Genomic DNA, 57092 nt, shown 5'->3' on the forward strand with positions numbered 1-57092 from the left:
GTTCGGTACTGCGGCGGTCCTGTGCCGAGGCGTGCCGCCGCACAAGGCCAYGCGCCACCAGGCCGTCCATCAGCCGGGTCATCTGGGTGCGCGTGGCGTCGAGCGTGATGCCAAGTTCGGACGGCAGGCTGGGCTGGCTGTCGTCGGTGGCGAGCATGCTGATCGCCAGGTATTGCTGCAGGTCCAGCCCGAACGGCGCCAGCGCCCGGTCGATGTGGCTGCGCAGCAGGCGCGCGGTGCGCATCAGGAGCCGGGAGGCCAGGATGAGGTCGCGCGGTGCTTCCGGATGGCTGGCACAGAAGCGGTCGATTCGGTCTTCGAACGACATGGTGGGGGAGTCGGGTGATGCCGGCGCAACAGAAACAGATTGCGCCCGGCTATTTAGTTACATACGTAACTATATCATATGAAACTAACCAGGGCGGCGACGTTCCTCAGCGCGCGAGCTGTCGCGACAGCCGCCGCAACGCTTGCCGCAGGCCCGCGAGTTCGCCGGAACGCAGCGCCGGGGCCTGGCGGCCGTAGCGCAGCCGGGTGTAGCGCTCGCTGAAATCCTGCACCGCTTGCGCGGCGGCAGGGAGGCGGCGCGCGGCCCGCGCGGCAAAATCCTGCGGTCCTTCCGCCGGCCCGCGCACGCACCCATGGCGTGCCAGGTCGCGACAGAAGCGGGCATACAAGGCTTGAACGGGATCGGCCTGGCGGCGCCTGAGCACAAGCGGCACGAGTACCAGCAAGCTCAGCGTCGCCAGCCCGGCCAGCAACGCCTGCGGCACGCTGTCGCCGATGCCGAGCTGCTGCATCAGGCGTGACTGCTGGCCGCGATCGTATTGCAGCACCCAGCGCTGCCAGGTGTAGACCATGCCGTCCATGCCCCAGCGCAGGTCGCGCAGCCAGCCGGGGTCCCGCACCGCACGCAGCGCTTCGATCTCGCTGGCCTCCAGCGCGGCGTCGATGCCGTGTTCGACACGGCTGGGCGCCACCGCGCTGGTGGGATCGACGCGCACCCAGCCGCGCCCCTCCAGCCAGATCTCCGCCCAGGCGTGGGCATCGGCCTGCCGTACGATGTAGTTGCCGCCGATCGGGTTGTACTCGCCGCCCTGGTAGCCGGTGATCACCCGCGCCGGCACACCGGCCGCGCGCATCAGGAAGACAAAGCTGCTGGCATAGTGCTCGCAGAATCCTCGCCGGGTATCGAACAGGAAGCTGTCGACCTGTTCGCGGCCAAGCGGCGCGGGCGACAGCGTATAGCTGAATGGTGCCGCGGCGAACAAGCGCAGTGCGGCCCGTGCCCGCTGCGCGGGATCCGCGTATTGCTCCGCCCATTCGGTGGCCAGCGCCCGGCTGCGCGGATTGCCGGGCGGTAGTGCCAGCGCCAGTTGTCGCGTCGGGAGATCGAGCGCCTGCGCCTTGGCCGGGGCCGAACGCGCGCGGTAGCGCAAGCGCCGGTCGATGGGATCGCTGGCGAAAAACTCGCCGTCGGCGTTGACTACCGCACCGGCACCCGGGTCGATCGCCTGGCCGCGGTCAAGCAGGAACAACCACTGGTGCTGATTGGGTTCGAGCGTGATGTTGTAGCTGATGCTGTTGCCAGCGGATGCCTTGCCTGCCATTTCGCCAAGGTCCCTGGCATAAGGCGGTGCCTCGTCGGTGGCCGGCAGGCCAGGTGCCGGCTGCGCGTGCCGCTGCCGCAAGGGCGCTGGCCGCCAGGTCTTGCCATCGAATTGCCACAGCACCAGCGCTCGCCAATACAGCGCGCTGGCGGGCAGCGGCTCCCCTTCCACGTCGGCGCGCAGCGCCACTTCTGTGGACTGCGTCAGCTGGCTCACGCTGCCCGGGCTCATGGTGTCGCTGATGCCGGTGGCGGCCACGGTCTCGGCTTGCGGCAGCCGCCACAGCGGGCGATCGAGGCGCGGGAACAAGACGAACAGCAGCAGCGCCCAGGGCAGGCCGATCAACACCAGGCGGCCGAGCAGCGGCCATGCCGCGAGATAGCCGCGGGCCTCGGGATGGCCCAGGAACAACCAGTTGCGCAGCAGCCAGGCGGCGATGGCAAGGCTATACAAGGCCAGCCAGAAAGGCTGGTCGAACAGGTACAGGCTCAGCAGCAGGTAAAAGCAGAGCTGGGTCACCAGCGTGGCGTCGGCCAGCACGCTGCTCTCCAGCAGCTTGAGCACGACGAAGGCGCCCAGCAGCGCCACCGACMGGTCGCGCCCCATGTTGCCGCCGGCTTGCCAGACCAAGGCGGCCGCGACCAGGATTACCAGCCCGGCGACGAGCGCGAGTATCAGGCGCGAGGGCAACGGCGCACGCTGGCGCCACAGCAGCCAGCGCCAGCTCATCAGCAACACCAGCAGGACGCTGATGGTGACGGGCAGGCTGCGTGCCTGCGGCGCGAGCACGAGCGCCAGCTGGCCCAGCAGCAAGCCATGCTCCTCGTGCGCGAGGGGGCGCGGYGACGGCTTCACGGCGTACCTTGCCCGGCCCGGTCCGGCCACAGCGCCAGGGCTTCGAGGCAGGCGCGGCGATGCGCGCCGCCGCGGCCGGGCGGAATTTCCACGCCGGGCAGGCGCAACCCGATCTCCATCGTATCGCCCGAGGCCAGCACCCAGGCGCACAGGCGCGAGAGCCGCGCTTCGGTGGCCAGTGCCGGCGGCAGTGCCTGCCAGTCCAGCCAGCACGCGGGCTGGCCGCCGGCCTGCCCGGTGCGGCTCAGCAAGCGGCCGGTGCGCGCGCTATGTTTCCAGGCGACGCGATGCAGCGGGTCGCCGCTGCGGTAGCGCCGCAACTGGTCTATGCCATCGTCCGACGGCAGGGACGCCACGCCATCGTCCCCGGGCTGCGCGGCGAACGGCAGCGGCGGCGCGCCGGCTTCTGGCTGCGGGTAGACCAACGCGACCAGCGGCAGGTCGGCATGACTCCATACGCGGAACAGGCCAAAAGGAAAACGGCTCGATAAGGTGACGCGCGGCAGCGCCAGCCAGCCGCGCCGGCCGGTGGGCAGATGCAGCGTGAGCAGGCCACTGGCATCCCGGGCCAGGCTCAGGCTTGCCGGCAGCGCCCCGGCCTGGGATGGCAGGCTTGCCTCGATGCCGATGCGTACCCGTGCGTCGGTGCCTGCAATGCCGGCGATCCGCAGGCTGAAGGCCGCGGGCTCGCCGGCAAACGCTGGCTCCGTGCCGGCGCCGGCGACTGTCATGTCGAGCAGGTTGCGGTAGGCGTGCCACATGCAGGCCATGCCGATGCCGCCGAGCAGGAAGGTGAGGGCGAAGCCCAGGCTGATGTTGTAGTTCAGCGAGGTCAGCAACATGGCCAGCAGCAACAGCGCGAAGCCCAGGCCGGCGCGGCCGGGCAGGATATACAAGTGGCGGCGATCGAGCGTCACCACGCCTTGCCGGGGCGGGCGCTGGCGCTGCAGCCAGGGTGGCGAGGCCCAGGCCCGGCGCTTGCGGGCAGGCGCGGCCGGGGTCGCCATGCGCGGCGATGAGAACGGCCGGCTGCGGGACATCGCGGATCAGGGAATGGCAACGTCGGACAGCAGGCGGGCGAGCGCCTCCTGTCCACCGCCGGCGGCGCCGGCCGGCAGCAGCCGGTGGCCGGCCACCGGCGCGAAGACCGCTTGTATGTCCTCGGGCAGCACCATATCGCGCTGGTGCAGCAGTGCCCAGGCGCGGGCACAGCCCAGCAGCGCCAGGCCCGCCCTGGGCGACAGCCCGGCGGCAAAGGCAGCGTTCGCGCGCGTGGCCTGCACCAGGGCCAGTGCATAGTCCACCAGGGCAGGGCTGGCATAGACCTGGGCCGCGGCTTGCTGCAGCGCGCCCACCTGCTCGGCATCCATCACGGGCGTACCGGCCGCGGGTGTCGCCCCGCCGAGGTAGAGCACGCGCTCGAAGGCCGGATCGGGATAGCCCAGCGACAAGCGCATGGTAAAGCGGTCGAGCTGGGATTCGGGCAGGGCGTGGGTGCCGATCTGGTCCAGCGGGTTTTGCGTGGCGATGACGAAGAACGGGGACGGCAGGGCATGGGTGACGCCGTCGTGGGTGACCTGCCCTTCCGCCATCGCCTCCAGCAAGGCGCTCTGCGTCTTCGGCGGGGCACGGTTGATCTCGTCGGCCAGCACCACCTGCGCGAACACAGGGCCCCGATGGAAGCGGAACTCGGCGCTGTCGCGCACGAAGACGGACACGCCGATCAGGTCGGCCGGCAGCAGGTCGCTGGTGAACTGCACGCGCTGGAACTGCAGGCCGAGCGTGCGCGCCAGCGCATGCGCCAGCGTTGTCTTGCCCACGCCGGGCAGGTCCTCCAGCAGCAGGTGGCCACGCGCCAGCATGCAGGCCAGCGCCAGCCGGATCTGCCTGGGCTTGCCCAGGACGATGCGGCCAAGCTGGGCTTCCGCCTCGGAGAGCGATGCGACGATGCGTGGGCGAGCTGTCACTTGAGGCCTTGCGGGTCGGAAGGAGGACCCGGCCATTGTAGCGGCGCGTGTGTATCGGGGAACAGTCTGTTTGCGCACGCAGCACATGCCGGGCGCGCCGGATTGCCCGGCTTCTGGCATTATCGAAGCTGTCGGCCCTGCCAACCCCACATCCCCTGCAATGAACTCCCCGCTTGCTGTACCGCCGGGCGCCGCTTCCACGGCGGTTTCCACGGTTTCCACCGCTTCGGCCATCGCCCCGACCGCCGCTGAATTGAACGAACTCAACCGAGTCTTCCACGCCGACGGGTATATCGTGCTGCGCGGCTTCGCCCCGCCGCAGGTCTGCGACCGGATCGAGCAGGTAACGCGCGAGCAACTGGCCGCGGCGGTCCCGCCTGTGGAGTACGAAGCCGAACTGGGTTATCCCGGCGCACCCGCCAGCCGCGAAGCCGCGGGCGGCGGCACGGTGCGGCGCTTGCGCCAGGCTTACGGGCGCGACGAGGTGTTTCGCCAATGGGCGGTCGACCCCGCGGTAACGAAGGTCGTGGCGACCCTGCTGGGCGAGCCGCCGCTCCTGACGCTGGCGCATCACAACTGCGTGATGACCAAGCATCCGCACTATGGCAGCCAGACCGGCTGGCATCGCGATACCCGTTACTGGTCGTTTGCCAGCCCGGAACTGGTGACGGTGTGGCTGGCGCTGGGCCGGGAGGACGAGAGCAACGGCGTGTTGCGCGTCATTCCAGGCTCGCACACGGTTGCCCTCGAACCGGGCCAGCTCGATGCGGCGGAATTCCTGATCGAATCGCATCCGGGCAGCCAGGCCCTGCTGCGTGGCGTGCGGCCCCTTGCCCTGGAGCGCGGGGACGTATTGTTCTTCGATAGCCGGCTATTTCACAGCGCGGGGCAGAATCTCTCGGAGGCGGTCAAGCTGTCGGCCGCCTTTGCGTATTTCGGTGCCGGCAACCATCCGCTGCCGGGCACGCGTTCGGCCGAATTCGGCAGCATTGCGCTGCCCATGCCCGCGGCAAGCTAACCGGCATCCACCATGCTGGCTCGTCGCGGGCCAGCGCCCTGGCCGGCCTGTGGGCGATGCCGCAATGCCGGGCGCATCAGGTGCGCAGGCCGACCAGGTTGGAGATCTTCTCGGACGCGGCCAGCAGTGGCGGCAGGAAGTTGCCGGCCATCTCGTCGGCGCTGGTGCGGTTGGCCTGGCCACTGATATTGATGGCGGCGATGACCTGGCCGCCGCGGCTGCGGATCGGCGCGGCCAGCGACACCAGCCCTTCTTCCAGCTCCTGGTCGTTCTGCGCCCAGCCGCGCGCGCGGATGCCGGCGATGATGGCCTTGAGCGTTTCGATGTCGGTGACGGTCCGGCTGGTACGGGCGCGCAGGTCGGTGGCGCGCAGCACGCGGTCCAGCTCCGCATCCGGCAGGCCCGCCAGCAGCACGCGGCCCATCGACGAGCAATAGGCCGGGAGCCGGCTGCCGATGGACAGGTTGATGGTCATGATCTTGCGCGCGGGCACCCGCAACACATAGACGATTTCGGTCCCATCCAGCACGGAGATCGAGCAGCTTTCATGCACTTCCTGCGACAGCGCTTCCATGATCGGCTCGGCCAGGTTCCAGAATGGCATCGAGGTCAGGTAGGCGAAACCGAGGTCGAGGATCTTCGGCGTCAGGCGGAACAGGCGGCCGTCGGCGCGCACATAACCCAGGCCCACCAGGGTCAGCAAGATGCGGCGCGCGCCGGCGCGGGTCAGGCCACTGGCCTGCGCGATCTCGCTGAGGGTCTGGGCCGGGTGTTGGGCGTCGAAGGCGCGGATCACCGAGAGGCCGCGTGCAAAGGACTGCACATAGGTATCGCTCGGCTTCTCCGTGCCCGCGGCGGCGGGCTCCACGGAAGCATCCGTGGCCGGGTTGTCGGGATTGTCGGGAGCGGCAGGGCTGGCCATCGGTCAGTTCGGCGGGTTGCCGAATACGCACGGAAAGGCCGAAAGGGTAGAGGAAATGCGCGCAGTACGCCAGTGGCGCATGGCCGGGGCGCCGCCGCCACGGTGAGAACCGGCGCAGGCGTCCCGGCTGCCGCATAATGTCGCGCGTTTGGGCAACATTGCTTGTAAAGGAAACATCGTCCGGTGAACGAGACAATCCAGTGGAATGATTGGGAGGCCTTCTGCTGCGTGGTGGAGCAGGGCACCTTCACTGCCGCCGCGGAGCAGCTGGACTGCCCCAAATCCCGGGTCTCGGCGGCCGTCGCACGGCTCGAGCTGGCGATCGGCTCCAAGTTGCTCCAGCGCACCACGCGGCGCATGCGCCTGACCGATGCCGGCAGCGCGGTGTATCGCGACGTGGCTCCGCTGTTCGCGCGGCTGCGCGAGATCCGCCAGGAAACGCTGGCGCGCGAGGAACGCGTGCAAGGGGTGCTGCGCATCGCCGCGCCCTACGAGTTTGGCGCGCACCAGCTTGGCGGCGTTATCTGCCGTACGCTGGCGGCCCACCCGGCGCTCGATGTGAAGGTGGAGATCACACAAGGCATGGTCGATCCCATCCGCGATGGGTTCGATGTGGCCTTTGTGGCGGTGGATGCCGATCTTCCTGATTCAGGGACGGTGGCGCGGCGTATCTATCACGTCGAGCGGGGACTATTCGCGGCGCCGGCGCTGGCCGCTGGCCTGCACCCGCAGTTGCTGCCAGAAGACCTGGCAAACCTGCCCACCCTGACCACACCCGGCGATGACATGTGGGAGTTCATGCGCGAGGGCGAGCGCGTGGCGGTGCCGATCCGGCCGCGCATGCAGACCGCCAACGCCGAACTCCGGCTCCAGGGCGCGCTGGCCGGCCTCGGCATCGCCCGCTTGTCGCTGATCTATTGCGAAGCGGAGGTGGCCCAGGGGCGCCTGGTCAAGGTATTGCCGGACTATCCGCCACCGCCGCTGCGGATCTTCGCCTTGCTGCCGGACCGCCGGTTGCAGCCGCGCAAGGTGCGCGTGTTCATGGAAGCGGTGGAAGCCATGATGGCATCCGGATTGCTGGGTAGCGGAAACKACGCAGCCGCGCCCGGCCCGTGAAGGCGGCGCGGCTGCGGGGTCATGCGCAAGGGGCGGCTGGCAGGCCGGCCCGTTGGCGCCTGGCTAGGCTGTGGCCACTTCTTGACGACTACGGTTGATAGGCCACAACTGCTGTCTCTTCCATCCCAGGTGAATGCCGGGGCGCAATCAGGCGCCGTCGCTGAAGCTGCTGCGGGCTTCGTTCGTGCCGCGGGCGCCGTCGGTGTACGGGTCACGCGGGCCGTTGTGGGCACCATCCGTGAACGGGTCGCGGCGGCCGTTGTGGGCGCCATCGGTGAACGGATCGCGCGGACCGGTGCGGGCGCCGTCGGTGAACGCGTCCACCGTGCGGCCGATGCTGCCGTCGAGGCGGGCGAGGTCGGAAACCGGCGAGTTGGCGTGCGCGGAGGCGGCAGCCATCGACAAGCCGATGGCGCAGAGGAGGGTAACGGCGAGGGTGCGGGGCTGTGTGAGAGTCTTCATGATGCTGCTTTTTCCTTCTGGCATGTCGTGGTGTGTTCCACGTTGCACGTACTGTAGGCGGCCTTCTGCCCAGGAAAAAGAGCTAATCCTCAAAACACTGTTCGTCAGTCTGGATAATCCCGCCCGGATTTTTGGCCTGGACGGCCATCCGCACCCGCGCCGGCTTGAGTCAGAGACCGAAACGTGCGCCAAACAGCCCTGCGCCAAGCCGGGCAATGATCATCAGCAGGATCTGCGCGATCACGAAAAGGACCAGCGGCGAGATGTCAAAGCCGCCCAGGCGCGGCACCACGCGGCGGATCGGACGCAGCAGCGGTTCCGTCAGGTGGTTGATGGCAGGCGTGACCGGCGAATGCGGATTGACCCAGGAAAGGATCGCCATCAGCAGCGTGACCCACATCACCATGCTGATGCCCCACTTCAATACGTTGAGAACGGCAATCAGCAGGACCAGCGGCAGGTAGGGCGCGAGGTCGCCTCCGGAAAGCAGCAGCACGAGCAGCAGGAACACCAGGGCGGTCAGCCAGGCGCCGATCAGGGTCGCCCAGTCGATGCCGCCAAGGCCCGGAATGACCCGGCGCAATGGCCTGACCAGCCAGTCGGTAACCTGGAATACGCCTTGCGAGACGGGGTTGCGCGTGGGTAGCCGTGCCCATTGCATCCACAGGCGCAGCAGTAGCGCCATGCCGAACAGGGTGAAGACGGTATCGAGCAGGAAAAGGGCGATTTCCGTGAACATCGGTTTCGGTTCCGGTGGCAGTAGTGATGTCGGCAGTCAGGAGTGTCTGCGGACGCACAGATTCTGCCATACCCGCACAGGCGGCGGTCGAAACCGGAGCCTGCCTTTGTCAACTGGCTAACGCCGATGAGTCGGGGGACCGCCGGAGGCAGCCCCTATAATGAGCGTCGAGCCAAGTTCCCCCAGCGTCCGCACGCTGCCCCGCCATGACCCGCCAGCCTGCCGCATCCCGATCCCTGCTCGACAAGCAGGACTTCGAAGCCCTCTCCGATTTCCGCTACCAGTTGCGGCGTTTCCTGCGGTTTTCCGAAGATGCCGCGCACAACGAAGGCCTGACCGTGCAGCAGTACCTGCTGATGCTGCATATCCGTGGCTGCGCCGGCAAGGACTGGGCTTCGATCGGCGAACTGGCGGAGCGCCTGCAAGCCAAGCAGCACGGCGTGGTGGCGCTGGTCAACCGCTGCGAGGCAGCCGGCCTGGTCAAGCGCAAGGCCAATCCGGATGACCGCCGGATCGTGGAAGTCCATTTGCTCGCCAAGGGCGAGCGTTTCCTGAACCGGCTGGCCATGCTGCACCGGAGCGAACTCGAATCGCTGCGCGGCACCTTCCGCGTAGCGCGCCTTACGGCCTTCAACGACGATGGCGCGGAGCGCGCCTGAGCCGTCGTGAAGCAGGCGGCCCGGGTTTTTCGACCCAAACCGCATGCGCCGTTACAGGCAGTTACCATTCACAAGGCTCGGTGACACCCGAGGCGGCCCCGCGGCCCTAGACTCGCGCGCATTCCCACTCGCGATATCCGCAGGAGCTACAAATGCCTTTCCCCTCTTTCCCCCTTCGTACCAGCGCGCTCGCCCTGCTTGCCGCGGGCGCCCTGGCCGGTTGCGTGACCGCGCCATATGGCGGCGGGTATGGTGGCTACGGGAGCTATGGCAACTCCGGCGCGTATGGCAGCAGCACGCAGGCAAGCGGCGGCTATCCCGTTGCCTATCCGCAGCAGGGCTACTCGCAACCGGCCTACCCGCAGCCGGAATATCCGCAGGCCGGCTACCCGCAGCAGGCGCCGGTGCAGGAGAGCTACCCGCAGCAAGGTTATCCCCAGCAGTCCTATCCGCAAGCGGGCTACCCGCAGGCTAATACGGCCCAGGGCGCCTACGGCAGCGATGCCTATGGCGTGCGCTACGGCAACGTCGAATACATCGAGATGTTGCCCGGGCAGGCGCCGGCAGGCGGCGTCGCCGGCGCGCTGATCGGTGGCGTCGTCGGCGGCCTGCTTGGCCACCAGGTGGGAGGCGGCCGTGGCAATACGGTGGCGACCATTGGCGGCGCGGTGGCCGGTGCCCTGGCTGGCAACGAGGTCGAGAAGCGTACTACTACGGCGCCGCCCGCGTACCGCATCCGGGTACGCACCACCGACAACGGCTATCTCACGCTGACGCAGTCGACGCCCTACAACCTGCGCAACGGCGACCGGGTCAAGGTGCAGAACGGCGTGGCGATGCCCTACTGAAGGCGTGGCTGCCGGGTCTTCCATTGCGTAAGGGGTTCCCAGGTGGCGTAGCCGGTGCCGTGCACCCGCTACGCCACATGGCGCGATCTGTCCCACACCAGGGCGCACAGCTCCTGGCTCAGGCGCCGAACAAGCTGGCGTAGTCTTCCCGCAGTTGCCGTTTGAGCAGCTTGCCGGCGGTGTTGCGCGGCAGGTCCGCCACGAACACGATGCGTTTGGGCACCTTGAACGGTGCGAGCGCGGCGCGGGCATGGGCGAGCATCCCCTCCTCATCCGCGCCCGCGCCGCGCTTGAGCACGACGCAGGCCGCCACCGCTTCCACCCACTTGGGATGCGGCAGCGCGAAGACGGCCACTTCGGCCACGCCTTCATGCTGGTACAGGCACTCTTCGACTTCCCGGCTCGATACGAGCACGCCGCCGGAATTGATCACGTCCTTGATGCGGTCAACCACGTACAGATAGCCCGCCTCGTCCATATAGCCAAGATCGCCGGAGTGGAACCAGCCGCCGCTGAAGGCTTCAGCGGTCTGTCCCGGCTTGTCCCAGTATTCGGTAAGCAACTGCGGCGAGCGGTGCACGATCTCCCCGAGCTCGCCGGGTTTGGCATCCTGCATCTTCTCATCGACGATGCGGGTTTCCACGTTGAGCACGGGCCGGCCTGCCGAGGCAGGGCGTTCCCGGTGCGCTTCCGGCCCGAGCACCGTGGCCAGCGGCCCGATCTCGCTCTGCCCGTAGCAGTTGTAGAAGCCCAGCGCCGGCAGGCGCTCCCGCAGCTCCAGCAACACCGGTAGCGGCATGATCGACGCCCCGTAGTAAGCCTTGGTCAGCGAGGTCAGCTCGCGCGGATCGAAGTCCTGGTGGCGCAGCAGCGCGATCCATACGGTAGGCGGCGCAAAGAAGCTGGTGATGCCGGCCTCGCGCACAGTGCGCAGGCAAAAACCCGGCTCGGGGCTCTGCGCCAGCAAGATGGTGCCGCCCATCAGCAGCAGCGGCATCAGGAAGACATGCATCTGCGCGGAATGGTATAGGGGCAGCGCGGCCAGCGAATAGTCTTCCGGCTTGATATCGCACGTTGCAATCGCGCTCATGTACTCGGCCAGCAAGGCGCGATGAGTCATCAGCGCGCCCTTGGGCGCCGACGTGGTGCCGGATGTATACAGGATCTGCGCCGGCATGGCCTCATCTAGCGTGGCAAGAATATCCGCGCCGGGGCCCTGGGCGGCGGCGAGCACATCGCGCGGGCCACCGCCATGCAGGCTGCCCAGCAGGGGGCAAGGCAGGCCGTCGACTTGCGCGGCCAGCGCCGGATCGGCGAACAGCGCGCTGGCGCCGGACTGGTTGACGATGTACTCCACTTCCCCGCGCGTCATCGAGAAATTCACCGGCACATGGATCAGCCCGGCACGCAGGCAGCCCAGCCACAGCAGCACATAGGCATCCGAGTTCTTGCCAAAAGCCGCCACCCGGTCGCCGGGGCGCAGGCCCCACCGTTGCAGCGCCGCGCCCACGCTGGCCGCCGCGGCCTCAAGCTCACGGTAGCTCCAGCTGCGCTCGCCGAAGCGCAGGGCGATCTTGTCGGGACTGCGCCTTACCGCACGGGCGAGGGCATCGGGGACGGTGTTGCGCAGGACGCGTTGCTGCTCTGACTGCATGGTGGTCTCCGTTCTGTTTTTTTTAGGGTCCAGCAAGTCTTGAGCCGATGCCGCAGCGGGTCATGGGTCGATCATGCACGGATCAGTACCGATGGCGGGCGATGATGCGCGATGGCTGCGGCGTTGGCGCTCGGGAGCCAGGATACGGGCGGGGCGCCCGCGGTGCAAGGCACCCGGGCGAGGGGGACGCTGGGGGAGGCGCTGCGCCGCAGCTTGTGCAGCGCAGCGATGCGGCGGACGGGCTTACAGCGCGCCGGCGAGGAAGGTCAGTGCGCGGCCATGTGCCAGCGCGGCAGAGGGCTGGTGATAGGAACCACGCGCCCAGCAGTTGAAGCCGTGATCGGCCTGGGCATAGACGTGGATCTCCGCGCGCGGATTGCCGGCCACCGCGGCGCGCACCTGCTCGACAGCCTCCGCCGGGATGTGCGCGTCGAGCGCGCCATAGTGGAACTGCACCGGCACCTTGATGCTGGCGGCTTCCTTCAGGTTGTTCTGGATGCCGCCACCGTAATACGGGACCGCCGCGTCGACCAGGCCGCGCGCGGCGCTCAGGTAGGACAGCAGGCCGCCGAAGCAGTAGCCGACCGCCGCAATCTTCGCACCCGCGCCGAGCTGGGCGCGCAGCGCCTTGGCGGTAGCGGCGATATCCTTCACCGCCAGTTCCACGTCGGTCTTCTGGCGCAGTTCCATGGCGCTTGCCCAGTCATCGCCGGAGTAGCCCAGTTCCACGCGCGGCGCGTGGCGCCAGAATACATCGGGCGCCAGCACCACATAGCCGTCGAGCGCGTACTGGTCCGCTACCGCGCGAATATGCTCATTGACGCCGAAGATTTCCTGTACAAGCACGATGCCCGGCGCGCTGGCGGCCTTGCCGGCGGGGGGCAGGGCCAGGTAGGCATCGAAGGCGCCGCCTTCGGTTTCGACACGGATCCATTGGCTGTTGTCGGGCATGGTGGCTTGCTCCATCGGTGTTGGGTTTGAGGAATGAAAAGGTAACGCGGGGATAAGACGGCGGTAAGGCAGTGACGGGACGTAAATCCGGCAAACCGCAAGTGTGCCACTGTCCGGCCAGACGTGCCGGGCGTGCAGCAACCCGTGCCGCCACGCCGCCGTGGCGGGCGCGCGCTTGCCACGCGCCCGCCACTTCCCTGCCGCGTCGGCGCCGGATCAGCTCGCAGGGTGAACGCCAGGCAGGAACTCGATTCCGGTGCGCTTCACCAGTTCGCCATAGGAGATCGGCTTGCCGGGCCGCGCGGCGTCTGAATTCTCGATCCAGTGCGCCCAGGCCCGGTTCGTCGACGGGTCATAGACCAGCTTGTAGAGATACGTCGGGACCCAGACTTTCCCGCTGCCGATCGTGCGCACGTTCCCGTCGAATACCGGGCCCGTAATGACATAGACATCGCCGGTCGCGCGCATCGCATACTTGCGCGTGGCCTTTTCGATGGAGGCCCACGCCTTGCGGTTGTTCTGGCTGTATTGCGGCACGACGTTAGCCAGCGTGAACGATTGCGCCATGGCCTGCGCGGTCGGCTGATCGGCAGCAGGCGACATGTGTCCCCGGTCCAGTCCTTCATTGCCCTTGTAGTCGTCCAGCTCTGCCCGCTCCGAGCGCGGCAGGCGCGCATCGGAGAAGAAACGGTTGGTTCGCTCTTCGTCCTTGGCATCCATCAACTGCGCGCGCGACAGGCGCTCGGCAACAAAAAGCGGTGTCTTGCTGCGGCCGGAGTGCATGACCGCGAATGCGTCGTAGCACAGCGCACGCAGCTTGAGTTCCGGCGAACCCGGCGCCTTGGGTGCTGCCTGTTGCGCGAAGAATTGAGGGCACTCGGAAAAGCCACCGGAAGCGCTGGCCAGGCCGGAGGTCAGGCACAGAGCCAGCGAGAGGAAAAGCTTCTTCATTCGGGAACGGAATCCTTAAAGATCAGGGTGAACACCGCAGGCGTGCGCCGTGCCGGCGTTCATCACAGTTAAGCCCGCGCAAGGCGACCGCATGGACGCGAGGGCAGGCCGTGCGGCGCCCGGACAGTGGCTCGGTCCGGGCCGCGGGCGTCGGGCATTCTGCCAGACCGGGGCGCAATGAGCGAGGGAGATAGCGCAGGGCGTCAATGAGAGGGATCTCATCTCGCACGGCAGCAGCTTTTATAATCGCGCTTTGCATAATCATCAGACGCCCTCACTTCCACGGCGCATATCACCATGCTTAACCGGCTGGAAATGCTTAGGATCTTCTGCGCGGCGGCGGAGTCGGCTTCGTTCAAGGCAGCCGCCACCCGGCTGGGCACGTCCCCGCAAACCGTGACGCGCGCGGTCAAGGACCTTGAGGAAGCCGTGGGCGAACCGCTGTTCCACCGCAATACGCGTCAGATCCGCATCACTGCCGCCGGTGAGCGGCTGGCCGAGCGCGCGCGCTCGGCATTGCTTGATGTGGACAGCTTGTTCGCGCATCCGGCCGGCCGCTCGGACACCGAGCTCAAGGGCACTGTGCGGATTACCGCGCCCAGCACGCTCGGCCGGCTGCACTTGCTGGCGGCGCTGCGGCAGGTGGCGCTGGCGCATCCGGGCATCACGCTCGATATCCGGCTCTCGGACCAGATTGCCGATGTGGTCGACGACGAAATCGATATCGGCCTGCGCCTTGGCATGTTCCGCGACGGAAACCGAGATGGAGGCGATCCTCTCCGGACTCGCTTACGGCCAGTTGCCCGACTACCTCGCGCAGCCCCACCTGCGCTCGGGCCGCCTGGTCAGCGTGCTGGACCGGCATGCACCGGCACCGTGGGGCTTGTATATCTATCGCTCGCGCCGCAGCCCGGTGCCGATGCGCATCCGGCTGGTATTCGACGCGCTGGTGGCCTACTTCACTGGCAGCGCCGCCGTGGCGCCCTGAGCTACCGTTCTCTCGCTCGCCGGCGAGAGGCCGGCGGCAGCTATCCGTGGAGATAATTCCATCCGGTGGAATACTGAAATCAAAACATTTCCATTTTTGTTGATGCCGTCAGCCAACATAATCGTCTCGTCGGCAGGCAAACCGCCTGCGCACGGATACGGAGTGGATGATGAGCACAAATATCGCAGGCAAGGTCGTTGTCATTACTGGCGCCAGCAGTGGACTGGGCGAAGCCACCGCGCGCCACCTGGGCGCCGCCGGCGCCTCGCTGGTGCTGGCCGCGCGGCGCGGCGATCGTCTGGAGACGCTGGCCGCGGAGATCCGCGCCAAGGGCGGCAAGGCCGAGGTGGCGATCGCCGATGTGAGCCGGCGTGCCGATGTCGAAGCCCTGGTGCAGAAGGCGGTCGACAGCTATGGCCGGGTCGATGTCATGATCAACAATGCCGGCCTCATGGCCATCGCCCCCATGAGCGAGACAAAGGTCGAGGAATGGGAGCGCATGATCGACATCAACATCAAGGGCGTGCTGTACGGCATCGCCGCCGCGCTGCCGGTGTTCCAGAAGCAGGGCGCCGGGCACTTCATCAATATTGCCTCGGTCGCGGGCGTAAAGGTGTTCAGCCCGGGCGGCACGGTGTACAGCGGCACCAAGTTCGCGGTGCGCGCCATCTCGGAAGGCTTGCGCCATGAAGCCGGTGGCGCCATCCGCACCACGGTGATCTCGCCGGGCGCGGTGGACTCAGAGCTCAAGCTGGGCAGCAGCCACGCGGAGAGTGCGAAGACGGTGGGCGAGTTCTACCGGCAGGCCATCCCGGCGGACTCGGTGGCACGCGCGATCGCCTACGCGATCGAACAGCCGGCCGACGTGGATATCAACGAAATCGTGTTGCGTCCTGCCGTGCAGGAATTCTGAGCAAGGTGGCAGGCAGCACGCGCTCCCGCGCATCAGGCGGCGCGCGGCGTCGTCTTTCGGGACCGCATGGCCGATGGCCGCACCTGTTGCAGCGCGCGCAGGCTCTGGATGGCGTCCTCAATGGCCTCGATACCTTGCGTGAGGCGGTCGCGGGCCTGGCCCAGCGCGGTCTGGGTCTCGGCGTCGAAGATGGCAAGGTGATCCAGCGAGTCGACCTCGGCCTGCAACTGGCCGACCAGTCGCCTTAACTGTGCGGTACTGTGTGAAGCGGTGGAGCGGATTGCCATTGCGGTCTCCGGAAAGGCAGGGCGCACATTCGTAAGGTAGAACGTATGCGCGGGAAAGGACAAACACTTTCTCGGCGCATGCATGCGTTTTACGCATTTGGCAACACATCGCAACGGGCAACGCGATGGCATGATCCTTGCCGGCGCAAACACCGAGCCCCGGCCGCACCGTCTCAGAAAATCTGCCGCATGCCAAGCATGACACCGAACCGCGTCGTGCCGGCGGACGCAGTCACGGGGCTGCCGCCCCAGTACTCCGTCTCGCGTCCCGCGGCCCCGCCGCGCGCCCTGACCGCATCGACTTCCAGGAACAGACTGGTTCGCTTGGAGAACGCGTAGTCCGCCACGGCGGCCACGGCATCCGCCGATCCTCCCCCGAGCCACTGGGAGGTGGCCTGGAACTGCGTGGTGACGCCGCCGCCTTGCTGGTAGCGATAGTACGCGGCCGACAGGTGCAAGGCCGGCATGGCCTGATGCCCGAGTCCGGCAAAGTAGATGCCGAAGCGCGCGGCGCCGGCATCCTCGTGGCGGCCCATATGCCCCAGGTAGAGGGTGGTCTTGCCGACGGCGTACGAGCCGCCCGCCGACCAGTTGCGGATGGTGCCGGCCCCGTCCGCCGTGCGCCGCTGGTCGTACGACAGGCCAAGCGCGAGCGGTCCCTTCTGGTACATGGCGCCGCCCCCGAGGGTCTGGCCTTTGCCGGCGCTGCCGGGCTGCTCGCCAAAGCCGTAGTCCAGTTGCACCGTCACCGGCCCCAGCGTGCCCTTGTAGACCACGCTGTTGTTGATGCGGTAGTCCTGGAAGAAGATATCGCCGCCGAGGTACAAGGGGTCCGACCAGAAATTGCCCCAGCCCTGGTCCAGCGGATTGAAGCTCCAGCCCACGTTGTTCAGGGCGTTGTACTGCCGGCCGAAGGTGAGGCTGCCCCAGGCGCCAGCCAGGCCGACATAGGCCTGGCGGCCGAACAGCGCGTTGTACGCGGTCTGGCCGTTGTCGATGCCGAAGCCGTTTTCCAGCAGGAACACCGCCTTGTTGCCGCTACCCAGGTCGTTCTCGCCCTTCAGGCCCCAGCGGCTGCCGCCGATGCCGCTCGCCACCAGTTCCGCCTGGTCGTGATGCAGGCCATCGATATTGCTGGTGTAGCGCACCGCGGTGCTGACCACGCCGTACAGGTTGACGCTGGATTGCGCGTGGCTACCGCCGGCGGCGGGCAGCAGCGCCCCCGCAAGCAGCCAGCGCAGGGCTGTCTTGTGCATTGATGTCTCCTCYGGTCTGTGGGATAGCCAGGTGGGCGGGTGCCGTCCCCGGATTGGCCGCTGCTTACAGGTCGAGCACGATCCGCTGTCCCCTGGCCCGGGAAACGCAGATCATCATGGTCTTCTGTGCGGCCTTTTCGGCGTTGCTCAGGTACTGGTCGCAGTGCTGCGCCTCGCCTTCGAGAATGCGCGTCTCGCAGGTGCCGCACACGCCTTCGCGGCACAGGCAGTCGACGCTTGCCGCGTTCTCGCGCTCGATGGCCTTGAGAATGGTTTCGCCGCTGGCCACCTCCACGGTCCTGCCGGATTTCGCCAGCACTACCGAGAAGGCGCCGCCGCCTTGGGGCGCCGCGGCGAACTGCTCCCAGTGCACGCGCTCCCTGGGAACGCCGTGCGCCGCCGCCGCGTCCTGCACGGCTTCGATCAGCGGCTGCGGCCCGCATACATAGACATGCGCGCCGTCCTGCAGCCTGCCCAGCAGCGTGCCGAGGTCGAGTTTCTGCCCCAGGCTGTCGGCGTAGAAGCGGAAGCGGCCGCTGTCCGGCGCGGCGGCGAGCTCGTCGCGAAAGGCGCCATGCTCCGGGCTGCGAAAGGCGTAGTGCAGCTCGTAGTCCGCGCCGCGCCGCCGCAGTTCGTGCAACTGCGACATGAACGGCGTAATGCCGATGCCGCCGGCGATCAGGACGTGGCGCCGCGCCTCCTCGCGCAAGCCGAACAGGTTGTTCGGCGTGGTGATCGTCAGCGTATCGCCGGCGCGTACCTTGTCATGCAGGAAGGCGGAGCCGCCCTTGGATCGCTCCTCGCGCCGGACACCGATCTGGTAGCAACTGCGGTCCTCGGGCGAGTTCATCAGCGAGTACGCATTGCTGTAGCGCTGGCCGCTGTCTTCCATCTGCACGATCACATGGCCGCCGCCGGAGAAGCCCGGCATGGGGCCGCCTTCCGGAAGCGCCATCGTGAAGCGCTTGATCTGTGGCGTGACGTCTTCGATGCGGGTGACGGTGACGCGCATCGACTGGTAGGGGTTGCCCATGCTGCTTCCTTCTTTCTTCAGGCTTGGTATCACTCTCGTGCGTGGCTTACAGCGCCATGCAGAGGTATTTCTTTTCCAGGTAGTCGTCGATGCCGTAGCGCGAGCCTTCGCGGCCCAGGCCAGACTGCTTCACGCCGCCAAACGGTGAGACTTCGTTGGAGATCATGCCGGTGTTGATGCCGACCATGCCGTACTCGAGCTGTTCGGCGACACGCCAGACGCGGCCGATGTCGCGGCTGTAGAAGTAGGCGGCCAGGCCATAGATGGTGTCGTTCGCCATGCGCACCACATCCTCCTCGCACGAGAAGCGCACGACCGGCGACACCGGCCCGAAGATTTCCTCGTCGAGCACGCGCATGCCGGGCTTGACCCCGGTCAGGACGGTGGGCGCGAAGAACTGCTCGCCGGCGGCGTGCGGCTGGCCGCCGATGCGCAACTGCGCGCCCTTGGCGACGGCGTCGTCGACCAGCTCGCTGACCTTGGCCACCGCCGTGGGCGTGATCAGCGGACCGATCTCGCTGCCGGCGTCGAAGCCGTTGCCCACGCGCAGTTCGGCCACCTTGCTGGTGAACAGGTCGACGAAACGGTCGTACACCGCGTCATGCACGTACAGCCGGTTCACGCACACGCAGGTCTGCCCGGCATTGCGGTACTTCGCCTGCAGGGCGCCTTCGACGGCCGCTTCCACGTCGGCATCGTCGAACACAATGAAGGGTGCATTGCCGCCCAGCTCCAGCGACACTTTCTTGATGGTGCCGGCGCATTGCGCCATCAGCAGGCGGCCCACCGGCGTCGAGCCGGTGAACGACAGCTTGCGCACCAGCGGATGGCTGGTGAACTGCTTGCCGATGGCGACTGCGTCGCCGGTGACGATATTGAGCACGCCCGCCGGAATGCCGGCCCGCAGGGCCAGTTCGGCCAGCGCGAGCGCCGTGAACGGCGTCTCGTTGGCGGGCTTCACCACCATGGTGCAGCCGGCGGCGAGGGCCGGCGCCGCCTTGCGAGTGATCATTGCCGCGGGGAAGTTCCAGGGCGTGATGGCCGTGCAGACGCCGATTGGCTCCTGCACTACCAGCAGCCGCTTGTCCGCCGTGGGCGAGGGGATCACGTCGCCGTAGAGGCGCTTGGCTTCCTCGGCGAACCACTCGATGAACGAGGCGGCATAGCGCACCTCGCCCAGTGCTTCCTGCAGGGGCTTGCCTTGCTCGTGCGTCATCAGCACGGCCAGGTCTTGCTCGTGCTGCAAGATCAGTTCGAACCATTTGCGCAGCAGGCCGGCGCGCTCCTTGGCGGTGCGCTGCTTCCAGGCCGGCAGCGCGGCGTTGGCCGCCTCGATGGCGGCGACGGTTTCCGCCTCGCCCATCCGCGGCACGGTACCGACCTGTTCGCCCAGGGCCGGATCGAACACCGCCACGGTGTCGCCGGAGGCGGCGTCGCACCAGCGGCCATCGATGCAGGCCTGTTGCCGGAACAGCGTGTTGTCGTTGCGTTTCATGCTGGCTCCCTTGGCTCAGACGGGCTGGTATTGCTTGGCCATCTTCTGATGGAAATGCACGATGCCGTGCTCGCTGATGCCGCTGCGCTGCTGGTCGACCATGATGCGGCCCTGGCCGCGATAGCCGCGCGACTTCAGGCCGCGCTGCACGCTCTCCACCAGGCGCAGGTCTTCAGGTCGGAACACGTCCCGGTACCACTCGACGAGCTTCTGCTGCTCCTCGGTCAGTTCCTTGTTCAGGAAGTAGATCTCGTAGTGCTGCAGCGTGACTTCGGCGCTGGCCGGGAACTCGTAGATCACCGTCATGAAGTTGGCGCCGGGCGGCACGTTGAACATCGTGCAAGGCCAGGCCCAGAAGCCGGCGAAGCTCGGGTCCTTGACCGACTCGTCGAGCTTGAACGACTTCTCGGACGACTTGGCATGGCCGAACTGCAGCGACCAGTTCTCGTGCAGCGTGTGCCAGTACTTGTCCACTTGCACCGAGTCCGCGAAGCTGGGATGGGCCGGGCCGCAGTGGTAGCACTCCATGTAGTTGTCAACGATGCTCTTCCAGTTGGCCGGGGTCTCGGTCACGAAGCGCGCGCCCAGGTGCAGGTCGTCGATCACGGGGCAGGCTTCGCGCATGCGGGCCTGCAGGCCCGGCAACTGCGCTTCCACCGTGCCGGCGTCCGGGTTGAGGTTGATAAAGACGAAGCCGGCGTACTCCTCGACCCTGACCGGCACCAGGCTGGATTTGTCCTTGTCGAAGTGGGCGACGTTCTCGCAATTGCGCGCATGGGCCAGCTCGCCGTCGAGCTTGAAGGTCCAGGCGTGGTACGGGCAGGTGATCACGTTCCTGGCGCGGCCGCTGCCCGACAGCAGTTGGTGGCCGCGATGCGGGCACACGTTGTAGAACGCGCGCAGCACGTTGTCGCGGTCGCGCAGCACCACGATGTTCTCGCCGATCACCTCGCGCGTGATGTAGTCATTGGGCTGGGCCAGTTCGCTGCGATGGGCGATGCAGATCCAGCTGTTGGCGAAGACCTTTTCTTTCTCGAACTCGAAGATCGCTTCGTTGGTGTAGTACGACTTGGGCAGGGTCCAGGCGTTTTCGGGGTCGGCGCAAAAGTCTGGAGCGAGCGGAGCAATGTCTTTCATGATCGTTGTCTATGATGGTTAACTGTTAATCTATATTTAACAAATCGGACAAAAAGGAGACCCGTTGCCGGGCCGGCGTTTCAAAGCGTGGCGGCGGCGGACTGGTCGCGCGGGAGGGCTTCGGGTGGCTGGCCGGCGGGCGCAGGGGCGCCGGCGTTGCGCTCGGGCACGAAGCCAGCTTCGATGTCGTGCGCGGGCACCGTACCGAAATCCTGCAGCAGCCAGCGGAACAGGCCGAACAGCTTGATGGCCAGGATCACCAGGAACGGGATCGCGGTCAGCACCACGGCGGTCTTCATGGTGTCCAGCGATGCCTTGGTGAACAGCATGGCCAGGGGCACCAGCGTCAGCAGCACGCACCAGAACACGCGGCTGCCTRGCGCGGGGTCTTCGCCTTCGCGCATATTCCGTGTGGTGGTGGCGGCCACCGCATAGGCCACGGCATCCACGTGCGCCGCCAGGAAGATGATCATGATGAACAGGTAGGCCGCCAGGAACAGCTTGCCGGCAGGCAAGGCCAGCAACAGCATTTCCACCGCGGATTCGCCGCCATGCTCCTTCAGGATGCGCGGCACGTCGATGGCGCCGCTGATGTACTGGTGCATGCTGTAGCTTTCCAGCGCGCCGAAGAAGAACCAGCAACCGACGCTGCCGCCGAGCAACAGCGCGTAAATCACTTCCTTGATCTTGCGGCCCTTCGACACGCGGGCCACGAACATCGCCACGCCCGGCGAGTACGACACCCACCACAGCCAGTAGAACACCGTCCAGCCGCGGCTGAAGGTGCCGTCGCCGGTGGGATCGGTAAACAGGCTCATGTGGATGTAGTTCTGCAGCATCAGGCCCAGGCCGTTGACGACATTGTTCGCAGTGAACAGCGTCGGGCCCACCGCGAGCACCACGGCGGCCAGCAGCAGCGCGCCCCAGCACACCATATGGCTAAGGCGCTGCATGCCGCCGTCGATGCCGACATAGGCGCTGAGCGAGAAGATCACGGAGACGCCGACGATCACGATCAACTGCGTGACGAACGTATCGGGCACACCGCTCAGGCCCGACAGGCCGCGCGTGAAGGTGGAGGCTGTCAGGGCGATCGATACCGTCAGTGCGCCGAACATGGTCAGCAGGAAGATCAGGTCCACCGCCCGGCCCACGGGACCGCTGGCCTTGAAGCCGGTCACGGCCTGCACCATCGAGGCCAGGTTCAGGCCCTTGTTCTTGCGCACATGGAAGTGATACGCCATGGCGAGCGAGGGCAGGGCGTAGACCGCCCAGGCGCTCAGGCCCCAGTGGAAGAACGAATAGCTGATGCTGTACTCCAGCGCCTGGCGCGTACCGGTGGCGATGTTCAGGCCCGGCGACTGGTAGTAATAGACCCATTCCATCACGCCCCAGTACATGGTCGAYGACCCCATGCCGGCGCAGATGAACATGAAAACCCACGACAGCGTGGCGTATTCCGGCTTGCCTTCGCCCAGGCGCACATTGCCGTACTTGCTGAACGCCAGCGCCAGGCAGGCGATGACGCAGCCGAAAACGAACACCTGGACAAAGGATCCGAACGAGCGCGTGGCCCAGTTGAACAGTTGCGACGCGGTGGCGGCTGCCTGGCTGGGCCACATGGTCATGGCGACCACGGTGGCGGCGACCGCAGCCACGGTGCAGCCTGTCAGGAACAAGTCCCTGCTGCTTTTTGTAGTACTCAATTTAGTCTCCTCCTCCATGCGTCCGTGCGCACGGAATGGTTGGCAGTTGCGGGGCATGGGGCCTTCTCCGGGCTCCTTGATGATTTTTGGAAAGTTAACCAATAAGTTACGATAACCATTGGTTAACGAAGCGTAGTCTAAGGAAGAATTCCGGCTTGCACAAGCGGGATTTCGCTTTACCTGTGCGCGCTCCTGAAAAATGCCGGGGTGGGCGTGGAGAACGATGCACTTCGTGCCGTGCCGCGCGTTCGGGACGCGTTGCGGAAGGTGTTCGCGTGTCGGCGGTGTATCCTTTCGGACTCTTAGGATTCGTTACTGGCCTGACCTCGGGTGACCCAGGCTCATGCGGCCGCTACCATGACAGAAAACAGCTTTGCTTTCCGCCTGAAGGAATTGCTCGAGCACAAGAAGCTCACGCTCCAGGCCGTCGCCACCGCGCTGGGGCTGTCGCGCCCCGCCGTCCATAAATGGACGCGCGGCGGCGAGATCGACTATGACAACCTGCGCAAGCTGGCCGCGTTCCTCAACGTCAACTGGATCTGGCTGCGCTACGGCGAAGAGGCCCAGCGCGAGGCCGAGTCGTCCAGCGCCGTGCCGTTGCCGATGACGATGACGGATGTGCGGCGCAAGTACACCGCCGAGATCATGGATAGCGAAGCCCGGATGAAGCTGGCGCAGGAGGCCGCGCGCATCGTGACCTGGGAGTGGAACCTCATCACCGATGCCGTCACCTATTCGCCGAACGTGGAAAGCGTGTACGGCTGGCCGATCGCCAGCAATGCCGACTTCTGGAAGCGCGCGCACCCCGACGATATCCCGATGATGGAGCGGATCTACGAGGACTCGCTGCGCACCGGCGAGCCGCACGAGTTCGATTTCCGCATCCTGCCGCCGGATGGCGGCATCCGCTGGATTTCCTCGCGCGCGACGCCGATCCGCGATGTCGAAGGCCGCCTGGTCAAGATGGTCGGCATCAGCATGGACAACACTGCGCGCAAGAAGGTGGAGCAGTCGCTGCGCGATCAGCAGGCGCGCTTTCGCGCGGTCTTCGAGCTTGCCTCCGAAGGCATGGCGCTGATCGGGATCGGCTGGCAATGGGAGTCGGTCAACGCGGCGCTGACCGGCATGCTCGGCTATGCGGAGGCGGAGCTGGCGGATATCACCTTGCCAGATCTGCTGGCGGGCGATGGCGAAGCGCTGCAGGCCCTGCTGACGGGTAGCGAGGAGCGTTGCGCGTTCGAAGCCCGCCTTGTGCGCAAGGACGGGCGGCAGTTGCCGGTCAGCATCCGGGCCGCGCTATGCCGCGACGAAGAGTCCGGGCAGCCGACGCACGTGATCGTGGCCGTCCAGGCGACCGGCAAGGCGACGGGCAAGGCGACGGGCAAGGCGACCGGCAAGGTGAAATAGCGCCGCGCCCCGCGGCGCGAGGCACGGCCAGAGCGCTTCAGGCGGCGAGGGCTTGCGCATCGGCCTGGCGCACCAGCGCGGCGATCGCCTCGCCCACGTCCCCGGTATGCGCGTCGCCGCCCAGGTCAGGTGTGCGCGGGCCCCGCGCCAGCACGGTCTCGATGGCGCGCACGATGGCGTCGTGCGCCTCGCGGCAGCGCGCGCTGCCGGCTTCATCCATGCCTTCGGCGCCGCCGAGGAACTCCAGCATCAACGCACCGGACCAGATCATGGCGATCGGGTTGGCGATGGCCTTGCCGTAGATGTCGGGGGCGGAGCCATGCACCGGCTCGAACAGCGACGGGAACTTGCGGTCCGGGTTGAGGTTGGCGGAGGGCGCCAGACCAATGGTGCCGGCGCAGGCGGGGCCCAGGTCGGAAAGGATGTCGCCGAACAGGTTGGAGGCCACCACCACGTCGAAGCGGTTGGGCTGGAGCACAAAGCGTGCGGTGAGGATGTCGATGTGCTGGCGGTCCACCGTCACGTCGGGATAGTGCTGCGCCATCGCGTCGGTGCGCTCGTCCCAGTACGGCATACTGACCGCAATGCCGTTGGACTTGGTGGCCACGGTGAGGTGCCGGCGCGCGCGCGAGTTGGCCAGTTCGAAGGCATAGCGCAGCACGCGGTCGGTGCCGACTCGGCTGAATACGGATTCCTGCAGCACCACCTCGCGCTCGGTGCCCTCGAACATGCGGCCGCCCAGCGAGGTGTACTCGCCCTCGGTGTTCTCGCGCACCACGAAGAAGTCGATATCGCCCGGCTTGCGGTTTGCCAGCGGGCAGGGCACGCCCTCGAACAGCCGCACCGGGCGCAGGTTCACGTACTGGTCGAAGTCGCGGCGGAACTTCAGCAGCGAACCCCACAGCGAGACGTGGTCGGGCACCTTGGCGGGCCAGCCCACGGCGCCGAAATAGATCGCATCGAACCCTTCCAACTGCTCGCGCCAGTCGGCGGGCATCATGGCGCCGGTCCGCAGGTAGTAGTCGCAATGCGCCCAGTCGAAGCGCACGAATTCCAGGCCCAGCGAAAAGCGCTCGGCGGCGGCTTCGAGTACGCGCAGGCCCTCGGGCATGACTTCATTGCCGATGCCGTCGCCAGGGATGACGGCAATGCGGAAGGGTGCGGGGGAGGTGGTTGTCATGGCGGATGGTTCACAGTCTGGATTGGGATGGCCCATGGTAAGGAATTCCCGTCGGAATATAATCGGCCAATCCGTGAACCGATAAAACACACTTCGTGAAGAATGACCTGCTCAACGAGGACCTGCGCGTCTTCATCGAAGTCGCCCGCAAGTCGAGTTTCTCCGCCGCCGCGGAGGCGCTTGGCGTGTCGCCGGCCTATATCAGCAAGCGCATCCATATGCTGGAAGCTGCGCTTGCGGTCAAGCTGTTCCACCGCACCACCCGCCGCGTGGTGGTGAGCGAGGAGGGCGAGCGGGTCTACGCGCTGGCGCAGCGGATCCTGGACGATATCGATCATCTCTACGAGGAAGTCTCCAGCACGCGCCGCAACCCGCGCGGCCTGCTGCGGGTTTGCTCCAGCTTTGGCTTCGGGCGCCGGGTGGTGGCGCCGGCCATCTCGGAACTGTCCACCCTGTACCCCGCGCTCCAGGTGCGCTTCGAAGTGTTCGACCGGCTCGTTGACGTGGCGACCGAAGGCTTCGATCTCGACATCCGCGTGGGCGATGAGATCGCGCCGCACCATATCGCGCGCCGGCTGGGCGACAACCGCCGCGTGCTGTGCGCGTCGCCCGCCTACCTGGCACGCCGCGGCCGGCCGCGCACGCTGGCCGACCTGGCCAGCCACGACTGCCTGGTGATCAAGGAGCGCGACCATCCCTTTGGCGTGTGGAAGCTGCGTAACGGCAACGCGGAGCACACCGTCAAGGTCACCGGGCCGCTGTCCTCCAATAACGGCGAGGTCGTGGTGCGCTGGGCGATGGATGGACGCGGCATCGTGCTGCGTTCACTGTGGGATGTGGGCCCGATGCTGGCCAGCGGCGAACTGGAGCAGATCCTGCCGGAGTGCGGTCAGGACGCGAATATCTGGGCGGTGTACCCGTCGCGCCTGACCAGTTCGGCCAAGATTCGCGTTTGCGTGGAATTCTTCGAGACGTTCTTTCGCGAGCGGGCCGCCTCGCATGGAGCCATGCGAGGCTGATACCGGCTTAGTCCGCGTGAATATTCGCCGCCTGCGCGATCTTGCGCAGGCGCGCGATCTCGCTGGTGACGCGCGCGCGGTACTCGGCGGCGCTGCCGTACTCCGGCTCGAATCCGTTCGCGGTCATGCTTTGCTGCAGCGCCGGATCTTTCATCATGCTGGCGATGGCGGTCTCCAGCGTCTGGCGTACCGGGACGGGAATCCCCTTGGGCGCGACGATGGCGAACCAGGTGCTGAGCGACACGCCGGGAAAACCGCTTTCGATCGCGGTTGGCACCTGGGGCAGCAGCATCGAGCGCGTGGTGCTGGTGACGGCGATCGCCTTGACCTTGCCGCCCTTGATCTGCGGGGCCGCCGCCACCACGGTATCGACCGACAGCGGGATCTGGTTGCCGATCAGGTCGGCCATGGCCGGTGCGCTGCCCTTGTAAGGCACGTGCAGCAAGCCCATGCCGGTGGCCGCGTTGATCATCTCGCCGGCAAAGTGCGCGGTGGTGCCGGCACCATAGGAACCGTACGACATGCCGCCCGGCGTGGCCTTGGCCACGGTTACCAGTTGCTTGAGCGTATCCGCCTTGACCGCGGGGTTGGCCAGCAGCACCAGCGCGGTCGAGCCCACCATGCCAAGCGGYTCGAAACTCATTAGCGAATCGTAGGGCAGGCGCGAGTAGGTGACCGGGTTGACGGTGAACGTGGTGGCCGCGCTGAGCAGCAGGGTATAGCCATCCGGCGCGGATTTCGCCACGTAGTCCGCGCCGACGATGGTGCCGGCACCGGCCTTGTTCTCGACCACCACGGACTGCTGCAGGACTTCGCCGAGCTTGCGCGCCACCAGGCGGGCGAGCACGTCGGTGGAGCCACCGGGCGGGAACGGCACCACCAGCTTGACCGGTTTGTCCGGGTACGGCGCGGCCAGCGCCGGCCAGGCGGCAGCCAGGGCCGCGCAGGCCGCCACAACCAGCGCGAAGCCCCGGGCCACGCTGCCGGTGCCATTCAGGGTCCATCTCGTCATGCGCGTTGCAAACATCTGTGTTTCCCCTTGGTGTTGCGATCAATGTGGTCGATGGGATCGAATGGCCGCCGCCAGCCATGGCCCCTTACAAAGCCGGCCGGATGCGCCCGGCCGGATTGGCCTGCTCGAACAATTGCGCGAATGCCAGCAGCGCGCGTTCGCCGCGATACTTGCCGACGACCTGCAGGCCCACCGGCAAGCCGTCTTCCGTGAAGCCGCAAGGCACCGAGATGGCGGGATGCCCGGTGATGGTGATGCGGTAGCAGGAACGCATCCAGCCAATATAGCTCGGCATGGCCACGCCATCGATGCTTTGCGGGTATTCGGTTTCGACCGCGAACGGCAGGACCTGCGACACCGGCGCAATCAGGAAGTCGTAGCGTTCCAGCAGCGCCTGCATGCGCGCGAACATGCGGCTGTGCGCACGCTCGGCTTCGGCTATCGCAGCGCCGTCCTGGGTCAGTCCCAGGTCGATATTCCAGCGCACGGTGTCCTTCATCAGTTCGCCGTGCTCGGCCCGCGCGGGGCCGTAGTTGGTCGCGAACGCCAGCGCCCGCAGCACCTCGAAGGCATGGTCCGCGCCGCTGAAGTCCGGCTGGGCTTCATCCACCGTGCAGCCCAGCGCCTGGCAGTGACGAATGCCATCCTGCAGGATGCGGCTCACCGCCGGCTCGAACGGCAGCCCGCCCAGCGTCGGGCTGACGGCGATGCGCAGGCCCTTGCCATCGAGGCGGGGCGGCGCGGCGAATTCCGCCGCGCCGTTGGCCATGGCCAGCGGGTCGGCGGAATGGTCGCCTGCCAGCACGCTGAACATCAGCGCCACGTCGGCCACTGAGCGGCCCATCGGTCCACCCACCGTGAGCGTGTTGAACGCATGGCTGGCCGGCGTCATCGGCACCCTGCCGATCGAAGGCCGCAAGCCCACCACATTGCAAAAGCTGGCCGGGTTGCGCAGCGAGCCGCCCATGTCGGAGCCATCGGCCAGCACGACCATGCCCGCGGCCAGCGCGGCGGCGCTGCCGCCACTGCTGCCGCCGGCGGAGACGTCGTGCCGGTAAGGGTTGCGGGTGGCGCCGAATACAGCGTTGAAGGTGTGCGAGCCGGCGCCGAACTCCGGCAGGTTGGTCTTGCCCAGCATGATGGCGCCCGCTGCGCGTTGGCGAGCCACCACGGCGCTGTCCTGGACCGGCACGAAGTCCCGGTACACGGCGGACCCGAAGGTAGTGCGCACCCCGGCGCTGAGGAACGAATCCTTGTGCGCCACCGGCAGGCCGAACAGCGGGCCGGGCGCGGCGCCGCGCGCCAGCGCCGTGTCGGCCGCATCGGCGGCGGCCAGCGCCTGCTCGAAGGTGGTGGTGACGATGGCGTTGATGGCGGGGTTGACGCGTTCGGTGCGCGCAATGTGCGCGCTGACGGCTTCGCGCACGCCCAGTTCGCGGCTGCGGATGGCGGCGGCCATCTCCACGGCGCCGAGGTAGCAGATGTCTTCCATGAGGTCCTGGTCTCCTTCGTTGGCTTGTGGTGCTCTCTCTCGACCCGCCGCGACGCATCAAGCTGTGGTCCGGAAGGCAGAGCGAGGCAGGGGCATGGCATAACGATAATGGCAGCCGTCCCTGCGTTGGCGTGGGCCGTGTCGCAATGCCAACAGCGTTCCCGGCGCTCGCGGGCGGCTTCGCGCACACCTATGGCGTGGCGCGGCGCATTATCCGCACCGCCGAGGTGCCGTTTGCGCGAGAAGGTGCCGCAGCGGCGGCAATGGGCGGCATTTCGGCACCATCGGCGCCCGGGGCGGACAGAAAGCTGCTTTCTAAAATCGGCAAGGCAAATACCGCGCGGGCTTATCATTGCGCAAAGGCCGACGCACCCGCTGGCGGTGGCAGCGGCCTGTCTTCCCCACCAGCGAAACAGCAACCATGAAGCTCACGTCGATCCACGCCGTTCCTCTCGCCTATTTCCTGGAAGTAGCGGAGCGCGGCTCGCTCAGCGCGGCGTCGGCCTCGCTGCATGTGGCGGTATCGGCGATCAGCAGGCAGGTGGCGCGGCTCGAGGCCGAACTGGGCGCGCCGCTGTTCGAGCGCGAGCCGCGCGGCATGCGGCTGACCGAGGCCGGCCTCGTGGTGCAGCAATACGGGCGCCGCGCCTTCCTGGATGCGCAGACCTTGCAGGCTGACCTGCAGGGTCTGCTCAGCGTGGCGCACAGCACGGTCAGGCTGGCCTGCACCGACGGCTTTGCGCGCGACTACATGCCGTACGCAATGGCCTTGTTCCAGCGCCGCTATCCCGGTGTGAGCTTCTCTCTGGAAGTGTGCGCCCCTGCCGCCGCCACGCGCATGGTGCGCGAAGGCCTGGCCGATCTGGCCCTGACGTTTGCCATCGCGGCGCAGGAGGGCATCGAGGTAGTGTATTCGGAGGCTGCGCCGGTCTATGCCTATGTGGCGCGCAAGCATCCGCTCGCGGCGCTCAAGCGCGCCAGCCTGAAGGAGGTGGTGGCATACCCGCTGGCGCTGCCCAGCGAGACCAATACCATCCGCCAGCTATTCGACCTGGCCTGCGGGCTGGAAGGCCTGCGCCCGCGCATATTGCTCAGCAGCAATTCGCTGAGCGCGCTGGTGGGTTATCAGGCGTACGCGGATGCGGTGTACCTGACCGGGTCCCTGGCGGTGCGCAACAACCTGCGCGCGGAGCGCCGCGTACTGGTGCCGATCGCCAGCCGGGCCATGCAGCAGCGCGCCCTGCAGATCCAGACCATGGCGGGGCGCCACTTGCCGCCGGCGGTGCGCGCCTTTGCCGAATGGCTGGAGGAGGACATCGCCGGGCGGCGCCGTGCCGTGCCGGGCCTTCCCGCGCGCCGGCGTGCCGGCGTATCGGGGGCCGCTTCGGCATGATCCGGCACTGGCCCGGTGAGCGCTGCAACAATCCCTTGTCAGCGCGTAACCGCGCTTGGGCTTTGCGTTGCCCGCTGCCTATGATGGAGGGGTGTATCGCGCGCACCGGACTGGCCGGCGTGCACGATCGTCTGCGGCCATCGGGCCAAGGAGAGCGGACATGTCAAACCACACCTACAAGCTGGTCGAGATCGTTGGCTCATCGCCGGACGGTTGCGATGCGGCGATCCGTAGTGCCATCGACAAGGCGAGCGAAACCATCAAGAACATCGACTGGTTCGAAGTGGTAGAGACGCGCGGCCACATTGCCGATGGCAAGGTCGCGCACTTCCAGGTCACGCTGAAGATCGGCTTTCGCGTGAGCTGAGCCGCGCGGCGGCGTCCGCGTGGCTGAACAGCCGGTTAAGCACCGCGTCGGGCGCGTCACGCAGGAAGTCGAGCATCTTTTCGACAAAGGGCGCAGTGGCGGTGCGCGGCACCTCTCGCACCCAGCGGATGGCCTCGTGCTCCTGGCCGCACAGCGCCAGCGCGCGCGCATAGTTGAACTGGCCACRGAAGTCGCCGCCCTCGGCCRCGCGGCGATAGTAGTCCATCGCCATGGCCGCGTCGCGTTCGACTTCCCAGCCGTCTTCGTAGAAGCCGCCCACGATGTTGAGCGACTTCGCATGTCCCATGCCGGCGGCCCGCCGGTACCAGTCCAGCGCTTCGGTCCGGCTGGCGGCTATGCCGCGGCCGAGCACCAGCGCGGTGGCCAGGTTGTACATGCCCCAGTCGGAGCCGCGTTGCGCGGCCAGTGTGTACCACTGCGCCGCTGCGTTGTCGTCTTGCGTGGTGCCCCAGCCGTTTTCATAGCAACGGCCAGCCATGTTCGCGGCGCCGGCATGGCCCGCGTGCGCGGCGTGCTTGAACCAGGCGAAGGCGCGCGCATCGTCGCGGTCAAGCCCGTGGCCGGCGAGGAACCACTGGCCCAGGATCATCTGCGCATCGAGGTTGCCCTGCACGGCCGCACCGCCCAGCCAGGGCAGCGCGAGGCGCGGGGGCTCGCGCAGCTTGTCCGCCAGCCCGGCGGCGCCGAGCTGGTCGAGTTCGCCTGGGGAGGCGATGCGGAAGGGGAGTGTGTGCAGTGTGTCCATGCGGGGCGGATAAAGTAAAAACGGCACACCGCGCCGCGAGGGTGGTGTGCCGTGTGCCGGCGCCGCGGTGTTTGCCGGGCGCTTGCGGCCGCTTAATAGCGCACGTTCAGGCTCAGGATGCCCTGGCGTCCGGGAGCGATCGACGCATAGTGGCTGGCGTAAGCCTGGTTGTAATAGACCTTSTCGGCCAGGTTCATCACATTGAGTTGCAGCGCCACGTTCTTGTTGATGCGATACGAAGCCATCGCATCGAAGCGCCAGTAGGAGGGCACCCACTTGTTGCTGGCTTCGCTGCCCCACACCTTGGACACATAGTAGGCACCGCCGCCCACCGTGAAGTTGGGGAACAGTTGATAGGTGCTCCACAGGCTGAAGCTGTCCGCAGGCGTATTGGGGAAGGACTGGCCGTTGGTGGCGCCAAAGGCCGAACCGGCCCCGCCGTTGTTGCGCAGTTCGCTCTTCAGGTGGGTATAGCCGCCGAACACAGCCCATTTGTCGGTGACGTTGCCGGAAAAGCCCAGTTCCACGCCATCAACGCGCTTGTCGCCGGCCATGGCAGCAGTGCCATCCTGCATCGTGATGCGGGCGTTGGTGGTTTCCACCCGGAAGATCGCCGCGGTCAGCGCCAGGCGCTTGCGCAGCACGTCCCACTTGGTGCCGATTTCGAAGGCGCGGTTCTTTTCGGGGGCAAGGTTGGAACCGGGATTGCGGCCATTGCGATCCGGTGCCAGCGCGTTGCCGTCGCTGCCCTGGGCCAGGAAGGAGCCGGCCGGCGTCGACGAGGTGCCGTAGGAGATATAGAAGCTGGCGTTCTCCACCGGCTTGTAGACCACGCCCAACTGGTAGTTGAAGAGGTTGTCGTCGCGTGCATACTCGGCGCGGGTGCCGTTGGCGGCGCGAGCTGCCTGGAACTCGGTGCTGTAGTGGTCGAAGCGCACGCCGGCATTGACCAGCCACTGCTTGTTCAGCTCGATCGAGTCGAAGGCGTAGACCGAGCTGGTGTTGGTCTTCGAGTTGGTCGGGTTGTTCACGCGGCTGATCGCGCCGGCCCAGGGATCGCTCGGGTTCGGGCTATACAGCGTGGTGCAGTTGTAGCCGCCGGCCGCGCCCGGGCCCTTCGGGCAGCGGTTGTTGCCCGTGTCCACGTTGTAAGTGTCGTTCTGGCTTTTTTCCTGCGCGAACTCCACGCCGAAGGCGTACTTGTGCTTGATCGAACCGGTGGCGAACTCGCCGGACAGGTCCGTCTGGTTGGCGATGGTATTGGCGGTGGAGATGCGCGTATTGGCGCGGCGCCAGATCATGTCGTAGTACAGGTTGCCCTGGCTGTCGTCAGGCTGGGTCCAGATGTAGTCCTGCGTCGTGCGTGCGATACGGGTCTGGTTGCGGAATTTGAGCGCCGGGCTGAAATCGTGCTCGAAGCGGATCGTGCCCATATCCGCGTTGTCCTTGCGGAAATCGCGGTCCGCCAGGCCGTAGTAGGTGTTGCGCGGCACGTTTACCGGCGAGCCGTCGCCGGCCACGCGCGTGCGCGGGCGGCCGTCGGTGCGGGCGTTGAAGGTGGGGTTGTTATAGGGGATGCCGGTGTCTGGCGTGTCATCAGACTGCATGTGGTAGTAGGACAGCGTCAGGCGCGTGTCGGTACCCAGGCCAAACGCCACGGACGGTGCAATGCCCAAGCGATTCTGGTGGGTGGTATCGCGCCCGGCGACACCGGCATCGTAAGCCATGGCATTCAAACGGAAGGCCGCATGTTCGGCGAACTTCCAGTTGCCGTCGACGGTGGCGCGCTTGTACTCCGCATTGCCGACGCCGATGTTGCCTTCGGCGAAGCTGGTCAGCTTGGGCGCCTTGCTGACGATATTGATGCTGCCGCCGGCCGAGCCGCGGCCGTCATAGGCGCCAGCCGGGCCCTTGGTGACCTCGACAGACTCGACATTGAACAATTCACGGCTCTGCGAACCGATGTCGCGGAAGCCATCGAGGAAGGTGCTGGCCTGCGCGTCATAGCCACGGATAAAAGGCCGGTCGCCAACCGGGTTGCCGCCTTCGCCGGCGCCAAAGGAAATGCCGGGTACCGTGCGCAGCACGTCGCTCAGGCTGGTCGAAGCGGTGCTCTGGATCACTTCCTGCGGAATGACCGTGATCGACTTGGGCGTGTCGAGCAGGGCGCCGGGCGTCTTGATTGACGAAGCGGTATCCGCCTTGAAGCCGCTTTCCGATGCGCCGTTGACGGTTACCGCCGGCAATTCGACCGCTGCCAGTTTGGTATCAGCGGATTGGGCAGCCACCGGAGCGGCTGCCACGGCCATGCCTACCGCACCGGAGAGGCGCGGGATGACGTTGTGTTTTTTGTTCTTCCTGATAACGACAGCGGTTTGCACAAAAATCCCCGATTGCTTGAATAATGTTGCGAATGAGATGGATTATCATTTGTGTTTATATGTCAGTCAAGACATACATATGAAGCGTCTGTAGCGAAAACGTTACATTTTGGCTTGGCGACACGGTGCTGCCTGCCATGGCCTACCCGCGCGGGTGGCCATGGCTCTTCGTGTTAACCGGCGTTCAATAGCGCAGGTTCACGTTGAGAATCGCAGTGCGCCCGGGGGCAATCGAGGCGTAGTGCGCCGGATAGGCCTGGTTGTAGTACACCTTGTCGGCCAGGTTCATCACGTTGAGCTGCATCGACACGTTCTTGTTCAACTGGTAGGCGGCCATGGCGTCGAAGCGCCAGTAGGCCGGCACCCAATTGTTGCGGGCCTGGCTGCCCCACACCTTGGATACGTAGTAAGCGCCGCCGCCCAGGGTGAGGTTGGGGAATAGCTGGTAGGTACTCCACAGGCTGAAGCTGTCCGATGGCGTGTTGGGGAAGGCGTGGCCATCGCTCGCGCCGAAGTCGGCGCCGGATCCGCCGTTGTTGCGCAGTTCGCTCTTCAGGTGGGTGTAGCCGCCGAAGACCGCCCACTGGTCGGTGACGTTGCCGGAAAAGCCAAGTTCGACGCCGTCCACACGCTTGTTACCGGCCATGGCCGCGAGGCCGTCTTCCAGGGTGATGCGCGCGTTGGTGGTTTCCACCCGGAAGATGGCGGCGGTTAGTGCCAGGCGCTTGTGCAGTACATCCCACTTGGTGCCGAGTTCAAAACTGCGATTTTTCTCGGGTGACAGCGCGCTGCCTGCCTTGGTCGGCGCCAGCCCGCTCGGCTCGCTGCCTTGCCCGACCACGGCACCTGCGGGGGTGGACGAGGTACCGTAGGACGCGTAGATGCTGGCGTTTTCCACCGGTTTATAGACCACGCCGAACTGGTAGTTGAAGAGATTGTCGTCTCGCGCATACGTACTGCGCTGGCCGGCGCCGCTGCTGGCTCGGGAGGTCTGAACCTCGCCGCGGTAGCGGTCCAGGCGTAGTCCGGCATTCACCAGCCATTGCTTGTTGAGCTCGATCGAGTCGAAGGCGTAGACCGATGCGGTGGTGGCCTTGTGGTTGGTCGGGTTGTAGGTGCGGGTGATCCGGCCGTTCCACGGGTCGTTCGGGTTCGGGCTGTACAAGGTGGTGCAGTTGTAGCCACTGGCCGCGCCCGGACCACTTGGGCATCGTTTGTTGCCTGTGGCTACGTCGTAGCTATCGTTTTCGCTTTTGTCCTGGGAGAACTCCACGCCGAAGGCGTACTTGTGCTTGAGGGTGCCAGTGAGGATCTCGCCAGACAGGTCGGTCTGGTTGGCCAGCGTATTGGATATGCCGTGGCGCTGGTTGGTCCGGCGCCAGACCATGTCGTAATAGATATTGCCATCGAAGCTGYCGTCGGGCCGCGTCCAGAGATAGTCCTGCATGGTGCGGGCGATGCGCGTCTGGTTGCGGAACTTGAGCGCGGGGCTGAAATCGTGTTCGAAGCGGATCGTGCCGACGTCCGCACTGTCCTTGCGGAAGTCGCGGTCGACCAGGCCGTAGTAAGTGTTGCGCGGCACCTTGAGCGGCGAACCGTCGCCGGCCAGCCGCGTGCGCGGGCGGCCATCGGTGCGCGGGACAAAGTTCGGATTGTTGTAGGGCATGCCGGTGTCGGGCAGCCCGTCCGATTCCATGTGGTAGTAGGACAGCGTCAGCCGCGTATCGGTGCCAAGGCCGAAAGCCACCGAAGGGGCAAAGCCCCAGCGCTCCTGGTGCGTGGCGTCGCGGCCGGGCACGCCGGCATCGTGATACATGGCGTTCATGCGCACGGCCGTGCGTTCGCCGAACTGCCAGTTGGCGTCGGCGGTGGCGCGCTTGTAACTGGCGTTGCCAACGCCGAAGTTGCCTTCGGCGAAGTTGCCGAGCCTGGGCGCCTTGCTGACGATGTTGATGCTGCCGCCGGCCGAGCCGCGTCCGTCGTAAGCACCGGCGGGGCCCTTGGTGACTTCCACCGATTCGATATTGAACATTTCGCGCGACTGCGCACCGATGTCGCGGAAGCCATCCAGGAAGGTGCTGGCCTGCGCATCGTAGCCGCGGATGAACGGCCGGTCGCCGACCGGGTTGCCGCCCTCGCCGGCGCCGAAGGCGATACCGGGAACGGAGCGCAATACCTCGCTGAGGCTGGTCGACGCCGTACTCTGGATCAGTTCGTGCGGGATGACGGTGATGGACTTGGGGATGTCGAGCAGAGGTCCGGGCGTCTTGATCGACGAGGTGCCGTCAGCCTTGAACTCGCTGTGCTGCGAGCCGCTGACGGTGACAGGCGGCAACTCCACCGCTGCCACTTTCAGGTCCCCGCCTGCCTGGGCGGCCACCGGCGCGGCCGCGATGGCGGCGCCAACCGCGCCCGTGAGGCGCGGGATCGCGTGCTTCTTTCTTCTGGTCCTGATAACTAGGGCGCTTTGCATGATTCTCCGTCGGCTGCGGTGGATTGAATAAGAATAAGTGTCATTCGTATTCAATCCGAGAAGCGTCGGAAAAATCTGCAATGCGTTGGGAAATTTCCCAAATGCGTGTTCTGATCGAACCGGCAGCGGCAGGCCGCGCTCAAACGCGGTCCGCCGCCAGGGTACCGTCCGCTGGCGCCTCAGAAGGTCCTCTTGCCGCCCTGGTAAGCGCTCACGATGCGGTTCATTTCCGCCACCAGCGCGGCGGGCTCACCGTGCAGGGTGCGCGCGATGCCTTGCATATAGCCGAGCAGTTCCTGCCTGGCGGCTTCGGCGAAGTCCATGGTCACCGCCTGGTCCTCGTACAGCAGCACGTAGGAGCGGGCGAAGCCGTAGAGCAGGAAGTAGGCAGCAGCGTGCGCCGGATCCGTGTCGATCAGTTCGCGCGTGGCGTTCTTCACCGTCACGAAGGCGTCGGTGCCAGGGAGCGAGTCCTGGAATTGCTGGAGGGTGGTTTCAAGCGTCATGGCGCAATGTGGGCTAGTGAAAACTGGGTCGGATACAAGGTGAGGGGACGCGCCGGCGATGGATCCGCGTGTCCGCTCATACGCTGTTCAGCATGCGCCGCAGCAGCGCGGCACCATCGCGTCCCTTATAGGCGCGCTGCCACAGGTCATTGACCATGGCGGTGTAGAGCCGTACCGCCTCGGGCGCGGCCGTCACCGTGGCGATGCCGGTGGAGACATTGGGAAACTCTCCGAAACGGAACGGGCTGGTTGCCACGTAGGCCTTGCCCGGCCGCTCGAAGACCTGGAAGGTGACATTGGGCATGCTGCCGTCGACAATGCCGATCTGCAGGCCGATCGGCTGCGCGTCGAGCAGCTCGATCACGCGTTCGATCTCGCGCCGGGCAGCCAGCGAGCGTTCCATGCGCACCGCCGGCGGCAGGTCCAGGCGCCCCACCAGCCCGAAATGCACGAAGCGCTCGAGCGAGCGCAGGTCGATCAGGCTGGTAATGGGCGGCACGCTGCGCGCGAACGATTGCTTGCGTTCCTCCAGCAGGGCCAGCAAGGCATCGATGGTCGCCGCCGGCGCCGGCTGCGGGCTCTCGGCCAGCATCTGCCGCAGATGGCCGGCGTAGTGGGGCGATGTCAGCAGGTAGGAAACCGGTTCGAAATGGGCAAGGATGCGGGTCGCGCCATGTTCGAGCTGGCGCATGCGCTCGATATAGGCCACCGCCGAGTGGTAGTACTCGGACTCGACCCCAAGCATCGACGCCAGCGAAGTGCCAAGCAGCTGCGCCAGCCGGCCGAGCGTCTCGATCTTGACAATGTCGCCCTTTTCCATGCGGTAGATCGCTGCGCGCGACACGCCGAGCTGCTCCGCAATGGCCTCCGCCCGCATCTCCGCCCCCAGCCGATAGGCGCGCAGCCGATTGCCGATCTCGACGAAATCAACGGGTGGGCCTGCGGCAAGGAGAGCGTCCATCTTGTGAGAATCTCAAAAATAAGACAGGGCCTATCCTAGCACGGCCCGCCGTCGCATGGGGAGAGATGTATCGAGCCAGGAAGCAACGCTGTCAGGCTTTCCCTTGCTGCAGGCCTGGCTGGTCAGGGCAACGCGGCGACGACGCCGATGCGCCCGCGAGTGCTCGGGCGTTGTGAATCAATGTGCATTTCTGGTGGGTAAGAGGGGACAATCTCCATTCGTCTGTCTCGTAAATGAGACTTGGCTAGATTTTTGGATGGCATGTATATTGCGGACCGCACGCCGGGATGGTAATCCGCCGATCCTTCGCATCACGCAAGACACACAAACTACACAAGACACAGAGATAGGAGCGCCCCTGGCGCAGAAAAGGAATCCGATGAAGAAGGCCCTTGCCACGGCGCTGTGCGCCGCCGTTACGCTCACTCTTGCCGTTGCCGCCGCGCCCGCCGGTGCCGCTGGCTATCCGGAACGCCCGGTCACCATCGTCGTGCCCTACGCCGCCGGCGGCAGCAACGACATGGTGGCGCGCGTGCTGAGCCAGCGTCTTGGCCAGGATCTCGGGGTTTCGGTGGTCGTGGACAACGCGCCGGGCGCCAGTGGCACCATCGGTGCCATCAAGACCATCAACGCCCCGGCCGACGGCTATACCTTGCTGCTGGGCTCCAACAGTGAAATCTCGATCGCCAGGCTGACCAACCCGAAGATCAAGTACGACGGCCAGCGCGATCTGGTGCCGCTGCGCATGGTCGGCTCGCAGCCCATGGTGCTGGTGTCCGGCGCGCAATCGGGCATTCGTGGCGTGGATGGCTTCCTGGCGCTGGCCAAGAGCAGGAAGGCGGTGAACTATGGCACCTCGGGCATCGGCACGCCGCTGCATCTGTCGGGCGAACTGATCCGCGGCGCCAGCAAGGTGGATATGACCCACGTCCCCTACAAAGGTGGCGCGCCGGCGATCGCCGACCTGATGGCCAACCAGATCGAGTTGGGCGTGCTGGTGCTGTCGACGGCGCTGCCGCAGATCAAGTCAGGCAAGCTGCAGGCGATCGGCGTGACTTCGGCCACGCGTTCGCATGCCGCACCCAATATCCCCGCGCTGGCGGAGAACAAAGCGCTGGCTGGTGTCGATATGCGTTTGTGGTTCGGGTTGTTCGCGCCGGCCAATACGCCCAAGGCGGTGACCGACAAGCTGGCCGACGCGCTCGCCCGCGCGATCAATGCGCCGGAGGTCAGGAACAATCTGTCCGAGGCTGGCGTGGACGTCGATGCAAAGGACGCGGTCGCCTTCCGTGGGTTTATCGCCAAGGAAACCGAGGCTTACCGCAAGATCGTCAGCGAAGCGAATATCCAGGAGTAAGCATGCCGATGCCCGGGCTCTCCGGGCATTGTGCCTGCATCCTTACAGGATGCGGATCTGCTTGACCTTGAACTTAGAGTCGCCGAAGAGTTCCTTGTCGTATTCGCCCAGCAGTTCCACCTGGGTGGACGCATCCACCGGCTGGCCGGCCGGCCACAGCTTCTTGTCGATCTTGATCCGGATCTGCCCGGTGCCGTCGTCGAACTGGTAGAGCTCGTGGCCGACGTTGTTGACGATTTTCCCGCGCAGCACGGCGTGCTGGTCGTCCTTGCCTTGCTCCGCCAGGGCCTTGACGGTAGTCGCCGGTACCGTGGAAGGGCCTACGTACTGTGCCTGTGCCATGACGGCCGTAGCCGTCAGAACTGCCGCGATCAGGATGCGTTTCATGGTTTCTCTCTCAAGAATGATTGGAACGTACCGGCTGGGGGGCGGCCACCTGGCCGGGCCATTGTGCCGGAGCCGGTGCTTTTGCACCAGCACGCAGGCGATTGTGGGTGGCAGGGGCTGAACCGAAGCTGAACGGCGAACGGGCAACGTTATGATGGCGCCTGTCGCGCGGTCCGCTCCGGACCATGCCCGGCTCACTCGCGCTCACTGCGGCCATCCACCAAAGGGATTCACATTGCGTTTTCTTCACACTGCCGACTGGCACCTCGGGCGCGTGTTTCACGCGCGCAGCCTGCTCGAAGACCAGGCCTGGGTGCTCGATCAATTTGTCGCGCTGGTGCGCGACGCGCGGCCCGATGCGGTGCTGATCGCCGGCGACGTTTATGACCGCGCGGTGCCGCCTCCCGAAGCGGTCGCATTGCTCGACGACGTGCTGGCGCGCATTGTGGTGGACGCGGGTGTGCCGGTGGTGATGATCTCGGGCAACCACGACAGCGCGCAGCGGCTCGGTTTCGGCGCGCGCCTGCTGACGGCGCAGGGTTTGCATGTGGCTGGCCGCACCGAGCGCGAGGCGACCTGCGTGACCTTGTCCGACCCGGACGGCGAAGTGAAGATCTATGCCTTGCCTTATGCCGAGCCCGCTGCGGTGCGCGATGCCTTCGGCGTGGACCTGCCCGGCCACGAGGCGGCGCTCGCGGCGCGCCTGGAAGCGATCCGCGCGAGCCATCCGGCGCACGCGCGTTCGGTGGTGGTGGGGCATGCCTTCGTGATCGGCGGCGAGGCCAGCGAATCGGAGCGGCCGCTTTCGGTGGGCGGCAGCGGCGCCGTTGCCGCTGGTGTGTTCGACGGCTTCGACCTGGTCGCGCTCGGCCATCTGCACCGGCCGCAGACCTTTGGCCAGCGCATTCACTACGCCGGCTCGCTGCTGAAATACTCGCTGTCCGAAGTTACGCACGCCAAGTCCGTCTCGCTGATCGAGCTGGCGGGCGATGGCACGGTGACGATCGAACCGATTGCGCTCTCGCCCCGGCGCGACTTGCGCATCATCGAAGGGCAACTGGCCGACCTGCTGGCGCATGGCGCGGAGGACCCGCACCGCGACGACTATATCCACGCGGTGCTGACCGATACCGGCGCGTTGCTCGATCCGATGGCCCGCCTGCGCCAGGCCTATCCCAATGCCCTGGCCATCGAGCGCGCCGTGCTGGCGCGATCCGGCGAAGCCAGCGCCCCGGGCCAGCGCCTGCGCCAGCTCGATACCGCCGAGCTGTTCGCCAACTTCTTCAAGGAGGTCGCGGACGAAGAACTGGACGACGACAAACGCCGCGTGCTGGCCCAGTTGCTGGAAGGCATGGCCGCCGCCGAGAGGGAGTCCGCATGAGACCGCTACGCCTGAAGCTGCAGGCCTTCGGCCCGTTTGCCGCCAGCGAGGAGATCGATTTCAGCCAGCTTGGGGAGCGTGCCTTCTTCCTGATCCACGGCCCCACCGGCGCCGGCAAGACCACGMTGCTCGACGCCATCTGCTTCGCGCTCTACGGCGATACGTCCGGTGGCGAGCGCAGCGCGCAGGACATGCGCAGCGCCAACGCCGATCCGGGTTTGCGCACGGAAGTGACGTTCGAATTCAGCCTGGCAGGCCAGCGCTACCTGGCTACGCGTTCGCCCGCGCAGGAGCGGCCGAAGCTGCGCGGAGAGGGCACTGTCAAGGAAACGCCCAAGGCCCAGCTCGACACCATGGGCGAGGGTGGCTGGACCAGCATGGCCAGCCAGCCCAACAAGGTCGATGACCATGTGCGCAACCTGCTGGGTTTCGACAGCAGCCAGTTCCGCCAGGTGATCGTGCTGCCGCAGGGACGTTTTCGCGAACTGCTGACTGCCGATTCCAAGAGCCGTCAGGCGATCCTGGAGCGCTTGTTCCGCACCGAGTTGTACCGGCGCGTGGAAGAACTGCTCAAGGGCCAGGCCGCCGGCATCCGCCAGCAGGCCGAGCGGMTGCGGATCGAACAAACGGCCTTGCTGCAGCAGTATCAGCTGGAATCCGTGGACGCCTTGCGCGAGCAGGCAGCGGCGTTGCAAGTCCGGCTGGATGAACTCAGGCAGCGCGACGGCGCGGCGCGCACCGTGCTTGAACTTGCCACGCTGGCGAGCAAGCAAGGCGAGCAGACAGAAGCCCGCCTGCGCGAACAGCGCGAGACCGAGGCTGCCCATGCCGCGCTGATGGCGCAGCGGCCCGAGSTGGAAGCCGAGCGCCAGCGGTTGCTGGCCGCGCGCCGGGCCGCGCAGGTCCAGCCTTTCGAGCAGCATCTCGGACAGGCTGCGCAGGAACACCTGCAGGCGCAGCAAGCGCTTGCCGCGGCGAATGCGCGCGCCAGCGAAAGCGCCGTGGCGTCGGCGGCGGCAGCGGCGGCGCTCGAAGCCGAAATGGCGCGCGCCAGCGATCGGCAGGCGGCGCAAAAGCGTGTGACGGAACTGGAGGCCATGCTGCCGCAGGCGCAACGGCTTGGCGTGCTGCGGCAGGACTTGCAAAGCGCCGCCCGTGGGCAGACACAATCGGCGGCGGCCCATGCTGGTGCCGTGCAGGCGCAGCAGCAAGCGGCTGCCGCGCTGAAACAGGCGGAGGCTGAACTGGCCCAGGCCCAGGAGGGCGCTCGCGGACTAGAGACGATCCAGCTGCGGCTGGCGGGCCTGGCGCAGCAGGCGGCCACGCTGGACAAATACGCGGCCACGCTGGCGCACTGGGAACAGGCGCGCCGCCAGGCCGAAGCCGGCCGGCTTGCTGCCGGGCAAGCCGCCACACTTCAGGCGGCAAGCGCGCTCCGCTTGCGCGAGACGGAGCAGGCCTGGCGGGCAGGACAAGCCGCGCGGCTGGCTGCGGGCCTGCACGACGGCGAGTCGTGCCCGGTATGCGGCAGCGCCGAACATCCTCAGATGGCCCGGCCTATCGAGGCCCCGGTCTCCGACGAAGTGCTCGATCACGCCCGCGAGGCCGCGCGGCTTGCCGACCAGGCCGCGCACAGCGCGGCCAGCCAGGCGCAAACCGCGCAGCAAGCGCTGACGCACCGTCAGGAGCAACTGGACGAACTGCGCGAAGCCGTGACCGCCGCGGACATGCCGGCAGGCGCGGCGCAGGATCCGGCCGCTGCCAAGGCGCAACTGGCCGAGGCTATCCAGGCGTTACGCGCGCAGCAGCTGGCCGCCGGGGCGGCGGCTGGACGGTGCGCGCCGCTGGCAGCGGAACTGGAGCGGCTGCGCGGCGCGTTTGCCGCCGCCGATGCGTCCATTCGCGTAGCCGACGCGGCTGCGCAGGACGCCGGCCAGCGTCACGCCAAGCTGCAGGGCGAGTGGCAGGCGGCCAGCGCCCAGGTGCCGTCCGAATGGCGTGAGCCAGAGCGGCTCACCCTCGCGCTGGGGCAGGCACGGCAGGATCTGGCCGCGCGTGAAGCCGCGCTGGCCGCCGCGCAGTTGGCGGACAAGCAGGCCGGCGCCGGCCTGGCCGCGGCCCAGGCCGCGCAAGCCGGCGCGCAAGCCACCCTGGCCAGCCATGCGCTGCGCGAGCAGCAGGCTGGCGCAGCGTTCGCAGACGCGCTTGAGCAGGCGGGCTTTGTCACGCGCGAGGCCTATGCCGAGGCGCGGATGCCTGCCGCGCAGGTGGCGCAACTCGACGCCCGCGTCCATCGCTTCGACCTCGACCTGGCTGCCGCCGCGGACCGGCGCGAGCGCGCCGCGGTCGCCGCGCGCGACCTGGCCGCGCCCGACCTGCCGGCACTCAGGCAGGCCCAGGCGGATGCCACCAGCGCGCTCGAAGCGCTGGTCCGGGAGCAGGCCGACCTCAACCGCAGCCGCGAAAACCTGCTGCAATGCCAGCAGCGCCTGGACGCGCTGGCTGCCGCGGGCGCGGACATCGAACGCAGCTACGCGGTGCTCGGGCGGCTGGCCGAAGTGGCCAACGGCAACAATCCGCGCCGCATCACCTTCCAGCGTTTCGTGCTGGCGACCTTGCTCGACGAGGTGCTGGAAGCCGCCTCGCTGCGCCTGATGCGCATGAGCCGCAACCGTTACGAACTGCAGCGCGTGCGCGAACTGGGCGACAAGCGCGCCGCCGGCGGGCTCGATCTGGAGGTGTTCGACCATGACACCGGCATGACGCGCCCGGCGAATACCTTGTCCGGCGGCGAGGGTTTCCTGGCATCGCTCTCGCTGGCGCTGGGACTGGCCGATGTGGTGCAGTCGCGCGCGGGCGGGATCCAGCTCGATACGCTGTTTGTCGACGAGGGCTTCGGCACGCTCGATCCCGAGAGCCTGGATTTCGCCATCCGCACGCTGATCGACCTGCAGCAGGCGGGGCGGCTGGTGGGCATCATTTCCCACGTGGCCGAGCTGCGCGAGCGTATCGACGTGCGCCTGGAAATCCGTCCCGGGGCGGGCGGCAGCCGGGCCGAGCTGCAATTGCCATGAGGGGCGGGAGGTGACTGCCTCGCGGCAGCCCGAAGCGCGTAAGCTATGGTTTGCTCAGGCATACGCGGGCAGGTGCGCAAGGTAGCTTTCAACTGGCCTACGATCGTGTCCGACAAACGCACAAGCGATTTGCCGCCRCCTTGACCACCGTCGGATAGGGAGTGTAACCTGTTCATTCTGCGAATTGAAGTTCGCAGTTAGAACAAACCAGAATAATAAGAAAAACCAAAGTCTGTTGGATTCGTGTCCGGYGGTGCACTTTTGCAAGGAATTGCAAGGCGCGCAAGCCGGATGGCTCTTCCGGCAGGACTGTCCGGAGACAGCGTTTGCGTGCCGCCTGATTTCCCTCCTTGGCGGCCGGTTCCGGATAGTTCGTCCGGACTCTCGGAACTGGAACGCAAGTGATCAACAAGCTATTCGACTCCGTGGAATCGGCCATGGCCGACATCCACGACGGCGCCACTATCCTGATTGGCGGTTTTGGCATGGCAGGCATGCCGGCGGAGCTCATCGACGCGCTCATCGCCCAGGGCGCGCGTGACCTGACCATCGTCAATAACAACGCCGGCAATGGCGACACTGGCCTGGCGGCGCTGCTGAAGACCAAGCGCGTTCGCAAGATCATCTGCTCCTTCCCGCGCCAGTCCGATTCCTACGTCTTCGATGCCCTGTACCACGCCGGCGAGATCGAGCTGGAACTGGTGCCCCAGGGCAACCTGGCCGAGCGCATCCGCGCCGCTGGCGCCGGCATCGGCGGCTTCTTCACCCGCACCGCGTACGGCACGCCGCTGGCCGAAGGCAAGGAAACCCGCATCATCGATGGTCAGGGCTATGTCTACGAGACACCGATCCACGCCGACTTCGCGCTGATCAAGGCGCTGCGCGCCGACCGCTGGGGCAACCTGACCTACCGCAAGACCGCGCGCAACTTCGGCCCCATCATGGCGATGGCCGCCAAATGCCCCATCGTGCAGGTCAGCGAGATCGTCGAACTCGGCGAGCTGGACCCGGAACACATCGTGACGCCGGGGTTGTTCGTCAAGCGCGTCGTCAAGATCGACGGCGCCAGCCAGGCTGCCGCCTGAGCGCCAAGGAGATCCAGAATATGCAACGCCTGACCCGCGATCAGATGGCCGCCCGCGTGGCCAAAGACATTCCCGACGGTGCCGTGGTCAATCTCGGCATCGGCCTGCCCACCCTGGTTGGCAATCACCTGCCGGCCGACCGTGAAATCCTGCTGCACAGCGAGAACGGCCTGCTCGGCATGGGCAAGGCACCGCCCGCCGGCGAGGAAGACGGCGACCTGATCAACGCCGGCAAGCAGCCTGTCACGATCAAGCCGGGCGGCTCGTATTTCCACCACGCCGATTCGTTCGCCATGATGCGCGGCGGCCACCTCGACTTCTGCGTGCTCGGCGCCTTCCAGGTGTCGGTGAAGGGCGACCTGGCCAACTGGCATACCGGCGCGCCCGGCGCGATCCCGGCCGTGGGCGGCGCCATGGACCTGGCCATCGGTGCCAAGGAAGTGTTCGTGATGATGGAGCACCAGACCAAGCAGGGCGAGAGCAAGATCGTGGCGGAATGCACGTATCCGCTGACTGGCATGACCTGCGTCACGCGCATCTATACCGACCTGGCTACCATCGATGTCACGCCCGACGGGCTGGTGGCGCGCGACCTGGTCGAAGGCTTGTCCTTCGACGAACTGCAACGCCTGACCGGCGTGCCGCTCAAGCAGGGCGCTTCTGCCTGAGTGCCGGCCTGACCGGCGGGGCCACCCCCGGCGAGCAGCCTTCCAAGCTTCACGCTTTCACGTACAAGCAAGAGAGAGACAACCATGACCGAAGCCTTTATCTGCGACGCCATCCGCACCCCCATCGGCCGCTACGGCGGCAGCCTGTCCGGCGTTCGCCCGGACGACCTGGGCGCGGTGCCGCTCAAGGCCCTGATGGCACGCAACCCGAACCTGGACTGGTCCGCCATTGACGACGTGATCTACGGCAACGCCAACCAGGCCGGCGAAGACAACCGCAACGTGGCGCGCATGTCGCTGCTGTTGGCAGGCCTGCCGCAAAGCGTGCCGGGCGCCACCATCAACCGCCTGTGCGGCTCGGGCATGGACGCTACCGGCACCGCCGCGCGCGCGATCAAGGCCGGCGAAGCCGGCCTGATGCTGGCCGGCGGCGTGGAAAGCATGAGCCGTGCGCCGTTCGTGATGGGCAAGGCCACCAGCGCCTTCTCGCGCGATGCGCAGATTTTCGACACCACCATCGGCTGGCGCTTCATCAACCCGGCCATGCGCGCGGCCTACGGCGTGGACTCGATGCCCGAGACCGCCGAGAACGTCGCCACCGATTACAAGATCAGCCGCGAAGACCAGGACCTGATGGCGCTGCGCAGCCAGGAAAAGGCATCGCGCGCCCAGGCCGACGGCACGCTGGCGCAGGAAATCACCGCGGTGACGATCGCCCAGAAGAAGGGCGATCCGCTGGTGGTGGAGCGCGACGAACACCCGCGCGCCACCAGCATGGAAGCGCTGGGCAAGCTGCGCGGCGTGGTTCGCGCCGACGGCACGGTCACGGCTGGCAATGCCTCGGGCGTGAACGACGGCGCCTGCGCCATCCTGCTCGCCAGCGAAGCCGCGGCCCGCCAGCACGGCCTGACGCCCAAGGCCCGCATCGTCGGCATGGCMACCGCYGGCGTKGCGCCGCGCGTGATGGGCATCGGCCCGGCGCCGGCTTCGCAAAAGCTGCTCAAGCAACTCGGCATGACCATCGACCAGATGGACGTGATCGAGCTGAACGAAGCGTTTGCCGCGCAAGGCCTGGCCGTGCTGCGCGAACTCGGCGTGGCCGACGACGACGCTCGCGTCAACCCGAATGGCGGTGCCATTGCGCTGGGCCACCCGCTCGGCATGAGCGGCGCCCGCCTGGTTACCACCGCCATGTACCAGTTGCACCGTACAGGCGGCCGCTACGCGCTTTGCACGATGTGCATCGGCGTGGGCCAGGGCATCGCCATGGTGATCGAGCGCGTCTGATCGCAGCGGGTGTGGTTTCGGCGCCCGCGGGTTTCGGCCCGCGGGCGCCGTCTGCTAAAGAATGCCGCATCGCCGCCGTTAGTACCCGGTGGATGCGCAGGCTTTGAAGTTTCCCAACGCAAAGAAGCAGTGCGACTGGGCCGACTGGCTCGCCGGCTCTGGTCGCATCCCTTTCCAGCATGACCCGGCGCAGTTGTGGCCGGTCGGAGTACAAGATGTCCCTTCCCGTTGCCACGCTCGTTACCGGCGCCAGTTCCGGTATCGGCCGTGCCATCAGCGAAATGCTGCTGGCCGATGGCGTGACGCAGGTGGTCAATGTCGACTATGTCGCGCCCGCCTGGTCCCATCCCAATATGACGTTTTTTCAGGCCGACCTGACCGATGCCGCCGCGACCCGCGCCGTGGCCGAGCAGGTGACCTCGCGCTTTGCCGTCACCCGGCTGGTGAACAATGCGGGCGCCACCCGCCCCGGTACCGCCGACACCGCGCGCGTGGAAGACCTGGACTATGTCGTGGGCCTGCACCTGCAAGCCACCCTGCTGCTGACCCAGGCCTGCCTGCCCGCGATGYGCGCGGCGGGCTTCGGCCGTATTGTGAACATGGCCTCGCGCGCGGCGCTGGGCAAGCCGGAGCGCGTGGTGTATTCCGCCACCAAGGCCGGCCTGATCGGCATGACCCGCACGCTGGCGATGGAGCTGGGCGGCGACGGCATCACGGTCAACGCCGTGGCGCCCGGCCCGATCGCCACCGACCTGTTCCGCAAGAGCAACCCCGAAGGCAGCGAGCAGACCAAGCGCATCCTCGCCAGCATCGCGGTCAAGCGCATGGGCACGCCGGAAGACGTGGCGCGCGCCTCGATGTTTTTCCTGTCGCCGGAGAACGGTTTCGTGACCGGCCAGGTGCTCTACGTTTGCGGCGGCACCACGCTCGGCGTCGCACCCGTGTAGTAGTCCCTGGGCGTGACCGGGGCAATCGCGCCACGTTATCACGCCACAGCATTTAGTCAGTAAAAACTAAAAAGATGACCCGCGCCACAAGTGCGGGCTTACAGCGATCTATCCTGGAGTAAACATGAAATCCGATTCCCAAGCCCGCACCCTGCACAACAGCGCGCGCCGTCGCCTGCTGGCCGCCGGCGTGGCACTGGCCGCAACCGTTGGCGGCATGACCGGTGCAGCCTACGCCCAAGGTACCTACCCGACCAAGCCGATCACGATGATCGTGCCGTTCTCGGCCGGCGGCACCACCGACATCCTGGCGCGCATCGTCGGCCTGCAACTGGGCAAGGTGCTTGGCCAGCCGGTGGTGATCGACAACCGCCCGGGTGCTGGCGGCAATATCGGTGCATCGATCGCGGCCAAGGCGCCGGGCGATGGATACACGCTGTTCATGGGCACCATCGGTACCCATGCGATCAACCAGTCGCTGTACTCCAAGCTGCCGTACGATCCGGTCAAGGATTTCGCGCCGATCTCGCGCGTGGCGATGGTGCCGAACATCGTGGTGGTGAACCCCAAGGTGCCTGTCAACAACGTCAAGGAACTGATCGCCTATGTGAAGGCCAACCCGGACAAGCTGTCGTACGGTTCGTCGGGCAGCGGTTCGTCGATGCACCTGTCGGGCGAGTTGTTCAACTCGATGACCGGCCTGCATATCCAGCACATCCCCTACAAGGGCAGCGCACCGGCGGTGARCGACCTGCTGGGCAACCAGATCGGCCTGATGTTCGACAACATGCCGTCGTCGTATCCGCACGTGAAGGCCGGCAAGCTGCGTGCCATCGCCGTAACTTCGGCCAAGCGCTCGCCCGCGCTGCCGAACGTGCCGACCGTGGCGGAATCCGGCGTGCCGGGTTATGAAGCTACCTCCTGGTTCGCGCTGTACGCCACCGGCGGCACGCCGCAGCCGATCATCGATCGCCTGAACGCGGAAGTGGTGAAGATCCTGGCCATGCCGGAAGTGAAGAAGCAGATGGCCGACCAGGGTGCCGAGCCTCGTCCGGAAAAGCCGGCTGAACTGGCCGCGTTCATGAAGTCGGAAACCGCCAAGTGGGCCAAGGTGGTGAAGGCTTCGGGCGCCACGGTGGACTGATCGGTTCCTGATCGCCAGCCCGGCCCGGACGCAATGCCCGGCCTGCCGGCAGCCACGAGCCGGCCCTTCGGGGCCGGCTTCTTTACGTCCATGGCACAGAAAAAAGCCCGCGATTTCTCGCGGGCTTAATCCTGGCCCGCTCGAACAGGGCAGGAGGAGACAAGGGAGGAAACGACGGAAAGACGCGGCCGGCGCGGATCAGGCCAGGCTGTACTTCACGACCTGCTCTTCGACACCGACAAAGCGCACCAGCTGGCGCAGGCCGCTCGCGTACTCCTTGATATGGTGCCCTTCCGGCGTGTCCGGCAGGCGGTAATACACCGGCATGGTTGCCGCCGGTGCCGCTTGCCAAACTACAGGAGGGCCATCCGTTTCCCACTGGACATCCCGGTCTTCGGCGAAATCTGTTTGTCCTTGCATGGACCACTCCTGGTGAATGACGGGCATGCGCTGCGCCGCGGCCGAGAACCGGCGACAGGCATGCGAAATGACTATGTCTGCAAATGTATTGCAGACAGCGGCAAAATGCCATTCAGCATTTTTAATATCTGGATCTGGTCTGTCGCTTATTTGTCATATTTCCCGCAATTAACCGCCAGAAACCGCGCGCATCGATGGCGGCGGCCCTCTCCGGGGCCGCGGGGCTGGCAGTGCGGACGGCGGCGACCCGGGACGGTCGCGCCGTGCGCGGTTTTGCACTTCCTTTGCGCTACCATAGGCGCTTGCCATCAAAGCCACGCCGGGAGGGAAGACTTCACTGCCTGGCGACGGGCTCTCACGTTACCCTTCCCGCATGTCCGTTCAGCACGCACTCCTGACTTCCTTATTGGAAAGACCGTCTTCCGGCTACGAGCTGGCGCGGCGCTTCGACCGTTCAATCGGTTATTTCTGGCATGCCACGCACCAGCAGATCTATCGGGAACTGGGCCGCATGGCCGAACATGGCTGGATTGCCGAGGAAGAGGGCGAGGGCGAGAGCGATGCGCGCAATCGCAAGAAGGTTTATTTCGTGCTGCCGCCGGGGCGCGACGAGCTTGCGCGCTGGGTGCTTGCGCCTACCGCCGGGTTGGACCTGCGCGACGAGATCCTGGTGAAGTTGCGGGCGGATGCCGTCGTGGGTCCGCTAGGGTTGAGGCCGGAGATGCAGCGCCTGATCGGACTGCACCAGGAGCGGCTCGACACCTACCGCCAGATAGAGAGGCGTGATTTCTCCGCCGCGCAGCCCACGCGCGCGCAGCAACTGCAACATGCACTGCTGAAGCGGGGTATCCGCTATGAGGAAGATTGGGTGTCCTGGGCGGAGGAGCTATTGCCGCTGCTGGATAAGCAGGACGATCCGGCTTGAGGCGCTGGCCGCCATTGGCGCCGAGATAAGGTCCCCCCTCCAAAGGCGCGGGGGAAAGGGCAATCCGCCGCCGAATGCGACGGACTGCCCGCGACGACGTAATCAGGCCAGGTCGGCTGCCGTGGCGCCGCTGGTGTGCGCCGTTTGCGGGGCAAGGCCCAGCCGGCGGCGTGCCAGCGCATATTCCTCGGCGAAGCGGCGCACCAGGTCGGCTGCCGGCACCACGCGCTTGATGGCGCCCACGCCCTGCCCGGCGCCCCAGATGTCCTTCCACGCCTTGACGCTGCCCGAGCCGAAATTCATCTTGGACGGGTCCGATTCCGGCAGCGCTGCCGGGTCGAGCCCGGCGTTGACGATACTCTGGCGCAGGTAGTTGCCGTGCACGCCGGTGAAGAGGTTCGAGTAGACGATGTCCGACGCGTTGCTATCGACGATCATCTGCTTGTAGGCGGCCTGYGCGTTGGCTTCCTCGGTGGCGATAAATGCCGAACCCACGTAGGCCAGGTCGGCGCCCGCGGCCAGCGCCGCCAGGATGCCGTCGCCGCTGGCGATGGCGCCCGACAGCAGCAGCGGGCCGTCGAACCACTCGCGGATTTCATGCAGCAGCGCAAACGGCGACAGGACGCCGGCATGGCCGCCCGCACCCGTGGCGACCGCGATCAGGCCGTCGGCGCCTTTCTCGATGGCCTTGCGCGCGAAGGTGTTGTTGATGATGTCGTGCAGCACGATGCCGCCATACGAGTGCACCGCGTCGTTGACCTCGGTGCGCGCGCCCAGCGAAGTGATGACGATGGGCACCTTGTAGCGCACGCACAGTTCCAGGTCGTGATCGAGCCGGTCGTTCGACTTGTGCACGATCTGGTTGACCGCGAATGGCGCGGCCGGACGATCTGGATGCTTGGCGTCGTGTTCGGCCAGTTCGGTGGTGATGCGGTCCAGCCAGTCGTTGAGCACCGGGCCCGGACGCGCGTTTAGCGCGGGGAAGGAGCCGACCACGCCGGCCTTGCATTGGGCGATCACCAGGTCGGGGTTGGAGATGATGAACAGTGGCGAGCAGACTACCGGCAGCGAAAGACGGTCCTGCAGGATGGCGGGAAGAGACATAGCGTTCTTTTGCGAAGTTGAAACGGTGAGTGGAAGATGCCGGTATCAGGCGCTGGCGCCCTGCAGTACGGACTTCTGGCTGGCAAGCCGCGCGCCCATGGCGGCGGCAAGCGCGTCCAGGCCGCTCTTGGGACGGACCATGACCTCGAAGTCGTCGATCTTGCCGGCGTCGTTGAAGCGGATCATGTCGATGGCCTTGACGGACCTGCCGTCGACTGTCGCACTGAACTCCAGCACCACGCTGCGCCCGTCGTCGCTGACAAAAGTGCGGTGATAGCGGAAGTCCTGGAATACCTGGTTGACCGATTCCAGCACCATGCGCAGGGCGATGCGCCCCGGGTACGGTGTGTGGGCGACGGGCGAGTGGAATACCACCTCATCGGCCACGATGCTGTCCAGGTCGGCCATGGAATGGGTGGCGATCATGCGGTGCCAGATTGCCAGCGAGGCCTGCGCCGCCGCTGACAAGGTTGCTTGGGTCACGGTGTCTCCTCCGGAGTGGGCCGAGGGCGCGGAAATCGCCCGTTCCGGCGCGCTGGGCTGCATCGTTCCGCTTGCCCGGTGGGCGCCGCGGCGACGGCAGCTTACACATCGCTATGCAACCAGTTGCATAGCGATGTGTAGAAAGGTAGCAGCACGCGACGGCAATTGCAATGTTTTGGCGTTTATATGCCTCATGAGGCTTTTTTTTTGGCCGAAGGGAGGGGCCGCAGGCCTCGGTCTTTTGTGGCGGCTTGTCTACAATACGGGCATTGCCGCAAAACAGCGCAGGAGCGCGAGTGAGTACTGACATGAGCGCCAAAGTAGGGCCGTCCGGGGCCCTTTTCGATGCGGATCTCGAAGCCTGGCGGACCCAACCCGAGCGGGCTTTCGACGGCTGGCTGGTCAGCCACGGCTTTCGCCATGGCACCGCCGTGGTCTATCGCGCGATGTGGGGCAAGCTTTTGCGGTGGTCGGGGGAGCGCGGGGTGGCACCGCTGGCATGGTCGGCGGAGCAGATCGGAGCCTTCCTCGACGAGCAGGACTTGCACAAGCACCACCGCTATCGTTATGCACGATTGATCGAGCGCGTCTTTCACCATCTGTCGCTGCTGCAGGACGGCCTGCACAATCCTGCGAGCCAGGCCGTACGCGCCCACCTTGCCGAAGGCGAGAACGATCCCACCGCCTTCTTGCTGCCTGCCGAGCGAGAAGCCTTGATTGCCCGGGTGCTGGCGCCGGCGGCCCGGTCGCCGGGCCAGGATGCCGCCGCGCTGTCGCCGACCCAATGGAAGCGCGCGCGCGACACCGCGCTGGTCGCGGTGTTGCTGGGCGCCGGCCTGAAGGTGGGGGAAGCGCGTGGCCTGGGCACCGGTAGCATCGCGGAGGATGCCGCCAGGCTGCGCCTGGTCCGGGCCGACAACGGCCGCGCCTACGAGGCACCGGTCTTTGCCTTCGCGCGGCCGGCATTGCTGGCCTGGCTGGAGATCCGCGGCACGAGTGGCACATTGGGCAACCTGGTCTTTCCCGCCATGCCGAGCGGGCGGCACTTGCATGCCGCTTCGCTGTACCGCCGGGTGGAGATCCTGCTGGATGAAGCCGGCGTGCTGGCGGGCCGCAGTGAACGGGCGTCTCCGCAGACGCTGCGCAATACTTGCGGCGCGCTGCACTTCGAGGGCGGCGCCGGCCCGGCTGAAGTGGCGCAGTGCCTTGGCATGCGGGACCTGGAGTCCGGCTGGCGCCTGCGTGCCGCTTTCGAGGCCTGGCAGGCGCGCGCAGGCCTGGCGGCAGGACGGAATTCGGCCGGTGACGCCGGCACGACAGATGCGTCCTGCTATGCTTAGTCGCCATTAGTCGTCGTTCGGCCCAATGCGGGTGGCGCTAACCTGGAGCCGTTGCCAGCCGCCGATGGCAGCCTCGTGCCAGGGGATGCTGAAACAGGCGCTTCGCCAGATGTACCAGGCGCGCTGTCGCGGTGCCCGCTCAGTCTCTTTTCACAACCTATTGATGAATCGCTATGTCTGAAACTTTGCTGCTCACGGGAGCCACCGGTTATATCGCATCGCACACCTGGGTCGCCTTGCTCGAGGCCGGCTATCACGTGATTGGCCTGGATAATCTCTGCAACAGCAATCGCGCCGTGGTCGAACGGCTTGCGCAGATTACCGGCCAGCGTCCGCATTTTGTCGAGGGCGATGTCCGGGACCGCGCTTTGCTGGACCGTTTGTTTGCCGAACACCGGATCTCCGGGGCGATTCATTTCGCGGCGCTCAAGGCGGTGGGCGAATCGGTCAGCAAACCGCTGGATTATTACGACAATAATCTCAATGGCTTGCTTGCCCTGTGCTCGGCGATGAACGCTGCTGGTGTCAAGCAACTGGTGTTCAGCTCCTCCGCCACGGTATATGGCAATCCGCATTCGGTGCCGATCCTTGAGGACTTTCCCCTCTCGGCCACCAATCCGTACGGCCAGACCAAGCTGATGAGCGAGCAGATCCTGCGTGACCTGGAACGGTCCGATCCCGACTGGCGGATTGCGTACCTGCGCTATTTCAATCCGGTGGGCGCGCACGAAAGCGGCCTGATCGGCGAAGACCCCGGCGGCGTGCCGAACAACCTGATGCCTTATGTAGCGCAGGTCGCCGGCGGGCGCCGCGAGAAGTTGATGGTGCACGGCGGTGACTACCCCACGGTCGACGGCACAGGTGTGCGCGATTACATCCACGTCTGCGATCTTGCGGCCGGCCATCTTGCGGCCCTGGTCTACCTGCGCGACAAGCAGCAATGCCTGACGGTCAATCTCGGCACGGGCCGGGGCTACAGCGTGCTGGAGGTCGTCGCGGCCTACCAGCGCGCCAGCGGCCGCCCGGTACCCTACGAAATAGGGGCTCGCCGCCCCGGCGATATCGCCTCTTGCTATGCCGATCCCGCACTGGCGCACACGCTGATCGGATGGCGCGCGCAGCACGATATCGATCGCATGTGCGAGGATTCGTGGCGCTGGCAGTCGATGAACCCGCTGGGGTTTGCCGGCTGAGTGGCGTGGCCGGGCAGGCGGGGTGCGTACCCGTTTCTGCGTGCCCGGCTTTGTGGGCGCTCTGTGGACACGGCGAGGACCGGGCAGTGAAAATGAGAACGGCCGGGCAAGTGCCCGGCCGTTCTCAGGAGCGCAGCGGGTGCTCGGCCGCGATGCCCGTTGCCGGCGCCCGGTTTCAGCGAATCAGGAAGTCATCGATATTCTTGCCGGCGGCCAGGGCCTGGGTCAGCCAGCCAGGACGCTTGCCGCGGCCGGTCCAGGTATTGCCCGCGCCGTCGCGATAGCGCACCGGTACCTTGCGAGTTGCCTTCTTGCCGGCGGCAGGCTTGGCGCCGAAACCCAGATCGTCCGCGGTCAGGCCATATTGGTCGATTTTCTGGCGAATATCGGCGATGACGGAAGCCTGCTCGCGAGCCTTGATTTCCTCGGCCTGCTTTTGCAGTTCACTGATTTTCTGAACAATTTCCTGATAAGTCGCCATTGCGAGCCTCGATTTACTGGGTGAGCATGATGATTCGGATGAATTATAACGGCACCAAGCGATCCTGCAAACGCTTTTAAACCGCGATGGAGAGAATTCTGATAAATCGGCGGTATGATCTAATTAATGAACTTCCGTGCAGACCACGGGTCAGCGGCAGTTTCGCATTTGCCGACAGAGCGGCTGCTTTCGAATGTTCGAGAAAACGGCGTGCCGACACCACCCCGCCGTTTTGCAATCCGGACTGCGTAATAACCCTGCCCGCCGTAATGGCGCGCAGCGGGAAGTGATTTTGGTGCAACAATGCCGATCCCTTCGCAAAACGACCAAACCTGCTTTCGCCTCAAACATGTCTTTCGATTCGATTAACGCCGGCGCCGCGGGCAGGCTCGTCCCGGTCGAACTGGCGAAAGCCTATCGCCTGTTGAATCACGGGCCGGTTACGCTGGTGACCAGCGCCCACGCTGGCCGGCGTAATGTCATGGCGGCGTCCTGGGCGATGCCGCTGGATTTCCAGCCGCCCAAGGTCGCGGTCGTGATCGATTCCCGCACCCTCACCCGCGAACTGGTCGAAGCGTCCGGCGAGTTCGCATTGAACATCCCCGCCCGCGCGCAGGCCGCCGCCACGCYGGAATCCGGCTCGCGTTCCGGCCGCGAGCAGGATAAGTTTGCCGCCGCGGGCCTGGCCACCTTTGCGGCGAAAGAGATTGCCGCACCGCTGGTTGCCGGCTGCCTTGGCTGGCTGGAATGCCGGGTAATCCCCGAGCCGGCCAACGCCGCGCGCCACGATCTGTTTATTGCCGAAGTGGTGGCTGCGTGGGCAGATTCCGCCGCTTTTTCGAATGGCAGATGGCATTTTCCGGATCGGGAGTGTCGTTCGATGCACTACCTTGCCGGCGGCGCATTTTTTGCCACCGGGGAGGCTTTCCAGGTGGAGCCGGGGGCCACCGAATGAGCGCAGCGCAGGGACACGGCCCCAATTGGCGACGCAGGGTAGGAGAGGGGACGCTGCCGGCGTGGCGGGCACGGCACCTCGCTCAAGGAATCACGCGACCACGCCGTTATCTGCCCTGAGCGGGTCGCTGGGGTGTCGATTCGCCGGGCCGGGGCCGGAGGAGGTCCTGTGCATTCCTTACCGTATCGGGTGCTTCATGTCTTTCCATAACAATATCCAGATCAAAACCTTGTTGCGCGGCGCAATGGCAATGTTGTCGCTTCTGCTGATTCTGGTTGGCGGTGCGGGCCTTTATGGCATGTCGCACAGCAACGACGCGCTCCAGGAAACTTATGGCAACCAGCTTGCGTCGGCGCAGGCGCTCAGTGAAACCATGCTCGGCACGACGCGCATGCGCCTGGCGCTGGACCGCGGCGTGATGCCTGGCGATGGTGACGATGGCAAAGCGGCGGTAGACCGCTCCATGGTGTTCGTCGACAGCGCCGAGACAGCCTGGAAGCGATACATGGCGCTGCCGCAGGACGCCGAGGAAAAGGCGCTCGCCGCGGAATTTGGCCGCAAGCGCCAGGAATTCATGGAGAAGGGCATCCTGCCTCTGCAGAAAGCGCTGATCGAGAACAACGCGGACGGGGCGCTTGCGATTGCCAAGAAGGCGCTGCCCGACTTGCAGCGCAGCCTGGCTACCGCCTATGAAGCCCTGCAGGCTTTCCAGATCCGTACCGGCGAAGCCAACTACAACGTCTCGCAAGACCGCTTCGGGCAGGTGCGCGCGCTGTCCTTCGCGCTGATCGCCCTTGGCTTGCTGGTCGCCGTATTGTGTGCCGTGACGCTGCACCGGGCTATCGTGCGGCCGGTGGAGGAGGCCCTGGGGGTGTTCGAGCGTATCGCCGCCGGCGACCTGACCGCGCGCATTACCAATGTGTCGCGCAACGAGGTGGGGCGCATGATGCAAGCGCTGGTGGCCATGCAGGAAAGCTTGTCGAACATCGTTGCCCAGGTGCGCGGCGGTACTGACTCGATTGCCTCGGCCACGCAACAGATCGCCACCGGCAACCTCGATCTGTCGCAACGTACCGAAGAGCAAGCCTCTTCGCTGGAGCAGACCGCGGCCAGCATGGAAGAACTGACATCGGCAGTGCGCCAGAATTCCGATAACGCGCGCCAGGCTGGTGTGCTGGCCAGCGATGCCTCGGAGATCGCGCTCAAGGGCGGCGACGTGGTAGGCCGTGTTGTCGACACCATGAACGAGATCAATGGCTCGTCGCGCAAGGTAGTGGAAATCATCGGCGTGATCGAGGGCATTGCCTTCCAGACCAATATCCTCGCGCTGAACGCCG

Annotated in this window: 51 protein-coding genes and 1 pseudogene (1 of these 52 running past the window's edge); 23 read left to right on the plus strand and 29 right to left on the minus strand. The window is 66.3% G+C overall.

Annotation, left to right across the window (positions count from 1 at the left end; translation table 11 throughout):
• From AC1DKD_RS07050 to AC1DKD_RS07065, 4 genes are all read right to left on the minus strand, one after another.
• Window positions 1-328 (minus strand): MarR family winged helix-turn-helix transcriptional regulator (locus AC1DKD_RS07050; protein WP_477143127.1); only part of this gene is annotated, 328 nt, incomplete at its 3' end.
• A gap of 106 nt (window positions 329-434) precedes the next feature.
• Window positions 435-2465, minus strand: coding sequence for a transglutaminase TgpA family protein (locus AC1DKD_RS07055; RefSeq protein WP_477143128.1), 2031 nt, complete (start codon window positions 2463-2465; stop codon window positions 435-437).
• A complete protein-coding gene (locus AC1DKD_RS07060; protein WP_441631865.1) occupies window positions 2462-3505 on the minus strand; it encodes a DUF58 domain-containing protein in 1044 nt (347 codons plus the stop codon). Before AC1DKD_RS07060 ends, AC1DKD_RS07055 begins: the two co-directional genes overlap by 4 nt.
• Before the next feature lie 6 nt (window positions 3506-3511).
• A complete protein-coding gene (locus AC1DKD_RS07065) occupies window positions 3512-4432 on the minus strand; it encodes an AAA family ATPase (RefSeq protein WP_441631867.1) in 921 nt (306 codons plus the stop codon).
• A 160-nt stretch (window positions 4433-4592) separates the two neighbouring features.
• Between AC1DKD_RS07065 and AC1DKD_RS07070 the strand changes: the two genes are divergently transcribed.
• The gene (locus AC1DKD_RS07070; protein ID WP_441631869.1) at window positions 4593-5450 is read left to right on the plus strand and encodes a phytanoyl-CoA dioxygenase family protein; all 858 of its coding nucleotides are present in this window, start codon (window positions 4593-4595) and stop codon (window positions 5448-5450) included.
• Between the two features lie 76 nt (window positions 5451-5526).
• Here the strand turns inward: AC1DKD_RS07070 and AC1DKD_RS07075 are convergent, their stop codons facing one another.
• Window positions 5527-6372: an IclR family transcriptional regulator gene (locus AC1DKD_RS07075; protein ID WP_441631871.1), complete on the minus strand. Its 846-nt coding sequence runs from the start codon at window positions 6370-6372 to the stop codon at window positions 5527-5529.
• Window positions 6373-6555: 183 nt separating this feature from the next.
• Here AC1DKD_RS07075 and AC1DKD_RS07080 point away from each other — a divergent pair, with 183 nt between their 5' ends.
• On the plus strand, window positions 6556-7488 hold the full coding sequence (locus AC1DKD_RS07080; RefSeq protein WP_477143129.1) for a LysR family transcriptional regulator: 933 nt from the start codon (window positions 6556-6558) through the stop codon (window positions 7486-7488).
• Window positions 7489-7635: 147 nt separating this feature from the next.
• Here AC1DKD_RS07080 and AC1DKD_RS07085 read toward each other — a convergent pair whose 3' ends face one another.
• Both AC1DKD_RS07085 and AC1DKD_RS07090 read right to left on the minus strand, forming a co-directional pair.
• Complete coding sequence (locus tag AC1DKD_RS07085) at window positions 7636-7950, minus strand: hypothetical protein (protein ID WP_441631875.1); 315 nt, start codon at window positions 7948-7950, stop codon at window positions 7636-7638.
• Between the two features lie 169 nt (window positions 7951-8119).
• Window positions 8120-8689, minus strand: a complete 570-nt coding sequence (locus AC1DKD_RS07090) for a YggT family protein (RefSeq protein WP_276288986.1) — start codon at window positions 8687-8689, stop codon at window positions 8120-8122.
• Window positions 8690-8895: 206 nt separating this feature from the next.
• On the opposite strand from AC1DKD_RS07090, the gene AC1DKD_RS07095 reads away from it, so the two are divergent.
• On the plus strand, window positions 8896-9348 hold the full coding sequence (locus AC1DKD_RS07095; RefSeq protein WP_045235510.1) for a MarR family winged helix-turn-helix transcriptional regulator: 453 nt from the start codon (window positions 8896-8898) through the stop codon (window positions 9346-9348).
• A 152-nt stretch (window positions 9349-9500) separates the two neighbouring features.
• Window positions 9501-10196, plus strand: coding sequence for a glycine zipper 2TM domain-containing protein (locus AC1DKD_RS07100; RefSeq protein ID WP_441631877.1), 696 nt, complete (start codon window positions 9501-9503; stop codon window positions 10194-10196).
• Between the two features lie 118 nt (window positions 10197-10314).
• On the opposite strand, the gene AC1DKD_RS07105 is transcribed toward AC1DKD_RS07100, so the two are convergent.
• The 3 genes from AC1DKD_RS07105 to AC1DKD_RS07115 form a co-directional block, all read right to left on the minus strand.
• Entirely contained in the window at window positions 10315-11850 is a 1536-nt protein-coding gene (locus AC1DKD_RS07105; RefSeq protein ID WP_441631879.1) for an acyl-CoA synthetase, read from the minus strand.
• A gap of 243 nt (window positions 11851-12093) precedes the next feature.
• Window positions 12094-12801: a dienelactone hydrolase family protein gene (locus AC1DKD_RS07110; protein ID WP_441631881.1), complete on the minus strand. Its 708-nt coding sequence runs from the start codon at window positions 12799-12801 to the stop codon at window positions 12094-12096.
• A 216-nt stretch (window positions 12802-13017) separates the two neighbouring features.
• The gene (locus AC1DKD_RS07115) at window positions 13018-13752 is read right to left on the minus strand and encodes a DNA/RNA non-specific endonuclease (protein ID WP_441631883.1); all 735 of its coding nucleotides are present in this window, start codon (window positions 13750-13752) and stop codon (window positions 13018-13020) included.
• Between the two features lie 297 nt (window positions 13753-14049).
• Between AC1DKD_RS07115 and AC1DKD_RS07120 the strand changes: the two are divergent.
• Window positions 14050-14740: pseudogene (locus AC1DKD_RS07120) on the plus strand (LysR family transcriptional regulator).
• A 169-nt stretch (window positions 14741-14909) separates the two neighbouring features.
• Complete coding sequence (locus AC1DKD_RS07125) at window positions 14910-15653, plus strand: SDR family oxidoreductase (protein WP_441631925.1); 744 nt, start codon at window positions 14910-14912, stop codon at window positions 15651-15653.
• A gap of 32 nt (window positions 15654-15685) precedes the next feature.
• Here the strand turns inward: AC1DKD_RS07125 and AC1DKD_RS07130 are convergent, their stop codons facing one another.
• From AC1DKD_RS07130 to AC1DKD_RS07155, 6 genes are all read right to left on the minus strand, one after another.
• Window positions 15686-15940 carry a hypothetical protein gene (locus AC1DKD_RS07130; protein ID WP_441631887.1) on the minus strand — a complete coding sequence of 85 codons (255 nt, stop codon included), beginning with the start codon at window positions 15938-15940 and terminating at the stop codon, window positions 15686-15688.
• Window positions 15941-16113: 173 nt separating this feature from the next.
• Entirely contained in the window at window positions 16114-17196 is a 1083-nt protein-coding gene (locus tag AC1DKD_RS07135; RefSeq protein WP_441631889.1) for a porin, read from the minus strand.
• Between the two features lie 64 nt (window positions 17197-17260).
• Window positions 17261-18229 (minus strand): PDR/VanB family oxidoreductase, encoded by a 969-nt coding sequence (locus AC1DKD_RS07140; protein WP_441631891.1) that lies wholly within the window; start codon window positions 18227-18229, stop codon window positions 17261-17263.
• Between the two features lie 46 nt (window positions 18230-18275).
• The gene (locus AC1DKD_RS07145) at window positions 18276-19724 is read right to left on the minus strand and encodes an NAD-dependent succinate-semialdehyde dehydrogenase (RefSeq protein ID WP_441631893.1); all 1449 of its coding nucleotides are present in this window, start codon (window positions 19722-19724) and stop codon (window positions 18276-18278) included.
• Window positions 19725-19739: 15 nt separating this feature from the next.
• The gene (locus tag AC1DKD_RS07150) at window positions 19740-20861 is read right to left on the minus strand and encodes an aromatic ring-hydroxylating oxygenase subunit alpha (RefSeq protein WP_441631895.1); all 1122 of its coding nucleotides are present in this window, start codon (window positions 20859-20861) and stop codon (window positions 19740-19742) included.
• A gap of 80 nt (window positions 20862-20941) precedes the next feature.
• Window positions 20942-22567: a BCCT family transporter gene (locus AC1DKD_RS07155; protein WP_477143130.1), complete on the minus strand. Its 1626-nt coding sequence runs from the start codon at window positions 22565-22567 to the stop codon at window positions 20942-20944.
• Window positions 22568-22924: 357 nt separating this feature from the next.
• Between AC1DKD_RS07155 and AC1DKD_RS07160 the strand changes: the two genes are divergently transcribed.
• Entirely contained in the window at window positions 22925-23974 is a 1050-nt protein-coding gene (locus AC1DKD_RS07160) for a PAS domain-containing protein (RefSeq protein WP_441631899.1), read from the plus strand.
• A gap of 37 nt (window positions 23975-24011) precedes the next feature.
• On the opposite strand, the gene AC1DKD_RS07165 is transcribed toward AC1DKD_RS07160, so the two are convergent.
• Window positions 24012-25154, minus strand: coding sequence for a tartrate dehydrogenase (locus AC1DKD_RS07165; RefSeq protein WP_441631901.1), 1143 nt, complete (start codon window positions 25152-25154; stop codon window positions 24012-24014).
• Window positions 25155-25249: 95 nt separating this feature from the next.
• Between AC1DKD_RS07165 and AC1DKD_RS07170 the strand changes: the two genes are divergently transcribed.
• Entirely contained in the window at window positions 25250-26173 is a 924-nt protein-coding gene (locus AC1DKD_RS07170) for a LysR substrate-binding domain-containing protein (RefSeq protein WP_441631903.1), read from the plus strand.
• Between the two features lie 7 nt (window positions 26174-26180).
• Here the strand turns inward: AC1DKD_RS07170 and AC1DKD_RS07175 are convergent, their stop codons facing one another.
• Entirely contained in the window at window positions 26181-27185 is a 1005-nt protein-coding gene (locus AC1DKD_RS07175; protein ID WP_441631905.1) for a Bug family tripartite tricarboxylate transporter substrate binding protein, read from the minus strand.
• Between the two features lie 85 nt (window positions 27186-27270).
• Complete coding sequence (locus AC1DKD_RS07180) at window positions 27271-28677, minus strand: amidase (RefSeq protein ID WP_441631907.1); 1407 nt, start codon at window positions 28675-28677, stop codon at window positions 27271-27273.
• Between the two features lie 421 nt (window positions 28678-29098).
• Between AC1DKD_RS07180 and AC1DKD_RS07185 the strand changes: the two genes are divergently transcribed.
• Together AC1DKD_RS07185 and AC1DKD_RS07190 are read left to right on the plus strand one after the other, a co-directional pair.
• Window positions 29099-30070, plus strand: a complete 972-nt coding sequence (locus AC1DKD_RS07185) for a LysR family transcriptional regulator (protein ID WP_441631909.1) — start codon at window positions 29099-29101, stop codon at window positions 30068-30070.
• Between the two features lie 160 nt (window positions 30071-30230).
• Complete coding sequence (locus AC1DKD_RS07190; RefSeq protein ID WP_045235494.1) at window positions 30231-30437, plus strand: dodecin; 207 nt, start codon at window positions 30231-30233, stop codon at window positions 30435-30437.
• Here AC1DKD_RS07190 and AC1DKD_RS07195 read toward each other — a convergent pair.
• From AC1DKD_RS07195 to AC1DKD_RS07215, 5 genes are all read right to left on the minus strand, one after another.
• Window positions 30406-31203: a tetratricopeptide repeat protein gene (locus AC1DKD_RS07195; RefSeq protein WP_477143131.1), complete on the minus strand. Its 798-nt coding sequence runs from the start codon at window positions 31201-31203 to the stop codon at window positions 30406-30408. The two genes, AC1DKD_RS07190 and AC1DKD_RS07195, sit on opposite strands and share 32 nt — an antisense overlap.
• Window positions 31204-31295: 92 nt before the next feature.
• Complete coding sequence (locus AC1DKD_RS07200) at window positions 31296-33512, minus strand: TonB-dependent receptor (RefSeq protein ID WP_477143139.1); 2217 nt, start codon at window positions 33510-33512, stop codon at window positions 31296-31298.
• 256 nt (window positions 33513-33768) lie between these two features.
• Window positions 33769-36057: a TonB-dependent receptor gene (locus AC1DKD_RS07205; RefSeq protein WP_477143132.1), complete on the minus strand. Its 2289-nt coding sequence runs from the start codon at window positions 36055-36057 to the stop codon at window positions 33769-33771.
• 179 nt (window positions 36058-36236) lie between these two features.
• On the minus strand, window positions 36237-36563 hold the full coding sequence (locus AC1DKD_RS07210; RefSeq protein ID WP_045235492.1) for a hypothetical protein: 327 nt from the start codon (window positions 36561-36563) through the stop codon (window positions 36237-36239).
• A 76-nt stretch (window positions 36564-36639) separates the two neighbouring features.
• Window positions 36640-37524 carry a helix-turn-helix domain-containing protein gene (locus AC1DKD_RS07215; protein ID WP_276289405.1) on the minus strand — a complete coding sequence of 295 codons (885 nt, stop codon included), beginning with the start codon at window positions 37522-37524 and terminating at the stop codon, window positions 36640-36642.
• 379 nt (window positions 37525-37903) lie between these two features.
• Here AC1DKD_RS07215 and AC1DKD_RS07220 point away from each other — a divergent pair, with 379 nt between their 5' ends.
• Complete coding sequence (locus AC1DKD_RS07220) at window positions 37904-38881, plus strand: Bug family tripartite tricarboxylate transporter substrate binding protein (protein ID WP_441631917.1); 978 nt, start codon at window positions 37904-37906, stop codon at window positions 38879-38881.
• 42 nt (window positions 38882-38923) lie between these two features.
• Here AC1DKD_RS07220 and AC1DKD_RS07225 read toward each other — a convergent pair whose 3' ends face one another.
• The gene (locus tag AC1DKD_RS07225) at window positions 38924-39268 is read right to left on the minus strand and encodes a YgiW/YdeI family stress tolerance OB fold protein (protein ID WP_441631919.1); all 345 of its coding nucleotides are present in this window, start codon (window positions 39266-39268) and stop codon (window positions 38924-38926) included.
• A 235-nt stretch (window positions 39269-39503) separates the two neighbouring features.
• Between AC1DKD_RS07225 and AC1DKD_RS07230 the strand changes: the two genes are divergently transcribed.
• The 7 genes from AC1DKD_RS07230 to AC1DKD_RS07260 all read left to right on the plus strand — a co-directional run bounded on the left by AC1DKD_RS07230 (window position 39504) and on the right by AC1DKD_RS07260 (window position 48854).
• Complete coding sequence (locus AC1DKD_RS07230) at window positions 39504-40649, plus strand: exonuclease SbcCD subunit D (protein WP_441631921.1); 1146 nt, start codon at window positions 39504-39506, stop codon at window positions 40647-40649.
• A complete protein-coding gene (locus AC1DKD_RS07235) occupies window positions 40646-43723 on the plus strand; it encodes an AAA family ATPase (protein WP_477143133.1) in 3078 nt (1025 codons plus the stop codon). The genes AC1DKD_RS07230 and AC1DKD_RS07235 overlap by 4 nt, the downstream gene beginning before the upstream one ends.
• Window positions 43724-44124: 401 nt before the next feature.
• A complete protein-coding gene (locus tag AC1DKD_RS07240; protein WP_441635438.1) occupies window positions 44125-44808 on the plus strand; it encodes a 3-oxoacid CoA-transferase subunit A in 684 nt (227 codons plus the stop codon).
• A gap of 20 nt (window positions 44809-44828) precedes the next feature.
• Window positions 44829-45476 (plus strand): 3-oxoacid CoA-transferase subunit B, encoded by a 648-nt coding sequence (locus AC1DKD_RS07245; protein ID WP_043357060.1) that lies wholly within the window; start codon window positions 44829-44831, stop codon window positions 45474-45476.
• 84 nt (window positions 45477-45560) lie between these two features.
• On the plus strand, window positions 45561-46763 hold the full coding sequence (pcaF, locus tag AC1DKD_RS07250; protein ID WP_441635435.1) for a 3-oxoadipyl-CoA thiolase: 1203 nt from the start codon (window positions 45561-45563) through the stop codon (window positions 46761-46763).
• Between the two features lie 215 nt (window positions 46764-46978).
• Complete coding sequence (locus AC1DKD_RS07255) at window positions 46979-47710, plus strand: SDR family NAD(P)-dependent oxidoreductase (protein WP_477143134.1); 732 nt, start codon at window positions 46979-46981, stop codon at window positions 47708-47710.
• Between the two features lie 124 nt (window positions 47711-47834).
• Entirely contained in the window at window positions 47835-48854 is a 1020-nt protein-coding gene (locus tag AC1DKD_RS07260) for a Bug family tripartite tricarboxylate transporter substrate binding protein (RefSeq protein WP_477143135.1), read from the plus strand.
• Window positions 48855-49052: 198 nt separating this feature from the next.
• Here the strand turns inward: AC1DKD_RS07260 and AC1DKD_RS07265 are convergent, their stop codons facing one another.
• Window positions 49053-49274 (minus strand): hypothetical protein, encoded by a 222-nt coding sequence (locus AC1DKD_RS07265; protein WP_441635432.1) that lies wholly within the window; start codon window positions 49272-49274, stop codon window positions 49053-49055.
• Window positions 49275-49647: 373 nt separating this feature from the next.
• Between AC1DKD_RS07265 and AC1DKD_RS07270 the strand changes: the two genes are divergently transcribed.
• Complete coding sequence (locus AC1DKD_RS07270; protein WP_441635430.1) at window positions 49648-50199, plus strand: PadR family transcriptional regulator; 552 nt, start codon at window positions 49648-49650, stop codon at window positions 50197-50199.
• A gap of 102 nt (window positions 50200-50301) precedes the next feature.
• Here AC1DKD_RS07270 and AC1DKD_RS07275 read toward each other — a convergent pair whose 3' ends face one another.
• Together AC1DKD_RS07275 and AC1DKD_RS07280 are read right to left on the minus strand one after the other, a co-directional pair.
• A complete protein-coding gene (locus AC1DKD_RS07275) occupies window positions 50302-51303 on the minus strand; it encodes an NAD(P)H-dependent flavin oxidoreductase (RefSeq protein ID WP_441635428.1) in 1002 nt (333 codons plus the stop codon).
• 45 nt (window positions 51304-51348) lie between these two features.
• A complete protein-coding gene (locus AC1DKD_RS07280) occupies window positions 51349-51729 on the minus strand; it encodes a nuclear transport factor 2 family protein (RefSeq protein WP_441635444.1) in 381 nt (126 codons plus the stop codon).
• A gap of 365 nt (window positions 51730-52094) precedes the next feature.
• On the opposite strand from AC1DKD_RS07280, the gene AC1DKD_RS07285 reads away from it, so the two are divergent.
• Together AC1DKD_RS07285 and galE are read left to right on the plus strand one after the other, a co-directional pair.
• The gene (locus AC1DKD_RS07285) at window positions 52095-53126 is read left to right on the plus strand and encodes a tyrosine-type recombinase/integrase (RefSeq protein ID WP_441635426.1); all 1032 of its coding nucleotides are present in this window, start codon (window positions 52095-52097) and stop codon (window positions 53124-53126) included.
• Between the two features lie 173 nt (window positions 53127-53299).
• The gene (gene galE, locus AC1DKD_RS07290; protein ID WP_441635424.1) at window positions 53300-54319 is read left to right on the plus strand and encodes a UDP-glucose 4-epimerase GalE; all 1020 of its coding nucleotides are present in this window, start codon (window positions 53300-53302) and stop codon (window positions 54317-54319) included.
• Window positions 54320-54494: 175 nt separating this feature from the next.
• On the opposite strand, the gene AC1DKD_RS07295 is transcribed toward galE, so the two are convergent.
• Window positions 54495-54800, minus strand: a complete 306-nt coding sequence (locus tag AC1DKD_RS07295) for an H-NS histone family protein (RefSeq protein WP_441635422.1) — start codon at window positions 54798-54800, stop codon at window positions 54495-54497.
• A 349-nt stretch (window positions 54801-55149) separates the two neighbouring features.
• On the opposite strand from AC1DKD_RS07295, the gene AC1DKD_RS07300 reads away from it, so the two are divergent.
• Window positions 55150-55755, plus strand: a complete 606-nt coding sequence (locus AC1DKD_RS07300) for a flavin reductase family protein (RefSeq protein ID WP_477143140.1) — start codon at window positions 55150-55152, stop codon at window positions 55753-55755.
• 196 nt (window positions 55756-55951) lie between these two features.
• On the plus strand, window positions 55952-57092 hold the 5' portion of the coding sequence (locus AC1DKD_RS07305; RefSeq protein ID WP_441635420.1) for a methyl-accepting chemotaxis protein. The gene runs 593 nt beyond the window's last position; only the first 1141 of its 1734 coding nucleotides appear in the window; the start codon lies at window positions 55952-55954; its stop codon lies beyond the right edge, outside the window.

This window comes from Cupriavidus sp. 05T313, from assembly GCF_056396665.1.

What these genes read in the sequence shown, in the direction of transcription:
- AC1DKD_RS07060 (WP_441631865.1), bottom strand. Translation starts at nt 3,505, where the DNA reads ATGTCCCGCAGCCGGCCGTTCTCATCGCCGCGCATGGCGACCCCGGCC.
- AC1DKD_RS07070 (WP_441631869.1), top strand. Translation starts at nt 4,593, where the DNA reads ATGAACTCCCCGCTTGCTGTACCGCCGGGCGCCGCTTCCACGGCGGTT.
- AC1DKD_RS07075 (WP_441631871.1), bottom strand. Translation starts at nt 6,372, where the DNA reads ATGGCCAGCCCTGCCGCTCCCGACAATCCCGACAACCCGGCCACGGAT.
- AC1DKD_RS07085 (WP_441631875.1), bottom strand. Translation starts at nt 7,950, where the DNA reads ATGAAGACTCTCACACAGCCCCGCACCCTCGCCGTTACCCTCCTCTGC.
- AC1DKD_RS07090 (WP_276288986.1), bottom strand. Translation starts at nt 8,689, where the DNA reads ATGTTCACGGAAATCGCCCTTTTCCTGCTCGATACCGTCTTCACCCTG.
- AC1DKD_RS07095 (WP_045235510.1), top strand. Translation starts at nt 8,896, where the DNA reads ATGACCCGCCAGCCTGCCGCATCCCGATCCCTGCTCGACAAGCAGGAC.
- AC1DKD_RS07100 (WP_441631877.1), top strand. Translation starts at nt 9,501, where the DNA reads ATGCCTTTCCCCTCTTTCCCCCTTCGTACCAGCGCGCTCGCCCTGCTT.
- AC1DKD_RS07105 (WP_441631879.1), bottom strand. Translation starts at nt 11,850, where the DNA reads ATGCAGTCAGAGCAGCAACGCGTCCTGCGCAACACCGTCCCCGATGCC.
- AC1DKD_RS07110 (WP_441631881.1), bottom strand. Translation starts at nt 12,801, where the DNA reads ATGCCCGACAACAGCCAATGGATCCGTGTCGAAACCGAAGGCGGCGCC.
- AC1DKD_RS07115 (WP_441631883.1), bottom strand. Translation starts at nt 13,752, where the DNA reads ATGAAGAAGCTTTTCCTCTCGCTGGCTCTGTGCCTGACCTCCGGCCTG.
- AC1DKD_RS07125 (WP_441631925.1), top strand. Translation starts at nt 14,910, where the DNA reads ATGAGCACAAATATCGCAGGCAAGGTCGTTGTCATTACTGGCGCCAGC.
- AC1DKD_RS07130 (WP_441631887.1), bottom strand. Translation starts at nt 15,940, where the DNA reads ATGGCAATCCGCTCCACCGCTTCACACAGTACCGCACAGTTAAGGCGA.
- AC1DKD_RS07135 (WP_441631889.1), bottom strand. Translation starts at nt 17,196, where the DNA reads ATGCACAAGACAGCCCTGCGCTGGCTGCTTGCGGGGGCGCTGCTGCCC.
- AC1DKD_RS07140 (WP_441631891.1), bottom strand. Translation starts at nt 18,229, where the DNA reads ATGGGCAACCCCTACCAGTCGATGCGCGTCACCGTCACCCGCATCGAA.
- AC1DKD_RS07145 (WP_441631893.1), bottom strand. Translation starts at nt 19,724, where the DNA reads ATGAAACGCAACGACAACACGCTGTTCCGGCAACAGGCCTGCATCGAT.
- AC1DKD_RS07150 (WP_441631895.1), bottom strand. Translation starts at nt 20,861, where the DNA reads ATGAAAGACATTGCTCCGCTCGCTCCAGACTTTTGCGCCGACCCCGAA.
- AC1DKD_RS07160 (WP_441631899.1), top strand. Translation starts at nt 22,925, where the DNA reads ATGACAGAAAACAGCTTTGCTTTCCGCCTGAAGGAATTGCTCGAGCAC.
- AC1DKD_RS07165 (WP_441631901.1), bottom strand. Translation starts at nt 25,154, where the DNA reads ATGACAACCACCTCCCCCGCACCCTTCCGCATTGCCGTCATCCCTGGC.
- AC1DKD_RS07180 (WP_441631907.1), bottom strand. Translation starts at nt 28,677, where the DNA reads ATGGAAGACATCTGCTACCTCGGCGCCGTGGAGATGGCCGCCGCCATC.
- AC1DKD_RS07185 (WP_441631909.1), top strand. Translation starts at nt 29,099, where the DNA reads ATGAAGCTCACGTCGATCCACGCCGTTCCTCTCGCCTATTTCCTGGAA.
- AC1DKD_RS07190 (WP_045235494.1), top strand. Translation starts at nt 30,231, where the DNA reads ATGTCAAACCACACCTACAAGCTGGTCGAGATCGTTGGCTCATCGCCG.
- AC1DKD_RS07210 (WP_045235492.1), bottom strand. Translation starts at nt 36,563, where the DNA reads ATGACGCTTGAAACCACCCTCCAGCAATTCCAGGACTCGCTCCCTGGC.
- AC1DKD_RS07215 (WP_276289405.1), bottom strand. Translation starts at nt 37,524, where the DNA reads ATGGACGCTCTCCTTGCCGCAGGCCCACCCGTTGATTTCGTCGAGATC.
- AC1DKD_RS07220 (WP_441631917.1), top strand. Translation starts at nt 37,904, where the DNA reads ATGAAGAAGGCCCTTGCCACGGCGCTGTGCGCCGCCGTTACGCTCACT.
- AC1DKD_RS07225 (WP_441631919.1), bottom strand. Translation starts at nt 39,268, where the DNA reads ATGAAACGCATCCTGATCGCGGCAGTTCTGACGGCTACGGCCGTCATG.
- AC1DKD_RS07245 (WP_043357060.1), top strand. Translation starts at nt 44,829, where the DNA reads ATGCAACGCCTGACCCGCGATCAGATGGCCGCCCGCGTGGCCAAAGAC.
- AC1DKD_RS07265 (WP_441635432.1), bottom strand. Translation starts at nt 49,274, where the DNA reads ATGCAAGGACAAACAGATTTCGCCGAAGACCGGGATGTCCAGTGGGAA.
- AC1DKD_RS07270 (WP_441635430.1), top strand. Translation starts at nt 49,648, where the DNA reads ATGTCCGTTCAGCACGCACTCCTGACTTCCTTATTGGAAAGACCGTCT.
- AC1DKD_RS07280 (WP_441635444.1), bottom strand. Translation starts at nt 51,729, where the DNA reads ATGATCGCCACCCATTCCATGGCCGACCTGGACAGCATCGTGGCCGAT.
- AC1DKD_RS07285 (WP_441635426.1), top strand. Translation starts at nt 52,095, where the DNA reads ATGAGCGCCAAAGTAGGGCCGTCCGGGGCCCTTTTCGATGCGGATCTC.
- galE (WP_441635424.1), top strand. Translation starts at nt 53,300, where the DNA reads ATGTCTGAAACTTTGCTGCTCACGGGAGCCACCGGTTATATCGCATCG.
- AC1DKD_RS07295 (WP_441635422.1), bottom strand. Translation starts at nt 54,800, where the DNA reads ATGGCGACTTATCAGGAAATTGTTCAGAAAATCAGTGAACTGCAAAAG.